At 40.8% G+C, this 57,671-nt stretch carries 48 protein-coding genes and 2 pseudogenes (1 of these 50 running past the window's edge); 42 read left to right on the forward strand and 8 right to left on the reverse strand.

What is annotated here, in order from left to right; genetic code table 11:
• Both B7695_RS11820 and B7695_RS07800 read right to left on the reverse strand, forming a co-directional pair.
• Positions 1 to 158, reverse strand: a pseudogene (locus tag B7695_RS11820) (IS4 family transposase); the annotation flags it as partial.
• On the reverse strand, positions 151 to 696 hold the full coding sequence (locus B7695_RS07800; RefSeq protein ID WP_084890894.1) for a hypothetical protein: 546 nt from the start codon (positions 694 to 696) through the stop codon (positions 151 to 153). The pseudogene B7695_RS11820 and the gene B7695_RS07800, both read right to left, overlap by 8 nt.
• Before the next feature lie 90 nt (positions 697 to 786).
• On the opposite strand from B7695_RS07800, the pseudogene B7695_RS07805 reads away from it, so the two are divergent.
• The 12 genes and pseudogenes from B7695_RS07805 to B7695_RS07865 form a co-directional block, all read left to right on the forward strand.
• A pseudogene (locus tag B7695_RS07805) lies at positions 787 to 2,130 on the forward strand (pyruvate formate lyase family protein); the annotation flags it as partial.
• A gap of 18 nt (positions 2,131 to 2,148) precedes the next feature.
• Positions 2,149 to 2,817, forward strand: coding sequence for a fructose-6-phosphate aldolase (locus B7695_RS07810; RefSeq protein WP_084890896.1), 669 nt, complete (start codon positions 2,149 to 2,151; stop codon positions 2,815 to 2,817).
• A 17-nt stretch (positions 2,818 to 2,834) separates the two neighbouring features.
• The gene (locus tag B7695_RS07815; RefSeq protein WP_084890898.1) at positions 2,835 to 3,923 is read left to right on the forward strand and encodes a glycerol dehydrogenase; all 1,089 of its coding nucleotides are present in this window, start codon (positions 2,835 to 2,837) and stop codon (positions 3,921 to 3,923) included.
• 350 nt (positions 3,924 to 4,273) lie between these two features.
• Positions 4,274 to 6,775, forward strand: a complete 2,502-nt coding sequence (gene leuS / locus B7695_RS07820) for a leucine--tRNA ligase (protein ID WP_084890900.1) — start codon at positions 4,274 to 4,276, stop codon at positions 6,773 to 6,775.
• Positions 6,776 to 6,950: 175 nt separating this feature from the next.
• Positions 6,951 to 7,406, forward strand: coding sequence for a MarR family winged helix-turn-helix transcriptional regulator (locus B7695_RS07825; RefSeq protein ID WP_084890902.1), 456 nt, complete (start codon positions 6,951 to 6,953; stop codon positions 7,404 to 7,406).
• Between the two features lie 56 nt (positions 7,407 to 7,462).
• On the forward strand, positions 7,463 to 8,695 hold the full coding sequence (locus B7695_RS07830; RefSeq protein ID WP_084890904.1) for an acyl-CoA thioesterase/BAAT N-terminal domain-containing protein: 1,233 nt from the start codon (positions 7,463 to 7,465) through the stop codon (positions 8,693 to 8,695).
• 670 nt (positions 8,696 to 9,365) lie between these two features.
• On the forward strand, positions 9,366 to 10,232 hold the full coding sequence (locus B7695_RS07840; protein WP_084890906.1) for an ABC transporter ATP-binding protein: 867 nt from the start codon (positions 9,366 to 9,368) through the stop codon (positions 10,230 to 10,232).
• The gene (locus tag B7695_RS07845; RefSeq protein ID WP_084890908.1) at positions 10,232 to 11,074 is read left to right on the forward strand and encodes an ABC transporter permease; all 843 of its coding nucleotides are present in this window, start codon (positions 10,232 to 10,234) and stop codon (positions 11,072 to 11,074) included. The genes B7695_RS07840 and B7695_RS07845 overlap by 1 nt, the downstream gene beginning before the upstream one ends.
• A gap of 18 nt (positions 11,075 to 11,092) precedes the next feature.
• Positions 11,093 to 11,548, forward strand: a complete 456-nt coding sequence (locus B7695_RS07850) for a LytTR family DNA-binding domain-containing protein (RefSeq protein ID WP_042901705.1) — start codon at positions 11,093 to 11,095, stop codon at positions 11,546 to 11,548.
• Positions 11,549 to 11,557: 9 nt separating this feature from the next.
• Complete coding sequence (locus tag B7695_RS07855; protein ID WP_084890910.1) at positions 11,558 to 11,977, forward strand: DUF3021 domain-containing protein; 420 nt, start codon at positions 11,558 to 11,560, stop codon at positions 11,975 to 11,977.
• 94 nt (positions 11,978 to 12,071) lie between these two features.
• Positions 12,072 to 12,767, forward strand: a complete 696-nt coding sequence (locus B7695_RS07860) for a GNAT family N-acetyltransferase (RefSeq protein ID WP_084890911.1) — start codon at positions 12,072 to 12,074, stop codon at positions 12,765 to 12,767.
• Positions 12,768 to 12,778: 11 nt separating this feature from the next.
• Positions 12,779 to 13,195, forward strand: a complete 417-nt coding sequence (locus B7695_RS07865) for a GNAT family N-acetyltransferase (protein WP_084890913.1) — start codon at positions 12,779 to 12,781, stop codon at positions 13,193 to 13,195.
• An 827-nt stretch (positions 13,196 to 14,022) separates the two neighbouring features.
• Here the strand turns inward: B7695_RS07865 and B7695_RS07870 are convergent.
• On the reverse strand, positions 14,023 to 14,115 hold the full coding sequence (locus B7695_RS07870) for a type I toxin-antitoxin system Fst family toxin (protein ID WP_000970379.1): 93 nt from the start codon (positions 14,113 to 14,115) through the stop codon (positions 14,023 to 14,025).
• A gap of 137 nt (positions 14,116 to 14,252) precedes the next feature.
• Between B7695_RS07870 and ruvB the strand changes: the two genes are divergently transcribed.
• The 9 genes from ruvB to B7695_RS07920 all read left to right on the forward strand — a co-directional run bounded on the left by ruvB (position 14,253) and on the right by B7695_RS07920 (position 25,561).
• Positions 14,253 to 15,251, forward strand: coding sequence for a Holliday junction branch migration DNA helicase RuvB (ruvB, locus tag B7695_RS07875; RefSeq protein ID WP_004242086.1), 999 nt, complete (start codon positions 14,253 to 14,255; stop codon positions 15,249 to 15,251).
• Complete coding sequence (locus B7695_RS07880) at positions 15,232 to 15,804, forward strand: nucleotidyltransferase family protein (RefSeq protein ID WP_061754227.1); 573 nt, start codon at positions 15,232 to 15,234, stop codon at positions 15,802 to 15,804. Before ruvB ends, B7695_RS07880 begins: the two co-directional genes overlap by 20 nt.
• 231 nt (positions 15,805 to 16,035) lie before the next feature.
• Complete coding sequence (locus tag B7695_RS07885; protein ID WP_061754228.1) at positions 16,036 to 16,794, forward strand: isoprenyl transferase; 759 nt, start codon at positions 16,036 to 16,038, stop codon at positions 16,792 to 16,794.
• Between the two features lie 8 nt (positions 16,795 to 16,802).
• Positions 16,803 to 17,606: a phosphatidate cytidylyltransferase gene (locus tag B7695_RS07890; RefSeq protein WP_084890915.1), complete on the forward strand. Its 804-nt coding sequence runs from the start codon at positions 16,803 to 16,805 to the stop codon at positions 17,604 to 17,606.
• A gap of 21 nt (positions 17,607 to 17,627) precedes the next feature.
• A complete protein-coding gene (gene rseP / locus B7695_RS07895; protein ID WP_084890916.1) occupies positions 17,628 to 18,887 on the forward strand; it encodes an RIP metalloprotease RseP in 1,260 nt (419 codons plus the stop codon).
• A gap of 12 nt (positions 18,888 to 18,899) precedes the next feature.
• Positions 18,900 to 20,753, forward strand: a complete 1,854-nt coding sequence (locus B7695_RS07900) for a proline--tRNA ligase (RefSeq protein ID WP_084890918.1) — start codon at positions 18,900 to 18,902, stop codon at positions 20,751 to 20,753.
• A 98-nt stretch (positions 20,754 to 20,851) separates the two neighbouring features.
• On the forward strand, positions 20,852 to 22,240 hold the full coding sequence (gene bglA / locus B7695_RS07905; protein ID WP_084890920.1) for a 6-phospho-beta-glucosidase: 1,389 nt from the start codon (positions 20,852 to 20,854) through the stop codon (positions 22,238 to 22,240).
• A 191-nt stretch (positions 22,241 to 22,431) separates the two neighbouring features.
• Positions 22,432 to 24,240 (forward strand): glutamine--fructose-6-phosphate transaminase (isomerizing), encoded by a 1,809-nt coding sequence (gene glmS / locus B7695_RS07910; protein WP_084890922.1) that lies wholly within the window; start codon positions 22,432 to 22,434, stop codon positions 24,238 to 24,240.
• A 271-nt stretch (positions 24,241 to 24,511) separates the two neighbouring features.
• Entirely contained in the window at positions 24,512 to 25,561 is a 1,050-nt protein-coding gene (locus tag B7695_RS07920; RefSeq protein ID WP_084890926.1) for an LLM class flavin-dependent oxidoreductase, read from the forward strand.
• Positions 25,562 to 25,660: 99 nt separating this feature from the next.
• On the opposite strand, the gene B7695_RS07925 is transcribed toward B7695_RS07920, so the two are convergent.
• Entirely contained in the window at positions 25,661 to 29,545 is a 3,885-nt protein-coding gene (locus B7695_RS07925; protein WP_084890928.1) for a pullulanase, read from the reverse strand.
• A gap of 445 nt (positions 29,546 to 29,990) precedes the next feature.
• On the opposite strand from B7695_RS07925, the gene rpoB reads away from it, so the two are divergent.
• The 3 genes from rpoB (at position 29,991) to ndk (ending at position 37,834) form a co-directional block, all read left to right on the forward strand.
• A complete protein-coding gene (rpoB, locus tag B7695_RS07930; RefSeq protein ID WP_084890930.1) occupies positions 29,991 to 33,602 on the forward strand; it encodes a DNA-directed RNA polymerase subunit beta in 3,612 nt (1,203 codons plus the stop codon).
• Between the two features lie 32 nt (positions 33,603 to 33,634).
• On the forward strand, positions 33,635 to 37,312 hold the full coding sequence (gene rpoC / locus B7695_RS07935) for a DNA-directed RNA polymerase subunit beta' (RefSeq protein ID WP_000228740.1): 3,678 nt from the start codon (positions 33,635 to 33,637) through the stop codon (positions 37,310 to 37,312).
• A 108-nt stretch (positions 37,313 to 37,420) separates the two neighbouring features.
• Positions 37,421 to 37,834 (forward strand): nucleoside-diphosphate kinase, encoded by a 414-nt coding sequence (gene ndk, locus B7695_RS07940; RefSeq protein ID WP_084890932.1) that lies wholly within the window; start codon positions 37,421 to 37,423, stop codon positions 37,832 to 37,834.
• A 223-nt stretch (positions 37,835 to 38,057) separates the two neighbouring features.
• On the opposite strand, the gene cbpJ is transcribed toward ndk, so the two are convergent.
• The 3 genes from cbpJ to B7695_RS11670 all read right to left on the reverse strand — a co-directional run bounded on the left by cbpJ (position 38,058) and on the right by B7695_RS11670 (position 40,962).
• Positions 38,058 to 39,053: a choline-binding protein CbpJ gene (cbpJ, locus tag B7695_RS07945; protein WP_084890933.1), complete on the reverse strand. Its 996-nt coding sequence runs from the start codon at positions 39,051 to 39,053 to the stop codon at positions 38,058 to 38,060.
• 18 nt (positions 39,054 to 39,071) lie between these two features.
• Positions 39,072 to 40,343, reverse strand: a complete 1,272-nt coding sequence (locus tag B7695_RS07950) for a trypsin-like serine peptidase (RefSeq protein ID WP_050392652.1) — start codon at positions 40,341 to 40,343, stop codon at positions 39,072 to 39,074.
• Between the two features lie 448 nt (positions 40,344 to 40,791).
• Positions 40,792 to 40,962 (reverse strand): PhrA family quorum-sensing system peptide, encoded by a 171-nt coding sequence (locus tag B7695_RS11670; protein WP_033684368.1) that lies wholly within the window; start codon positions 40,960 to 40,962, stop codon positions 40,792 to 40,794.
• A 189-nt stretch (positions 40,963 to 41,151) separates the two neighbouring features.
• On the opposite strand from B7695_RS11670, the gene B7695_RS07960 reads away from it, so the two are divergent.
• From B7695_RS07960 to B7695_RS08000, 9 genes are all read left to right on the forward strand, one after another.
• Positions 41,152 to 42,015: a helix-turn-helix domain-containing protein gene (locus B7695_RS07960; protein ID WP_050223545.1), complete on the forward strand. Its 864-nt coding sequence runs from the start codon at positions 41,152 to 41,154 to the stop codon at positions 42,013 to 42,015.
• Positions 42,016 to 42,320: 305 nt separating this feature from the next.
• A complete protein-coding gene (locus B7695_RS07965; protein WP_084890935.1) occupies positions 42,321 to 42,941 on the forward strand; it encodes a hypothetical protein in 621 nt (206 codons plus the stop codon).
• An 84-nt stretch (positions 42,942 to 43,025) separates the two neighbouring features.
• A complete protein-coding gene (gene tsaE, locus B7695_RS07970; protein WP_084890937.1) occupies positions 43,026 to 43,469 on the forward strand; it encodes a tRNA (adenosine(37)-N6)-threonylcarbamoyltransferase complex ATPase subunit type 1 TsaE in 444 nt (147 codons plus the stop codon).
• Positions 43,459 to 43,977: a GNAT family N-acetyltransferase gene (locus B7695_RS07975; protein ID WP_084890939.1), complete on the forward strand. Its 519-nt coding sequence runs from the start codon at positions 43,459 to 43,461 to the stop codon at positions 43,975 to 43,977. The genes tsaE and B7695_RS07975 overlap by 11 nt, the downstream gene beginning before the upstream one ends.
• Before the next feature lie 7 nt (positions 43,978 to 43,984).
• Entirely contained in the window at positions 43,985 to 45,037 is a 1,053-nt protein-coding gene (gene lytR / locus B7695_RS07980) for a glycopolymer--peptidoglycan transferase LytR (RefSeq protein WP_084890941.1), read from the forward strand.
• Positions 45,038 to 45,125: 88 nt separating this feature from the next.
• On the forward strand, positions 45,126 to 46,382 hold the full coding sequence (locus B7695_RS07985) for a competence/damage-inducible protein A (protein ID WP_084890943.1): 1,257 nt from the start codon (positions 45,126 to 45,128) through the stop codon (positions 46,380 to 46,382).
• Positions 46,383 to 46,436: 54 nt separating this feature from the next.
• Positions 46,437 to 47,603 carry a recombinase RecA gene (recA, locus tag B7695_RS07990; RefSeq protein WP_084890945.1) on the forward strand — a complete coding sequence of 389 codons (1,167 nt, stop codon included), beginning with the start codon at positions 46,437 to 46,439 and terminating at the stop codon, positions 47,601 to 47,603.
• A gap of 114 nt (positions 47,604 to 47,717) precedes the next feature.
• Positions 47,718 to 49,088 (forward strand): MATE family efflux transporter, encoded by a 1,371-nt coding sequence (locus tag B7695_RS07995; protein WP_084890947.1) that lies wholly within the window; start codon positions 47,718 to 47,720, stop codon positions 49,086 to 49,088.
• Between the two features lie 96 nt (positions 49,089 to 49,184).
• Positions 49,185 to 49,901, forward strand: coding sequence for a YebC/PmpR family DNA-binding transcriptional regulator (locus B7695_RS08000; protein WP_084890949.1), 717 nt, complete (start codon positions 49,185 to 49,187; stop codon positions 49,899 to 49,901).
• 55 nt (positions 49,902 to 49,956) lie between these two features.
• Here the strand turns inward: B7695_RS08000 and B7695_RS08005 are convergent, their stop codons facing one another.
• On the reverse strand, positions 49,957 to 50,598 hold the full coding sequence (locus B7695_RS08005) for a DUF308 domain-containing protein (RefSeq protein WP_084890951.1): 642 nt from the start codon (positions 50,596 to 50,598) through the stop codon (positions 49,957 to 49,959).
• A 214-nt stretch (positions 50,599 to 50,812) separates the two neighbouring features.
• On the opposite strand from B7695_RS08005, the gene B7695_RS08010 reads away from it, so the two are divergent.
• From B7695_RS08010 to B7695_RS08050, 9 genes are all read left to right on the forward strand, one after another.
• On the forward strand, positions 50,813 to 51,283 hold the full coding sequence (locus B7695_RS08010; RefSeq protein ID WP_084890953.1) for a MarR family winged helix-turn-helix transcriptional regulator: 471 nt from the start codon (positions 50,813 to 50,815) through the stop codon (positions 51,281 to 51,283).
• On the forward strand, positions 51,258 to 53,027 hold the full coding sequence (locus B7695_RS08015) for an ABC transporter ATP-binding protein (RefSeq protein WP_084890955.1): 1,770 nt from the start codon (positions 51,258 to 51,260) through the stop codon (positions 53,025 to 53,027). Before B7695_RS08010 ends, B7695_RS08015 begins: the two co-directional genes overlap by 26 nt.
• The gene (locus tag B7695_RS08020; protein ID WP_084890957.1) at positions 53,017 to 54,777 is read left to right on the forward strand and encodes an ABC transporter ATP-binding protein; all 1,761 of its coding nucleotides are present in this window, start codon (positions 53,017 to 53,019) and stop codon (positions 54,775 to 54,777) included. The genes B7695_RS08015 and B7695_RS08020 overlap by 11 nt, the downstream gene beginning before the upstream one ends.
• A gap of 95 nt (positions 54,778 to 54,872) precedes the next feature.
• On the forward strand, positions 54,873 to 55,376 hold the full coding sequence (locus B7695_RS08025) for a phosphatase PAP2 family protein (RefSeq protein WP_192855765.1): 504 nt from the start codon (positions 54,873 to 54,875) through the stop codon (positions 55,374 to 55,376).
• Positions 55,377 to 55,489: 113 nt separating this feature from the next.
• Positions 55,490 to 55,936: a LytTR family DNA-binding domain-containing protein gene (locus tag B7695_RS08030; protein WP_084890961.1), complete on the forward strand. Its 447-nt coding sequence runs from the start codon at positions 55,490 to 55,492 to the stop codon at positions 55,934 to 55,936.
• 4 nt (positions 55,937 to 55,940) lie between these two features.
• The gene (locus B7695_RS08035; protein ID WP_084890963.1) at positions 55,941 to 56,615 is read left to right on the forward strand and encodes a LiaF transmembrane domain-containing protein; all 675 of its coding nucleotides are present in this window, start codon (positions 55,941 to 55,943) and stop codon (positions 56,613 to 56,615) included.
• A gap of 106 nt (positions 56,616 to 56,721) precedes the next feature.
• Positions 56,722 to 56,910, forward strand: coding sequence for a 50S ribosomal protein L28 (gene rpmB, locus B7695_RS08040; RefSeq protein WP_001140948.1), 189 nt, complete (start codon positions 56,722 to 56,724; stop codon positions 56,908 to 56,910).
• 155 nt (positions 56,911 to 57,065) lie between these two features.
• Positions 57,066 to 57,431 (forward strand): Asp23/Gls24 family envelope stress response protein, encoded by a 366-nt coding sequence (locus B7695_RS08045; protein ID WP_000216437.1) that lies wholly within the window; start codon positions 57,066 to 57,068, stop codon positions 57,429 to 57,431.
• A gap of 2 nt (positions 57,432 to 57,433) precedes the next feature.
• A protein-coding gene (locus tag B7695_RS08050; protein ID WP_084890965.1) for a DAK2 domain-containing protein crosses the window boundary here: on the forward strand, positions 57,434 to 57,671 show its beginning. The gene runs 1,430 nt beyond the window's last position; 238 of the gene's 1,668 nt are visible here — the first part of the coding sequence; its start codon is at positions 57,434 to 57,436; its stop codon lies off the right edge, out of view.

Raw genomic sequence — 57,671 nt, forward strand, 5'->3', positions numbered from 1 at the left:
GATAATGTTAGAGAAAATGTTTGATCAAAACACTCTGTATTTGGCAAGTTGAAGGAGGAACGCATGGATTGTTTTCCATCTCGAATACGGATGATATAAAGCCAACCTTTTTCTTGAAAATGAGCCATAAGATTGTAACTTTCATAGCCTCTATCCATAATAACAAGAGCTTTCTCGAAAGGGAGAAGCCTCCATCATCTGAATCAGAGCTAAGCGCTCATGTTGTGCATGTTTGTCTTGAATAGAAACATCTCGATACACTCCAGTCGTCAAGTCGTATAGAGCATTTATGTGCATGAGATTATAGGATTTAACATCCTTTTTGGTTTGGATAAAGGTTTCTGTATCCAAGGGATTTCGAGGAATACAGATATCACTCCCATCTGCAGCGAATATTGGAAAATCAGTATTAAGTGGAATAGGTGCTGTAAATTCTTTAAATAGGGCATAGAACGCTTCAGGTTTTATCTGATAGCGTCTTTGAACAAAGGCTGAATTTGAAACTGTCAGTTTGGCATCTAGTAATTCTTTTGACAGTGATTTCCCTCCCATTCCCAGAATGGTACGAATCATAGTTTCTAGTGATAAACTTCTTTTACGAGTAAAGGCCTGTTCATCTTGTTTGACGAACTCAACTTTTTGACTAATGATACTCTGAATACTATTATTTAAGTGGGCTTTTATTTGTTTTATCATGGAAAATCCCTCCTTAACTATAAGTTTATCACATAAAAAAGAAACCCAAATACAGAATTGTATTTGAATTTCTTAACTTAATGACATTGTGCTGTTAACCCATTATCTTATTTGGTATTAAAATCAGTTGCACAAACCCATCTACCGCAACCTAATCTAACTGTACGTTACCATGCAGGTTTAGATGCTCGTTTCATGAATGAGTGTATTGAAGTAATGAAACTTGGTTTTGGTATGCCTGCATTTAATAATGATGAGATTATTATTCCTTCTTTTATTGCAAAAGGAGTATTGGAAGATGATGCATATGATTACAGTGCCATTGGATGTGTTGAAACGGCAGTTCCAGGGAAATGGGGCTATCGTTGCACAGGTATGAGTTATATGAACTTCCCTAAGGTTCTACTTATCACGATGAATGATGGAATTGATCCGGCTTCGGGTAAACGGTTTGCACCAAGCTTTGGTCATTTTAAGGATATGAAGAACTTTTCTGAATTAGAAAATGCTTGGGATAAAACACTAAGATATTTGACACGAATGAGTGTTATTGTTGAAAATTCTATTGATTTATCATTGGAACGAGAAGTTCCTGATATTCTATGTTCAGCATTGACTGATGATTGTATTGGTCGTGGAAAACACCTTAAAGAAGGTGGAGCAGTATATGATTATATATCAGGTTTGCAAGTTGGAATTGCAAATCTGTCGGATTCATTAGCTGCAATTAAAAAATTGGTATTTGAGGAAGAACGTATAAGCCCAAGTCAGCTTTGGCATGCACTGGAAACAGATTATGCCGGGGAAGAAGGTAAGGTCATTCAAGAAATGTTGATTCATGATGCACCTAAGTACGGTAATGATGATGATTATGCTGACAAATTGGTTACTGCTGCTTATGACATTTATGTTGATGAAATTGCTAAATATCCTAATACACGTTATGGAAGAGGTCCTATTGGAGGAATTCGTTATTCAGGAACATCTTCTATCTCAGCCAACGTAGGGCAGGGACGTGGAACATTAGCAACGCCAGATGGACGCAACGCGGGTACACCGTTAGCAGAGGGTTGTTCACCATCACATAATATGGATCAACACGGCCCTACATCTGTTTTAAAATCTGTTTCAAAATTACCAACAGATGAAATCGTAGGTGGGGTTCTCTTAAATCAGAAAGTAAATCCTCAAACGTTAGCCAAAGAAGAAGATAAATTAAAACTAATTGCTTTGTTACGAACATTCTTTAATCGTTTACATGGGTACCATATTCAATACAATGTTGTTTCCAGAGAGACGTTGATTGACGCTCAGAAACATCCTGAAAAACACAGAGATTTAATTGTTCGTGTTGCAGGATACTCTGCATTCTTCAATGTTCTTTCTAAGGCAACCCAAGATGATATTATAGGACGTACTGAGCATACATTGTAAAATAAAGAGGTTCTTTTTATGGAATTTATGCTTGACACATTAAATTTAGATGAGATTAAAAAATGGTCTGAAATTTTACCGCTAGCTGGGATAACTTCAAATCCCACTATTGCCAAAAGAGAGGGTTCGATTAATTTTTTTGAACGAATCAAAGATGTAAGAGAATTGATTGGCTCTGCACCCTCTATTCATGTTCAGGTTATTTCTCAAGATTTTGAAGGCATCTTAAAGGATGCTCATGAAATTCGGAGACAAGCAGGAGATGATATATTTATCAAAGTACCTGTTACTCCAGCTGGATTATGTGCAATAAAGGTGCTAAAAAAAGAGGGCTACCATATCACTGCAACAGCTATTTATACAGTTATTCAGGGATTATTAGCTATCGAAGCAGGAGCGGATTACCTAGCTCCATATTATAATAGAATGGAAAATCTGAACATTGATTCAAATTCTGTCATTCGTCAATTAGCTCTTGCTATTGACAGACAGAACTCTCCTAGTAAGATTTTAGCCGCATCCTTTAAAAATGTAGCACAAGTAAATAATGCTTTAGCTGCAGGTTCGCATGCTGTTACAGCAGGAGCAGATGTTTTTGAATCAGCTTTCGCCATGCCATCTATTCAAAAGGCGGTTGATGATTTTTCTGACGATTGGTTTGTTATTCAAAATAGTCGTTCCGTTTAGATAGAGAGGGAATACATATGAGAATTTTTGCTAGCCCTTCTAGATATATTCAAGGGGAAAATGCCTTGTTCGAAAATGCCAAATCAATATTGGATTTGGGAAATCGTCCGATTCTATTATGCGATCAGTTGGTTTATGATATTGTTGGGAAACGATTTGAAGATTACTTGCATAGGTATGGTTTCCATATTGTTCTGGCCCTATTTAATGGTGAAGCTTCTGACAATGAAATCAATCGAGTTGTTGCCTTAGCTGAGAAAGAAAATTGTGATAGTATTATCGGTCTTGGTGGTGGAAAGACGATTGATAGTGCAAAAGCTATTGCAGATTTGATTGAAAAGCCTGTTATTATTGCTCCAACAATTGCATCGACCGACGCACCTGTATCTGCTTTATCTGTTATTTATACAGATGAAGGTGCATTTGACCATTATCTATTTTATTCTAAAAATCCAGATTTAGTTTTGGTTGATACAAAAGTTATTTCACAATCCCCTAAGCGTTTATTAGCGTCTGGTATTGCAGATGGTTTAGCAACTTGGGTTGAGGCGCGTGCGGTTATGCAGGCAAATGGAAAAACTATGTTAGGACAACAACAAACGTTGGCTGGAGTTGCAATTGCGAAGAAATGTGAAGAAACGCTGTTTGCAGATGGTTTACAGGCTATGGCAGCTTGTGAAGCTAAAGTGGTGACACCAGCATTAGAAAATATTGTTGAAGCTAATACTTTATTGAGTGGCCTAGGTTTTGAAAGTGGAGGATTAGCTGCAGCGCATGCGATTCATAATGGTTTTACTGCATTGACAGGTGACATTCATCATTTAACACATGGTGAAAAAGTAGCTTATGGAACTTTAGTACAACTATTATTGGAAAATAGACCTAAAGAAGAACTTGATAAGTATATTGAGTTTTACAAAAAAATTGGTATGCCAACAACTCTAAAAGAAATGCATTTAGATCAAGTTGGATATGATGATTTAATAAAAGTTGGTAAACAAGCAACTATGGAGGGTGAGACAATCCATCAGATGCCGTTTAAGATTTCGCCTTCAGATGTTGCTCAAGCTATCATCGCTGTAGACGCCTATGTAAATTCAAAATAAACAATAAGGACTACTGTTTTCCAAATGGTAGTCTTTTATTGATCCTCGTATTGAATCCGACGTTCTTCATAAATCAAAAAGCGACATAGGTTGTCAGCTATTTATTATAAATACATTAATTAGCATTCCAGTCGTATCTTCGGTCTAAAATTAGTATTTTGTGTTATAAGAGATAAGCTTCTTGTTTTGCTCTTTGATTTCCCGCATAACAATAAGATAAAAAAGTGGATGATAGAGCAATTCAGAGCCATCAAAATTAATGAAATACAGTATACAGTTTTTTCTTTTAACACATTTCAAATTCCCTCAAAAATGGTATAATAGTAACATCACAAAATTGGAGAGAGACCATGAGTTTTTACAATCATAAAGAAATTGAGCCTAAGTGGCAGGGCTACTGGGCAGAACATCATACATTTAAGACAGGAACAGATGCATCAAAACCGAAGTTTTATGCGCTTGACATGTTCCCTTATCCGTCTGGAGCGGGTCTGCACGTAGGACACCCAGAAGGCTATACTGCAACAGATATTCTCAGCCGTTACAAACGTGCGCAAGGCTACAATGTCCTTCACCCAATGGGTTGGGATGCTTTTGGTTTGCCTGCAGAGCAATATGCTATGGATACTGGTAATGACCCAGCAGAATTTACAGCTGAGAACATTGCTAACTTCAAACGTCAAATCAATGCGCTTGGATTTTCTTACGACTGGGATCGTGAAGTCAATACAACAGATCCAAACTACTACAAGTGGACCCAATGGATTTTCACTAAGCTTTACGAAAAAGGTTTGGCTTATGAAGCGGAAGTGCCAGTAAACTGGGTTGAGGAATTGGGAACAGCCATCGCCAACGAAGAGGTTCTTCCTGATGGAACTTCTGAGCGTGGAGGCTATCCAGTTGTCCGCAAGCCAATGCGCCAATGGATGCTCAAAATCACGGCCTACGCAGAGCGCTTGCTCAATGACTTAGATGAACTAGATTGGCCAGAGTCTATCAAGGATATGCAACGCAACTGGATTGGGAAATCAACTGGTGCTAATGTAACTTTTAAAGTTAAGGGAACAGACAAGGAATTCACAGTCTTTACCACTCGTCCGGACACCCTTTTCGGTGCGACTTTCACTGTTTTGGCTCCTGAACATGATTTGGTTGACGCTATTACAAGTCCAGAGCAAGCAGAGGCAGTAGCAGACTATAAACACCAAGCTAGCCTTAAGTCTGACTTGGCTCGTACAGACCTTGCCAAGGAAAAAACAGGAGTTTGGACCGGTGCTTATGCCATCAACCCTGTCAACGGCAAGGAAATTCCAATCTGGATTGCAGACTATGTTCTTGCTAGCTATGGGACAGGAGCGGTAATGGCTGTACCTGCCCATGACCAACGTGACTGGGAATTTGCCAAACAATTTGACCTTCCAATCTTAGAAGTGCTGGAAGGTGGAAATGTAGCAGAAGCTGCCTACACAGAAGATGGACTTCATGTCAATTCAGACTTCCTAAATGGATTGAATAAAGAAGATGCTATTGCTAAGATTGTGGCTTGGTTGGAAGAGAAAGGTTGTGGTCAAGAGAAGGTTACCTACCGCCTCCGCGACTGGCTCTTTAGCCGTCAACGTTACTGGGGTGAGCCAATCCCAATCATTCATTGGGAAGACGGAACTTCAACAGCTGTCCCTGAAAGTGAATTGCCACTTGTCTTGCCAGTAACTAAGGATATTCGCCCATCAGGTACTGGTGAAAGTCCACTAGCTAACTTGACAGACTGGCTTGAAGTGACTCGTGAAGATGGTGTTAAAGGTCGTCGTGAAACCAACACTATGCCACAGTGGGCTGGTTCAAGCTGGTACTACCTCCGCTATATTGACCCACACAATACTGAGAAATTGGCTGATGAGGACCTCCTCAAACAATGGTTGCCAGTAGATATCTACGTGGGTGGTGCGGAACATGCTGTACTTCACTTGCTTTACGCTCGCTTCTGGCACAAATTCCTCTATGATCTCGGTGTCGTTCCAACTAAGGAACCATTCCAAAAACTCTTTAACCAAGGGATGATTTTGGGAACTAGCTACCGTGACCACCGTGGGGCTCTTGTGGCAACTGATAAGGTTGAAAAACGTGACGGTTCTTTCTTCCATGTGGAAACAGGGGAAGAGTTGGAGCAAGCACCAGCTAAGATGTCTAAATCACTCAAGAATGTTGTCAACCCAGACGATGTAGTGGAACAATACGGTGCCGATACCCTTCGTGTCTATGAAATGTTCATGGGCCCACTCGATGCTTCTATCGCTTGGTCAGAAGAAGGTCTGGAAGGAAGCCGTAAGTTCCTCGACCGTGTTTACCGTTTGATCACAAGTAAGGAAATTGTTGTGGAAAACGATGGTGCTCTTGACAAGGTTTACAATGAAACCGTTAAAGCTGTCACAGAGCAAATCGAGTCCATGAAATTCAACACAGCCATTGCCCAACTTATGGTCTTTGTCAACGCGGCTAACAAGGAAGACAAGCTCTATGTGGACTATGCCAAAGGCTTCATCCAATTAATCGCACCATTTGCACCTCACTTGGCAGAAGAACTCTGGCAAACTGTTGCAGCAACAGGTGAATCAATCTCTTACGTGGCTTGGCCAACATGGGACGAAAGCAAATTGGTTGAAGACGAAATCGAAATCGTTGTCCAAATCAAAGGTAAAGTCCGTGCTAAACTTATGGTCGCTAAAGACTTATCACGTGAAGAATTACAAGAAATTGCTCTGGCTGACGAAAAAGTCAAGGCAGAAATTGATGGCAAAGAAATTGTGAAAGTGATTAGTGTACCAAATAAATTGGTTAACATTGTTGTAAAATAACCAATTTATTTGCTGATTTCCAACCTCAAACAGTTTCCCAAACTGTTTGAGCCAACTAAACTCGTTAATATCGTTGTGAAATAAGATAGGAATCCTTCAGAGTAGAATCTGGAGGATTTTTATTTGACAGGAAGTTTCTATTTTGTTAATATAATTAACAAAGAAAAGAGAGATTATGGATAAAAAAGAATTTATTGCATTTAATAATCGTTTCAATAGATTTATTTTAGCGTTTGACCAGTTAAAAAAAAATCAGCATAAAAGTGGTGTTGACAAATCCATTACGTTGAATGAGGTACATTTGATTGTTGTGATTGGGAAAAATCAGCCCTTAAATCTAGTAAAATTATCTGAATTATTAGAAGTTTCGAGAAGTGCAATAACTCAAAGTGTTAGAAGATTGATTCAAAAAAATTTAGTTGTTTTTGATTTTGATCCGAATAATGGGAAAAATAAATATTTGAGATTATCTGAAAAAGGCATCGAAGTTTTTAAAATCCATAAGGAGCAACAAGCACATATTGAAAAATCAATCTTTTCAGTTTTAAACAACTATAGCGAGGGGGAACTTCAAACAGTTGTGAAATTGATGGATGATATTGAAAAGGTGTGGGGAGAATTACCGTGGTAAAAGTCGCGGTAAATTTTAAATACAATTGTTAATTAGATTAACAAAAAGGAGAAGATATGACTGTAAACATAGAACTGATTTCACAAACAGATTTAGCGGATGAATCTTTTTATATTGCTATCAATGGTTTAGAACCAAGGGCAATGTATTGTGTAGAAATGTACCTGTCTGATTATTACTGTATAAATGCTCCCTTGCTTTTAGATCATGATGTTATATGGAAATCAACCGCAATTTTTTTATCTGATCAGGACGGTATGATTGATACCTCTCAGACAACATCTATTTCAGGATCTTATAAAGGGGTTTCAGAAATGGGATTATTCTTTAATGCGAAACCGTTGAAGAATAGGAAAAGGAGATTACCGAGTTCTCTTGATAGAATTCCATTGCGAGATTGTTTTGGTGTTGAAATTAAAATCAAGATGGGGAAAGATGTGATCGCGGAGCAAAGTTTCGTAAGGCGTTATATGAATCTGGGAGTAAGATATCAAGATATCTATGACAAGCATTTTCAAGGTCGATTATTTTATGATGAAAAGTTAAGAAGGGCGCCAGCCGTGATTATTGTTAGCGGTAGTGAGGGAAGAATTGAAAAAGCTCAGAATATTGCCCAACTTTTATCTTCAAGAGGCTATATTTGTCTTGCGATAGCTTATTTTGGTTTAGAGGAATTACCCCAAAATTTAGAACGAATTCCAATAGAATGTCTGGAGGAGGCGAAAGATTTTCTATATCATCATCCTCAAGTTGATAATACAAAAATAGGAATATATGGTCGCTCTAAAGGAGCAGAGCTTGTTCTGGCTGGACAAAGTATTTTGGAAGATGTTCAATGTTTGGTACTCAATTCCCCCTCAAATGTAATATTTGAGGGAATAAAGGGAAAACTCAACTCTCATTCATCTTCTTGGACATATTTGCAAAAAGAACTTCCGTATCAAAAATTTCAGTTAGGAAATTATTTGTTAAACAAGTTTTTTGGAAAACACATTCCTGAAGATAGTAGGGCCCAGATTGATGTGAGTAAAATTTCCTCTCCTTTATTATTACTAGGAAGCGATGTCGATGAAATATGGAATGCATCATCCGCGATAGATGATATCATTTCACATTATAAAGGGGAATCCATTTTGTTTAAAAAATACCACGAAACAGGACATATGTTGACGGTTGCTTATCAACCGAATCATCGTTATCGAAAAGATTGGCGCTTATTAATGAAAGAAAGTGTAGACTCTTGGTTTGCTACGATAAATTTTTTTGATACACATCTGAAAAATTTGTAGATAGTGCTGAACCGTACTATAATAGTCCCAACTAAGATAAAAACACAGCTCTAGTTGGTAGTCCAGTCTACAAAAGCAAACACTAAAACAAGAGAAATTTGAATACAAACAGTAAAAACGTAGAGAGAAGTACAAGAGTTACTAGTGACTTTCTCTTTCATAAAATAGAACAGCTCTTCTCGGATAAAAAGAGCTGTTTTTTACTTGTATTGAAAATTCTTTTCATATATTATTTCCTAATGGATTTACTTGTCGTTAAAAATTTGGCTAATGGAAGTTTCAAATTCAGGACAATACTTACTTGCTTCAAATTCAATCATATCATATTCAGCAGTTTCATTTTGATAGAAGGGATTGTGTGTCATGATTTCTAGTTAAATTTTTATTGCTTGATTTGGCGAGAATAATACTACCGATTCTTGAATTTTTCGGCCAGATGCGGTAAAACATCTCTTTTATAGCGCATATTTAAAAATATAATGTGTTTTTATAAGTGTTTTTAAGCTTCATTTAGCAATTCGGCAGGAGAAAAATGGCTGTAGCCTTCTCTACTTTAACTTAACCCTAATCATCTCACCACTTAACCTCTCATTTTAACCACTTATCTCAAAAGTCGATTTTTCTTTCATACTTTTTGTTAAACTGATGAGGTAAAGAGGAGGAACTAAATATGATTTTACAAGCTAAACATTTGACTAAACGGTACGGCGATCATATGGCTGTTGAAGATATTCAGTTAGAGTTTGAAAAAGGGAGTTTTAATGCTATTTTGGGTCCCAATGGTGCAGGAAAATCAACCACCATTTCCATGCTAATCGGTTTGAAAAAGCCGACAAAAGGTCAGATTCGATATGCGCCAAATACGAAAATCGGAGTTGTTTTTCAAGCTAGTGTACTAGATGAGATGTTGACAGTTAGGGAAAATCTTACGATTCGTGCTCAACAGTATAAGGAGATTGCAGCAAGTCGTGTGGATGATTTGATTCATCAACTGGGTTTGACTGCTTTCCAGAAGCAACTATATGGGACTTTGTCAGGTGGGCAAAAACGTAGGGTTGATATTGCGCGTGCTCTTCTTTCACAGCCAGATATTCTTTTCTTAGATGAACCAACGACAGGTCTAGATATTCAGACTCGCAAAGCCATTTGGGATTTACTATCTCGACTACAAAAGGATGAAGGGATGACTATTATATTAACGACTCATTATCTGGATGAAGCGGATGAAGCGGATCAGATTTATATCGTTGATCATGGGAAAGTGATTGCGCAAGGTTCTGCGACGGCTATTAAAAGTCAGTATGCATCTAATATTCTAAAAATTCGTTTTAAAGAAATGAAGGATTTAGAAAAGTTGCTACAGACTGGAATGATAGTAAAGGAAGAAAATGAGCTGGAATATCTTTTTTATCCAAGGACATCACTGGAAGCTATTGAATATTTGGCAAAAGTACGAGAAGAAATTGATTCTTTTGAGTTTCGTCCAGGCACCATGGATGATGCCTTTATTGCACTTACAGGAAGAGAGGTTCGCTAATGTTAGCTTTATTGAAACGGAATTTTATCTTATATTTTCGTAATCGTTCAGGAGTATTTTTCTCATTATTGGGGGCATTGATTTCCTTCCTCCTTTATATCATTTTTTTGCAGAAGAACTTGACGGATGCTTGGTCCCAACTCCCTGATAATACGAATCTTTTAAATAACTGGCTGATGGGTGGGACCTTGGCTGTGACTGGGATTACAACCAGTTTTACGGCTCTTACACAAATGGTACAGGATCGTGAAAATCAAGTGGATCAAGATCTCTTCTTGACAGATTTAGGTAGCTGGGGTTTACAGGTGTCCTATCTAATCAGTAGTATTGCCATCTCTTTTGTCATGCAGGTGTTTATGTTTGCTGTTATGGGGCTTTATTTTAAAGAAAGTCCAGTTATCAGTCATTTACCGGAAATTGCTTTGATTATGTTGTTAAGTAGTCTGCTTTCAAGTTTGATAAATATTCTCTTGATTTATCGTTTTCAATCTGTAGATAGCCTTGGCAAACTGGCAACTATAGTAGGAACTGCTTCTGGATTTTTAGTAGGAACTTATGTCCCTATTGGAGTTTTACCTGATTTTGCACAGATTATCATGAAGTGTACCCCTGCAACTTATATTGCTTCTCTTTATCGACAAATTTTAATGAAAGAACCATTAGAGACCGCATTTACAGGAAATAGCAGCTTGTTAAAGGAATTTCAAGAAAAAATGGGGATCCAAATCAACTGGCAAGAACTATTGACAAAGGAAGAGACATACTTTATAGTGGTTATTATCAGTTTCGTCGCTATTCTTCTTTGGCTTTTATTTGTTAAAGTGTTTAGCAGGAGAAAATAAAGGTATACTGGAGAGAAAATGAAGATTCGTTTTGAAATGAAGGCAGAGTTTTCAGAAAAGGACCCACATATTGTAATTCAGGCAGCTCAGTTAACCGACCAAGCAAGGGAAGTCATGGAGTATTTAGAACAATTTTCAAAGACCAATCAGGTGGTCATTCCTATTCGAACGGATGATCATCTGGTCATGGTGAAGATTGAGGATCTTATTCTAGCAGATATCGATAAGAACTTGTTAACCATTTATACGGTAGATGGGATTTATAAAACTAAGGAAACATTGATAAACTTTCAGAATCGGATTAACCGACGTAATTTTATACAGATATCACGCCATTCAATTATAAACATTGACCATTTAGAGTCATTATCGGATAGCTTTTCAGGGAACATGATGGCTAAAATGACTCGGGGTATCAAGTCTAGTGTGAGTAGGAAATACGTCAAGTCCTTAATGAATTATCTAGGTTTATAGGAGAAAATTATGAAACGATTAATTGATTATTTTGTATCGGGAATGCGTACGGCTTCCTTCTTTTATTTGAGTATGATGGTGTTGACTCAGTTTTATCCAGGTATTACCTATCCTGAACCAATGACAAAAAATATTCTAGCTCTGTTTTTAATGGGTGGAATTATGGGGGTATTGACTTTAATACTTGAAAAGCTAGAGTTTCTTGTTTTTAGTATACGTGTAGGAGCTCATTTATTAGTGACAGCTACTATCTTAGTATTGACCTCTCTATTTTTTGGTTGGGGTTCAGCCTTGTGGAGTCCTTTGCTTTGGTTCTGTTTCTTGTTAATTTATGGATTGATATGGCTGTATCAAATTTGGCGGACTCATAAACTTACACAACAAATTAATCAAGCCTTGGAGGATAAAAGAAAGAAAAAGGATAAATAGTGTAGTGTTGAGTATGAAGTTAGAGGAGAGTGCTAGTTTCCATTTAGAGTAATTTATGATATAGTATTTTCAGCGTAAAACAAGGAGAAGAAAAATGCCAGTAAACGAATATGGTCAGATGATTGGTGAGTCAATGGAAGGTTATACACCCGGTGCACTGCCTTCTATTGATTTCTTAGAAGGGCGTTATGCTCGAATAGAGGCTCTCTCGGTAGAAAAGCATGCGGAGGATTTATTAGCTGTTTATGGCCCTGATACGCCTCGGGAAATGTGGACCTACCTCTTTCAGGGACCAGTAGCAGACATGGAGGAACTGGTTACCCTCTTAAATCAGATGTTGGCTCGTAAGGACCGTTTTTACTATGCAATCATAGACAAGGTAACTGGTAAGGCTTTGGGAACTTTTTCTCTCATGCGCATTGACCAGAATAACCGAGTAATAGAAGTGGGAGCTGTCACTTTTTCTCCAGAGCTCAAGGGGACACGGATAGGGACAGAAGCTCAGTATCTCTTGGCTCGCTATGTCTTTGAGGAGCTTAACTATCGTCGCTATGAGTGGAAATGCGATGCTTTTAACCTGCCATCAAGACGAGCTGCGGAACGTTTGGGCTTTATTTATGAAGGAACCTTCCGTCAGGCAGTGGTTTATAAGGGACGGACGAGGGATACGGATTGGTTATCTATGATTGATAAGGACTGGCCCAAAGTCAAAGCTCGTTTGGAAACGTGGTTGGCTCCTGAAAACTTTGATAAAAATGGACAGCAGTACAAGAGCTTGAGAGAGCTTTAAGAGGTGTTGAGATGATCACTATTAGAAAGCAAGAAATTGTCAAGCTAGAGGATGTTTTGCATCTCTATCAGGCTGTCGGTTGGACAAATTATACCCATCAACCAGAGATGCTGGAGCAGGCCTTATCTCATTCATTAGTAATTTATCTGGCACTTGATGGTGATGCTGTAGTGGGCTTGATTCGTTTGGTTGGAGATGGTTTTTCATCAGTTTTTGTACAGGATTTGATTGTTTTGCCTAGCTATCAGCGCCAAGGGATTGGTAGTCTCTTGATGAAAGAGGCTTTAAAAGATTACAAAGATGCCTATCAAGTCCAGCTGGTGACAGAAGAGACAGAAAGAACCTTGGGATTCTATCGTTCTATGGGCTTTGAAATCTTATCCACCTATAATTGTATAGGGATGACTTGGGTGAATCGAGAAAAATAACAAAACTTGTTTTTTCTTAAGCAAAGTTTAAGGATGGTCTAGTATTATATAGTCATTAAATAAAGACCTCCTAACTTTATTTAATGAAATCCTAAAACTTTTTTTCATCATAATCTCCTAATGAAGTTACCTAATCAGGTGACTTTTTTGTGGGGTGAGGTGATGCTGATAGAAATTTTTAAAAAATGCTAGAATTTGAGAAAAGTTAAGCTAGTTTTAAGCTTCGTCATGTATCATATAGTTATTAAATAAAGACCTCCTAACTTTATTTAATAAAATCCTAAACTTTTCTTTTTCATAATAATCTCCCTTAACTCCACCCAATCAGGTGGAGTTTTTTGGCTCTATTTCAGGCTTTTGGGGACTATTCTAAAAATCATTTTCCGATAATTTTCGGTATTTTCGGATTTTGGTTGGGGAATTGGCGGGGACCTTTTTAGCGAATATGACTAAGAAATAGGTTTGCTGTTACTTCAGCTACTTCAACCTCGCTTTGAATGTAAGTGACTGTTAATTGAAGGACTGGAACTACTGTAATAATGATTTTGCTTGTCTAGTAGTGGCGTATTAAATGAGAAGTGACATATAAGATTGTCTCTTCGTTTACTAAATCAAAATTTCTATGAAATTGATAGAATCCCTAATTTTCTCTTAAACTTGAAAGTCTTGTTGTAAAGCGGTTAAAGCTTGAGAAGCTGAGGATGTAAAGTTTTGACAAATTTTGTGAACTGTGGGATAATGGAGAGGAATTAAGGATTAGGTCTATATCATAGGCTAGAAAAGACCCCAAGCTAACTTCCACATTAAGCTTAGGGTCTTTTTTGACACTATTTGTCCTTGTTTAGCCATTTATCGACTAATCGAAGAACGACACCGATCACAATTGGTCCGATGATAGTTTTGAGTACTAATTCCATCATGGGCTATCTTACCTCCTTTCGTAGGCGGTGTAGAAGTGCCGTATAATATTATACAACCAACATAAGTGCTAAACTCAGGAGTCACCCAATCGGGTGGCTTTTTTGTTTGTGGCTTGGTTTTTTGATATAATAGAGCCATGAGTAGAATTTTAGATAATGAGATAATGGGGGATGAGGAGTTAGTAGAACGCACGCTCCGTCCTCAGTACTTACGTGAATATATTGGACAGGATAAGGTCAAGGACCAGCTCCAAATCTTTATCGAAGCTGCCAAAATGAGAGATGAAGCGCTGGATCATGTGCTCTTATTTGGCCCTCCAGGTTTGGGAAAAACGACCATGGCTTTTGTAATTGCCAATGAACTAGGTGTCAATCTCAAGCAGACGTCTGGGCCTGTCATTGAAAAGGCTGGTGATCTGGTAGCGATTTTGAATGACTTAGAGCCTGGGGATGTCCTTTTTATTGATGAGATTCATCGCTTGCCCATGTCTGTGGAAGAGGTGCTTTATAGTGCCATGGAAGACTTCTACATTGACATCATGATTGGGGCTGGTGAAGGCAGTCGCAGTGTTCATTTGGAGTTGCCACCTTTTACCTTGATTGGTGCGACGACTCGGGCTGGTATGCTCTCAAATCCGCTAAGGGCACGTTTTGGGATTACAGGTCATATGGAGTATTATGCCCATGCTGACTTGACAGAAATTGTCGAGCGGACGGCAGATATTTTTGAGATGGAAATCACTCATGAGGCAGCGTCTGAGTTAGCCCTACGTAGCCGTGGGACCCCTCGTATTGCCAATCGTCTCCTCAAGCGTGTGCGCGATTTTGCCCAGATAATGGGGAATGGGGTGATCGATGATCTTATTACCGATAAGGCTTTGACCATGCTGGATGTTGACCATGAAGGTTTGGACTATGTGGATCAAAAAATCCTTCGCACCATGATTGAGATGTACGGTGGTGGCCCTGTCGGATTAGGAACTCTTTCTGTTAATATTGCCGAGGAGCGCGAGACGGTGGAGGACATGTATGAACCTTACTTAATCCAAAAAGGCTTTATCATGCGAACACGTTCTGGACGAGTGGCGACAGCCAAGGCATATGAGCATTTGGGGTATGAGTACAATGAAAAATAAGCAAGAAATTCTAGAGGCTTTTAGAAAAAATCTAGATATGATGATTATTCTGACGATCATTCGAAACCTGGAGTTGACAGATTCCTGGTTGGCAGCAGGTTCTGTCAGAAATTTTATCTGGAATCTCTTGTCAGACAAATCCCCTTTTGATCATGAAACAGATGTAGATGTGATTTTCTTTGATCCAGATATTTCTTATGAGGAAACCTTGTCCCTAGAGAAAAAACTGCGAGAGGATTTTCCTCAGTACCAGTGGGAATTGAAAAATCAAGTCTATATGCACCAGCACAGCCCTCATACTGCTCCCTATACCAGTTCCCGTGATGCCATGAGTAAGTATCCAGAACGGTGTACGGCAGTTGGACTGCGCTTGAATGAAGAATCTGCTTTGGAATTCTTTAATCCATACGGTCTCGATGATATTTTGAATTTTCAAGTTCGCCCAACTCCTCATTTTTTAGAGAATGAAGACCGAATGACTCTCTATCAAACACGATTATCCAAGAAAAATTGGCAGGAAAAATGGAAAAATTTGATTTTTAAAACTTCTTAAGGAAACTTTAAGCTAGGAAGTGTATACTAAGTTCATAAGTTAAGAAGACCTTAACTTAAACTCCTAAAACTTTTTCATAATAATCTCCCTATAAAAAATAGAGTCGCCCAATCAGGCGGCTTATTTTTTTGAAAAATGGGCTTGGTGTCTGAGAATAAATAGCTTAGTGATAGAAGAAAATGGGGAAATATGGTATAATGAAACGATAGATTTTTGAATAGGAATAAGATCATGTTTGGATTTTTTAAGAAAGATAAGGCTGTGGAAGTAGAGGTTCCGACACAGGTTCCTGCTCATATCGGTATCATCATGGATGGAAATGGCCGTTGGGCTAAAAAACGTATGCAACCGCGAGTCTTCGGACACAAGGCGGGAATGGAAGCATTGCAAACTGTGACCAAGGCAGCTAACAAACTGGGCGTCAAGGTGATTACGGTTTATGCTTTTTCTACAGAAAACTGGACCCGTCCAGATCAGGAAGTCAAATTTATCATGAACTTGCCAGTAGAGTTTTATGATAATTATGTCCCGGAATTGCATGCGAATAATGTTAAGATTCAAATGATTGGAGAAACGGATCGCCTGCCTAAGCAAACCTTTGAAGCTCTGACTGAAGCTGAGGAATTGACTAAGAACAACACAGGTTTGATTCTTAATTTTGCCCTCAACTATGGTGGACGTGCTGAGATTACACAGGCTCTTAAGTTGATTTCTCAGGATGTGTTAGATGCCAAAATCAACCCAGGTGACATCACAGAGGAATTGATTGGCAACTATCTCTTCACCCAGCATTTGCCTAAGGAGTTACGAGACCCAGACTTGATTATCCGTACTAGTGGAGAATTGCGTTTGAGCAATTTCCTTCCATGGCAGGGAGCCTATAGTGAGCTCTATTTTACGGATACCTTGTGGCCTGATTTTGACGAGGCGGCCTTGCAGGAAGCTATTCTTGCCTACAATCGTCGTCATCGCCGATTTGGAGGAGTTTAGGAGGAAATATGACACAGGATTTACAGAAAAGAACCTTGTTTGCAGGGATTGCTCTGGCTATTTTCCTACCAGTTTTAATGATTGGGGGACTCTTGCTTCAGATAGCAATTGGAATCATAGCCATGCTAGCCATGCATGAACTTTTGAAGATGAGAGGTCTAGAGACCATGACCATGGAGGGCCTCTTAACCCTCTTTGCAACCTTTGCCTTGACCATTCCCTTGGAGAATTACCTGACTTTTTTGCCAGTTGATGGGAATGTAGTTGCTTATAGTGTTTTGATTTCAATCATGTTAGGAACGACTGTGTTTAGCAAGTCGTATACGATTGAGGACGCTGTTTTCCCTCTTGCTATGAGTTTCTATGTTGGCTTTGGATTTAATGCTTTGCTAGACGCTCGTGTTGCAGGTTTAGATAAGGCGCTCTTGGCCTTGTGTATCGTCTGGGCGACCGACAGTGGTGCCTATCTTGTTGGGATGAACTATGGTAAACGAAAATTAGCTCCGACAGTTTCTCCAAATAAAACCTTTGAGGGTGCCTTGGGTGGTATTTTAGGTGCTATTTTAGTAACCATCATCTTTATGATGTTTGACAATACAGTTGCTCTTCCATATGGAATTTACAAGATGTCAGTCTTTGCTATTTTCTTTAGCATAGCTGGACAATTTGGTGATTTACTAGAAAGTTCGATCAAGCGTCACTTTGGTGTCAAGGATTCTGGGAAATTTATCCCTGGACATGGTGGTGTTTTGGATCGTTTCGATAGTATGTTGCTTGTATTTCCAATCATGCACTTATTTGGACTCTTTTAATCAAAAGACGGAGGAAATACTATGCTCGGAATTTTAACCTTTATTCTGGTTTTCGGAATTATTGTGGTAGTGCACGAGTTTGGGCACTTCTACTTTGCCAAGAAATCAGGGATTCTAGTGCGTGAATTTGCCATTGGTATGGGACCCAAAATCTTTGCTCACATTGGCAGGGATGGAACGGCCTATACCATCCGAATCTTGCCTCTGGGTGGCTATGTTCGCATGGCTGGTTGGGGTGATGATACAACTGAAATCAAGACAGGAACTCCTGTTAGTTTGACGCTTACTGATGATGGTAAGGTTAAACGCATCAATCTTTCAGGTAAAAAATTAGATCAAACAGCCCTCCCTATGCAGGTGACCCAGTTTGATTTTGAAGACAAGCTTTTCATCAAGGGATTGGTTCTGGAAGAAGAAAAAACATTTGCAGTAGATCACGATGCAACGGTTGTGGAAGCAGATGGAACTGAGGTTCGGATTGCACCTTTAGATGTTCAATATCAAAATGCGACTATCTGGGGGAAACTGATTACTAACTTTGCGGGTCCTATGAACAACTTTATCTTAGGTGTCGTTGTTTTTTGGATTTTAATCTTCATGCAGGGTGGTGTCAGAGATGTTGATACCAATCAGTTCCATGTCATGCCTCAAGGGGCCTTGGCTAAAGTGGGAGTACCAGAAACGGCACAAATTACCAAGATTGGCTCACATGAGATTAGCAACTGGGAAAGTTTGATTCAAGCTGTGGAATCAGAAACCAAAGATAAGACAGCCCCGACCTTGGATGTGACTATTTCTGAAAAGGGTAGTGACAAACAAGTTACGGTTACACCCGAAGAAAGTCAAGGCCTTTACCTTCTAGGTGTTCAACCGGGGATTAAGTCAGATTTTCTATCCATGTTTGTAGGTGGTTTTACAACTGCTGCTGACTCGGCCCTCCGAATTCTCTCAGCTCTGAAAAATCTGATTTTCCAACCGGATTTGAACAAGCTGGGTGGACCTGTTGCCATCTTTAAGGCAAGTAGTGATGCCGCTAAAAATGGAATTGAGAATGTCTTGTACTTCTTGGCAGTGATTTCCATCAATATCGGAATTTTTAATCTTATTCCGATTCCAGCCTTAGATGGTGGTAAGATTGTGCTCAATATCCTAGAAGCTATCCGCCGCAAACCATTAAAACAAGAAATTGAAACCTATGTCACCTTGGCCGGAGTGGTCATCATGGTTGTCTTGATGATTGCTGTGACCTGGAATGACATTATGCGACTCTTTTTTAGATAATCGAGGAATATTATGAAACAAAGTAAAATGCCTATCCCAACGCTTCGCGAAATGCCAAGCGATGCTCAAGTTATCAGCCATGCTCTTATGTTGCGAGCTGGTTATGTTCGTCAAGTTTCAGCAGGTGTTTATTCTTACCTGCCGCTTGCCAACCGTGTGATTGAAAAAGCTAAAAATATCATGCGCCAAGAATTCGACAAGATTGGTGCCGTTGAGATGTTGGCTCCTGCCCTTCTCAGTGCAGAATTGTGGCGCGAATCAGGTCGTTACGAAACTTATGGTGAAGACCTTTACAAACTAAAAAACCGTGAAAAATCAGACTTTATCCTAGGTCCAACTCACGAAGAAACCTTTACAGCTATTGTCCGTGATTCTGTTAAGTCTTACAAGCAATTGCCACTTAACCTTTACCAAATCCAGCCTAAGTATCGTGATGAAAAACGCCCACGTAATGGACTTCTCCGTACACGTGAGTTCATCATGAAGGATGCTTACAGTTTCCACGCTAACTATGATAGCTTGGACAGTGTTTATGATGAGTACAAGGCTGCTTATGAGCGAATTTTCACTCGTAGTGGCTTAGATTTCAAGGCTATCATAGGTGACGGTGGAGCCATGGGTGGTAAGGACAGCCAAGAATTTATGGCCATTACACCAGCTCGTACAGACCTTGATCGCTGGGTTGTCTTGGACAAGTCAGTTGCCTCATTTGACGAAATTCCTGCAGAAGTGCAAGAAGAAATCAAGGCAGAATTGCTCAAATGGATGGTCTCTGGTGAAGATACCATTGCTTACTCAAGTGAATCTAGCTATGCGGCTAACTTGGAAATGGCAACAAACGAGTACAAACCAAGCAACCGTGTTGTCGCTGAAGAAGAAGTGACTCGTGTTGCAACTCCAGATGTTAAATCAATTGATGAGGTTGCAGCCTTCCTCAATGTCCCAGAAGAACAAACGATTAAAACTCTCTTCTACATGGCAGATGGTGAGCTTGTGGCAGCCCTTCTAGTTGGAAATGACCAACTCAACGAAGTCAAGTTGAAAAACCACTTGGGAGCAGATTTCTTTGACGTTGCTAGCGAAGAAGAAGTGGCGAATCTTGTTCAAGCAGGTTTTGGCTCACTTGGGCCAGTTGGTTTGCCAGAGAATGTTAAAATTATTGCAGATCGTAAGGTGCAAGATGTTCGCAATGCAGTTGTCGGTGCTAACGAAGATGGCTACCACTTGACTGGTGTGAATCCAGGTCGTGATTTTACTGCAGAATATGTGGATATCCGTGAAGTTCGTGAGGGTGAAATTTCTCCAGACGGACAAGGTGTCCTTAACTTTGCGCGTGGTATCGAAATTGGTCACATCTTCAAACTCGGCACTCGCTATTCAGCAAGCATGGGAGCAGATGTTTTGGATGAAAATGGCCGTGCTGTGCCAATCATCATGGGATGTTACGGTATCGGTGTCAGCCGTCTCCTTTCAGCAGTGATGGAGCAACACGCTCGCCTCTTTGTTAATAAAACTCCAAAAGGTGAATACCGTTACGCTTGGGGAATCAACTTCCCTAAAGAATTGGCGCCATTTGATGTTCACTTGATTACTGTCAATGTCAAAGATGAAGAAGCGCAAGCCTTGACAGAAAAGCTTGAAGCAAGCTTGATGGGAGCTGGTTACGAAGTCTTGACAGATGACCGTAATGAACGTGTCGGAGTCAAATTCAGTGATAGCGACTTGATTGGATTGCCGATTCGTATCACTGTTGGGAAGAAAGCGGCTGATGGCATCGTAGAAGTGAAGATTAAAGCGACTGGTGATACCATCGAAGTTCATGCAGATAACTTGCTCGAAACGCTTGAAATTCTCAGCAAGAAATAAAAACTATAATCAGAAGAAAAACAAGGAAAAAATGTAACTAGTTTTTACCTTGTTTTTTCTGTATAATGGGAAAAATGAGTAGACAAAGAGGTAAATGTATGCTAAGATTTCCAAAGGATTTTGTCTGGGGATCCTCTACTTCTGGGCCACAGACAGAAGGACGTATAGCTGGTGACGGTAAGGGAGATAATCTCTGGGATTATTGGTACCAAGTGGAGCCAAATCGTTACTATAATGGGATTGGTCCAGATAAAACATCAACCTTTTATGAAAATTGGGAACAGGATATTGAGCTACTGGTAGAAACTGGTCACACAGCCTTTCGGACTTCTATTCAATGGTCACGGATTTTTCCACAAGGGCGTGGGGAAGTCAATGCTCAAGGTGTGGATTTCTATCGTAAGGTTTTTGAGGCTATTAAGGCTATTAAGGCTAAAGGAATTCGTCTTTTAGTCAATCTTTATCATTTTGATCTGCCTTTTGCCCTTCAAGAAGATGGGGACGGTTGGGAAAATAAGGCGACAGTCTCAGCCTATGAAGACTATGCTCGTTTTTGTTTTGAGACTTATGGGGATTTAGTGGATCAATGGATTACCTTCAACGAGCCCATCGTTCCAGTAGAATTTGGCTATTTTTACGACGCCCATTATCCACATAAGGTGGATGCAGAAGCGGCAGTTAAAGTAGCTTATCACACACAATTAGCTAGCAGTCGAGCGGTCAAGGCCTGTCATGAACTCTTGCCTGGTTCCAAGATTGGGATTGTTCTCAACTTGACACCGGCTTATCCACGTAGCCAGCATCCTGCTGATGTCAAGGCAGCTAGGATTGCGGACCTTTTTCAGGCCCAATCTTTCTTAGATCCGTCTGTTTTGGGAACTTATCCACAGGAGTTGGTAGAAATCTTGCATGAACATGGGCTCTTACCTGATACTACGGAGGAGGAGTTGGAGCTCATTCGTGACAATATAGTGGACTTCCTTGGTGTCAACTACTATCAACCTTTGCGTGTTATGGCTCCTCGATTTGCTAAGCATCCAGAGAGTCCACTCTTACCAGAACATTTTTATGAGCCTTATGTGATGCCTGGACGTAAAATCAATCCTCATCGTGGCTGGGAGATTTATGAGCAAGGGATTTATGATATTGCCCAAAATATCAAGGAAAATTATGGCAATATCGAGTGGATGTTGACTGAGAATGGTATGGGTGTTGAAGGGGAAGAAAAATTCCGTGAGAATGGAATGATTCAAGATGATTACCGTATTGACTTTGTAAAAGGTCATCTTCGTGAACTTTACCGTGCTATTGAAGATGGAGCCAATTGTAAGGGCTACTTAATTTGGACCTTTATCGATTGCTGGTCATGGCTCAATAGTTATAAAAATCGCTATGGTTTGGTTGAATTAGACTTGAAAACGCAAGAACGTCGTCTGAAGAAATCAGGGCACTGGTTCAAGGAGCTAAGCGATAATAATGGATTTTAAAAAAGACTCTGACTGATTGTCCTAATTGGTCAGAGTTTTTTATTTATAAGAAGTTGATATGAACTATACCAATTTTTACTCTTGACAAGTGAAAGAAACAAGTATATACTGTTTTTGCTGGTTCTATAAAAGAGAAATCAGACTATACCAATTTTAAGGAGAAAGCACAGCTGGTCTGTGTCGTATATACTATGTGTGGAATTGTTGGTGTTGTTGGGAACACAAATGCAACTGATATTTTGATTCAAGGGCTTGAAAAGCTCGAATACCGTGGCTATGATTCTGCGGGGATTTTTGTCCTAGGTGGTGCTGAAAATCATCTGGTTAAGGCTGTAGGTCGTATTGCAGAATTGTCTGCTAAGACAGCTGGTGTTGAGGGAACGACTGGTATCGGACATACTCGTTGGGCAACTCATGGGAAACCAACTGAAGACAATGCTCACCCACATCGCTCTGAGACTGAACGTTTTGTTTTGGTGCACAATGGGGTGATTGAGAACTACCTTGAAATCAAAGAAGAATACCTTGCTGGGCACCACTTCAAAGGGCAAACAGATACGGAAATCGCCGTTCACTTGATTGGAAAATTTGCGGAAGAAGATGGCTTGTCAGTTCTTGAAGCCTTCAAAAAAGCCCTTCATATCATCCGTGGTTCTTATGCCTTTGCCTTGGTTGACTCACAAAATCCTGAAGTCATCTACGTGGCTAAAAATAAATCACCACTTTTGATTGGTCTTGGACAAGGCTATAACATGGTCTGCTCAGATGCTATGGCTATGATTCGTGAAACCAACCAATACATGGAAATTCATGACCAAGAGTTGGTAATCGTCAAGGCTGGTAGTGTTGAAGTTCAAGATTATGATGGCAACAGTCGTGAGCGTGCTAGCTACACTGCCGAGCTAGACTTGTCAGATATCGGTAAGGGAACTTATCCTTACTACATGCTCAAGGAAATCGATGAGCAACCAACGGTTATGCGTAAACTCATCCAAGCCTACACAGATGAGGCTGGTCAAGTTGTCGTAGACCCAGCTATCATCAAGGCTGTTCAAGACGCAGACCGCATCTACATCCTTGCAGCTGGGACATCTTACCACGCAGGATTTGCTTCTAAGAAGATGCTGGAAGAATTGACAGATACACCAGTTGAACTTGGAATCTCATCTGAGTGGGGTTACGGTATGCCACTTCTCAGCAAGAAACCACTTTTCATCTTTATCAGCCAGTCTGGTGAAACAGCGGATAGCCGTCAGGTTTTGGTCAAGGCTAATGAAATGGGAATCCCAAGCTTGACAGTGACAAATGTCCCAGGTTCAACCCTTTCACGTGAAGCTAACCATACCATGCTCCTTCATGCAGGTCCTGAAATTGCCGTAGCATCAACTAAAGCCTATACAGCGCAAATCGCAGCCCTTGCCTTCTTAGCAAAAGCAGTCGGAGAAGCAAATGGCAATGCTAAAGCGCAAGCCTTTGACCTGGTTCATGAATTGTCAATCGTAGCTCAGTCTATCGAATCAACTCTTTCAGAGAAAGAAACCATTGAAGCCAAGGTTCGTGAGCTTCTTGAAACAACTCGTAACGCCTTTTACATCGGACGTGGTCAAGATTACTACGTAGCCATGGAAGCAAGTCTCAAACTTAAAGAGATTTCTTACATCCAGTGTGAAGGCTTTGCGGCAGGAGAACTCAAGCATGGAACCATTGCCTTGATTGAAGAAGGAACGCCTGTCTTGGCCCTCTTGTCAGATCCAGTCCTTGCCAACCACACTCGCGGAAATATCCAAGAGGTGGCAGCCCGTGGTGCCAAAGTCCTCACTATCGCAGAAGAAAATGTTGCTAAAGATACAGACGACATCGTTCTTACGACTGTACACCCTTACCTCTCACCAATTTCAATGGTTGTACCAACGCAATTGGTCGCTTACTTTGCAACACTCCACCGTGGACTTGATGTGGACAAACCACGTAACCTTGCTAAGTCAGTAACGGTAGAATAAACTAAAAAAGTCTAGTTTATCTAGGCTTTTTCTTGTGAGCAAATCGGTTGCTTGTACTCAAGATTCGTGTTATACTCTTCGAAAATCTCTTCAAACTATGTCACCGTCGCCTTGCCGTAGGTATGGTTACTGACTTCGTCAGTTCTATCCACAACCTCAAAACAGTGTTTTGAGCAGCCTGCGGCTAGCTTCCTAGTTTGCTCTTTGATTTTCATTGAGTATTAGAATAATTTTTCAAAATGAAGGACAGAGATAGACAAGGAGAATCACTGTGGTAGAATTGGGAATTTCAACATTTGGGGAAACAATGGAGCTTGAAGGAACTGGGCAAACTTATAGTCATGCCGAACGCATTCGTCAGTTGGTGGCAGAGATTGAACTGGCTGACAAGGTTGGTTTGGATGTATATGGGATTGGTGAGCACCATCGAGCGGATTTTGCGGTATCTGCCCCAGAGATTGTACTAGCAGCTGGGGCAGTCAATACCAAGAAAATCCGTTTGACCAGTGCGGTCAGCATTCTCTCAAGTATGGATCCGATTCGTTTGTTCCAACAATATGCTACTATCGATGCTTTGTCAAATGGACGTGCGGAGATTATGGCCGGGAGGGGCTCTTTCACGGAATCTTTCCCTCTATTTGGCCATGATTTGAAAGACTACGAAGCTCTTTTTGATGAGAAATTAGACTTGCTTCAATTAGTCAATGAAAAGACAAAACTAGATTGGCAAGGTCGATTGACCCAAACAATCTCTGGCAAAGAAGTTTATCCTCGTCCAGTTCAGGACAAATTACCCTTGTGGATAGCGACAGGTGGTCATGTCGAATCAACAGTGAAGATTGCTCAGGCAGGCCTACCGATTGTCTATGCCATTATTGGTGGTAACCCTCGTTATTTTAAAAAGTTGATTCAGGCTTATCGTGAGATTGGGAGCGAAGCGGGTCATGCCAGTCATGAACTAAAGGTTGGAGCCCATTCTTGGGGTTGGGTTGCTGAAGATGGCGAGCAGGCGGTAAAAGATTATTTCCATCCGACCAAGCAAGTGGTGGATGCTATTTCCAAAGACCGTCCGCACTGGCAGGAATTGCGTTATGAGCAATATTTGGAGCAGGTAGGGCCAAATGGCGCCATGTTTGTGGGCAATCCAGATCAGGTAGCAGAAAAATTGATTCGCATGATTGAGGATTTAGGTTTGGACCGCTTCATGCTCCATCTACCGCTTGGTTCCATGCCTCATGACCAAGTCCTGAGAGCTATTGAACTCTTCGGCACACAAGTTGCACCCAAAGTACGGGCTTATTTTGCCATGAAAGAGGCTTAATAAAAAATCCTAATCAAGTTTATTAGGACAACAAATATTGTACAAAAATTAATCCCCCGAGCTATAATGCTTGGGGGATTGTTCTATAGGAGGGCTAGTTTAGTTCTCTTTTTTGTTTTTTAGCAAGAACCCGAGACCTAGAAGGGCAAGGAGGCTGATTCCTGCAAACAGGAGTTTGTGATCGTTTTTGGTTCCTGTATTTGGAAGTTCAGCTTGTTTAGCTGGAGTTGCAGGTATATTTTCCTTGTTAGAGTTATCTACCGATTCGTTTCGAACAGCTTCACTTACAGATGATGCTTGTGGCTCTTGTGCTGGTTTTTCAGCCTGTGAATCAGTTGTAGCTTGGCTAGGTTTATCTTCTGCATCAGCTACTTTTTCATCTGGTTTAGTAGAATCAGGTTTAGTTTGTGGAGCTGGAGTTTGCTGTTCCGGTTTGACTACTCTGTTTGGAGTATTGTCTTGGCCGTTATTTTGACCTTGCTCTTGTCTAGAATTCGGAAGGTCAGATTTTGGTTTATCTTCCATAGCTGGACGACTTTGAGAGACTCGAAGAACAGTGGCTGTAAGGGCATTCAATTTCAAGCCTTTTTCAGTCCATTCAAGTCCTTGAGGGTTGGCAATTCCGACTGGCCCTGCTTGGTTTTCATCTGCTAAAACTTCAGCATTTCTGAGGTGGGCAAAGGCAGTTCCCAAGTTAAATTCGCGAGCTTTTTCGTCCGCATTGACAAAGACTGCATAGATGTCTCCGTTTGGAGCAGTGATTTGGTAGCCGATCACTACATCTTCTTTTTCCACACCATTTTGGCCTGGGACAGTGATGAGGTGGACACGGTCCTTGATATCTTTAAGACTCTTGAGTCGGAAGGCATCTGTAGATTGACGAAGGGCAATCAACCCTTTCATATAGTCACGACTCTTGACATTTTCAGGATATGCTTTTCTATCTGTAGCTTTAGTCCAGTCAAATTTGTTGACAGCATCGCTAGAATCGTAAGAGTCATGGATGAAGTAAGGATAGTCAAATGGGTTGCCGTCCTTATCACGCAACAAGTGAGATTTGTTTGGTTGTTTGTCCTCTGCTACTGGAGTCTTGTAGGCTGGGTCACGGAATTGTTTGGTGCGACCATATTCCTGACCAGAGTGGATAAATGGAGTTCCTTGAGCTGTTAAGACCATGAGATTTCCAAGTCGCAAACGACGGTGGATTTCAGCATAGTTCTCGGCCTTGCTTGGGTCTTTTTTAATAGACTGAGCGATAATGTCAAAGAGGGTCAAGTTGTCATGGGCTGCGATGTATTGGATGACATCTCCAGGGCTGTCTGCTTCAAAGTTGGTTGGTTGAGCAATCAGATTTTTGAAGATAGTGTTGATATCACGCTTGCCACCTGTGATAAAGGCAGGTTGACCTTCATTTGGATAACCAGACTTGAGGTTGTTACGGATGTCATCTGAGAAGACAGCGACAGTATCGGTATGTTTCATCCAATCTTGGTCAGCAGCTTTAGTAGGTATATTTTCATCACCAGCATAGGTTCTCCAACCTTCACCCAGCATGATGAGGTTTGGATTGAGGGCGCGTGCAGCCTTGTAAGCTTCTTCGATAGAAGCGGCGTCATGGTCTCCCATCATATCGAAACGGAATCCATCCACTTTGTAGGTATCGACTAGGTATTTGATAGAATCAACTAGGAGGCGTTTGGTCATATGGTGAGTTGTCCCCAAACGTCCACCACCAAAGCTAGTTCGAGGTGTTCCGTCAGCATCCATAAAGTGGTAGTAGTTTGGCTCTAGGTCTTCAAAGATATCGACTTTGGCTGTATGGTTATACACTACGTCCAGGATGGCTCCCATGCCACGTTTGTGGATTTCGTTGATGAGGTTTTTGAATTCTGCGATTCGTTTTTCTGGATTCTTAGGATCGCTTGAGTACATACCAGTCAATGAGAAGTAGTTTTGAGGGTCATATCCCCAGTTGTAGTTGCTGTTGCTTGAAGCATAGTCAGATAAGCGTTCGTGGTTCTTCAACTCATTGACAAAGTAGTAAGACAAGACTGGAAGGAGCTGGATGTGGGTTACACCCAAGTCTTTGAGGTAGTCTAGTTTTTCGATAAAGGCTTCAAAGGTACCAAATGGTTTGGTCAAGTCTTTTGCAATGGCAGGATCTGAAGTGAAGTCACGCACATGAGCTTCGTAGATAACGGCATCTTCACGAGTCTTGAAGTTGTGAATCTTACCATAAGTCAAGTCTTGAGGTCCTAGTTTAGCTGGATCTACAAAGGCAGCTTTAGCCACTTTATGGGCATCGTCAATCTTAGCATCGTCACTATTCCAAGCAGCGAGGGATTTAGCGTAAGGATCGAGTGCAAGAACAGTTTTACCCTGACGCTCGATTTGGTATTGATAATAGTATCCAGTGAAATTTGTGATTCCTAGTTTGTTTGTGCTATCTAGGGTTTGTTTCCAAGTTCCTCTTTCCCCTTTTTCAAGAGCGACAGTTCCAACCACTTTTTCAGGGTCATTCTTGTCGTAGACAACGACAGAAACCTTATCAGCACTTGGTGACCAAAGGGTCAAATCAACTTGTTTTCCTTCTTCTTTGAGGTCAGCTCCAAGTTTGCCATCGTAACTGTAAGTCTCATCTTTCAGGCGCCAGCTTGTTTTGGTAGTGAATTTGTCAGAGTTGTAGCTAATGGTATAAGGATGTTTTGTGTCAGAGAAATCTCCGCTGTAGGTCACTTTCTTACCAGCCTCATCGATTGCGACATCGGTGATAGTTACTTTGTTTCCTAGGTAATTAGTGATGTTGGAGTGCTTGAGGATATCCTCTTTTTTAGCACCGACTAGTGTTGAAAAACTACTTTCAATGCTAGAAGTTCCTACGTGTTGGGCACCTGTCATACGTATATCATGAACATAGTATGGATTTGTGTAAATCGTTTCGTCATCATCTTTTAGGAAAATTTGGCTATGATTTTTCAAATCTGTAAACTTATAATCTTCTTTACGGATTTTCACGTCGTCTCCTTTTTTGCTCTCATCTAGTAATAAAAAGCCGAATTCTTTGGCGGCATCCTTAAGAGGAATGTCGATATAGCGGCCATATTTGCCTGTAGCTGTAAAGTCTGTTCCGTTAGGCCATTCACCACTACTTGGATTTTTCACATCTCCCCAGTACCAGAGAGCTTTCTTGTCATAGTTGCCATCTGTACGGTAGTAGTTGACGCGAATAGTTCCTGCAGGTTGTGGCTCGTAAGAGAAAACCTTGTAATCTTGGTCTAACCAAGCCTCGTTCATTTTTGGAACTAGTTTTTCGGCCGACTTATCGCCGGTTAGATTTTTTCCAGCTGTATTATTGATGAGGAAGCTAATCTTCTTGGCTTGTTCTCCCTTTAATTTAACATCTAGGTAGTAGCCGTAGTCGTCTTTTTTGGCATCCTTAAAGGACAAGGCTCCGTTTGGCCAGTTTTCAGATGGTTTTTCAACATCGTCCCAAGTCCATAGTCCTTGAGCATCCTTGTTTTCTTCAGGAAGCTTTTTGACATGGATACGGAAGTAGTTGTCTTCGATTGGCTCTTCTGCCTTAGTTTCAGTCGTTACTGGACTCGTAGAAGTAGTTGGTTCACTTGAACGATCTTGTCCGGTTTGTGGTGCTGAATCGGCTGGAGTTGCAGCAGGAGTGGGTACCTCTGTTGCAGGTTTTTCTTCTTTTTTCTCTAGGGAAGCGTTTGCACTATTAGGTGAAGAAAAATCGCTTTCTTTCTTGCCAGCGATGTTTGTTGCATCAGTAAGAGGTTGGACAAGGGCAGTAGTAGTTTCACTATTACTTGCGTTAGTGGTTGGTGTACTTTCGCTGGCTGAGATAGTTGGCGTAGCCATAGCAAGTAGGACAAGGCTTGCGCCGATAAGGACAGAACCAGTTCCATTTTTGAGGGAACGGATGCTGTAGACCATTTTTTTCTCAGTTTGAGCTGGTGTTTTTCTCATGATGATTCTCCAATCAATAAATTTCTATATCAGTATAGCATGTAGTAAAACAATATGCAAGCGTTTTCTCGAAATTAAAACAAAAGAAAATCGCAACAGGTTTTGCTACGATTTAACCAGTATTTCTTATAGGAAAAGATTTTGTCAAAAAATCGTCAATCCCCTTGAAAAATCTAGCTAAATAGGATATAATGTAAATAATCATTTGTCGTAGGTTTTGTCTGAAATATTGTCCAGACAAGGCTCACAGCAGTTAAATCTTCTGAAAAAGTCAGATTTAGCTGCTCTTTTTGTGCTTTTTTTCAGGATTTTGAGTACTTGTAACAAAGACTTAAAGATTCTGAAAATTTATCAAAGGGACACGGTGATAGGGGTTTTACAACCATATGACGATTAGAAAGCCTGATTGACAAGGCTTGAAACTTATTTACAAAGGAGAATCATCTTGGCAGGACATGACGTTCAATACGGGAAACATCGTACCCGTCGTAGTTTTTCAAGAATCAAAGAAGTTCTTGACTTACCAAATTTGATTGAAATTCAAACTGACTCATTCAAAGCTTTCCTAGACCACGGTCTTAAGGAAGTGTTTGAAGATGTATTGCCAATTTCAAACTTCACAGACACGATGGAGTTGGAATTTGTTGGATATGAAATCAAGGAACCAAAATACACGCTAGAAGAAGCTCGTATCCACGATGCTAGCTACTCAGCACCAATTTTTGTAACCTTCCGCTTGATCAATAAAGAAACAGGCGAAATCAAGACCCAAGAAGTTTTCTTTGGTGATTTCCCAATCATGACAGAAATGGGTACTTTTATCATCAATGGTGGTGAACGTATTATCGTTTCTCAGTTGGTCCGCTCGCCAGGTGTTTACTTTAATGACAAAGTAGATAAGAACGGTAAAGTGGGTTACGGTTCAACTGTTATCCCTAACCGTGGAGCTTGGTTGGAACTTGAAAGCGACTCAAAAGATATTGCCTACACTCGTATCGACCGTACTCGTAAGATTCCATTTACGACCTTAGTTCGTGCGCTTGGTTTCTCAGGTGATGATGAAATCTTTGATATCTTTGGTGATAGCGAATTGGTTCGCAACACTGTTGAAAAAGATATCCACAAGAACCCAATGGACTCTCGTACAGACGAAGCTTTGAAAGAAATTTACGAACGCCTTCGTCCAGGTGAGCCTAAGACTGCTGAAAGCTCACGTAGCTTGCTTGTGGCTCGTTTCTTTGACCCACGTCGTTACGACCTAGCAGCAGTTGGTCGTTACAAAATTAATAAAAAACTCAATGTAAAAACACGCCTGCTAAACCAAACCATTGCTGAGCCATTGGTAGATCCTGAAACAGGAGAAATCTTGGTAGAAGCTGGTACAATCATGACTCGTAGTGTGATTGAAAGCATTGAAAGTCATTTGAATGGCGACTTGAACAAGATTGTTTACATTCCAAATGATGCAGCCGTTGTGACTGAGCCAGTTGTTCTTCAAAAATTCAAGGTTGTTGCACCAACTGATCCAGATCGCGTCGTAACTATCATCGGTAATGCTAATCCAGATGACAAGGTTCGTATCGTCACTCCTGCAGATATCCTTGCTGAAATGAGCTACTTCCTCAACTTGGCTGAAGGACTTGGCCGTGTTGATGATATCGACCACCTTGGGAACCGTCGTATCCGTGCGGTTGGTGAATTACTTGCCAACCAAGTACGTCTTGGACTTTCTCGTATGGAACGTAATGTCCGTGAACGTATGTCTGTTCAAGATAATGAAGTATTGACACCACAACAAATCATCAATATTCGTCCTGTAACAGCTGCGGTGAAAGAATTCTTTGGTTCATCACAGTTGTCACAGTTCATGGACCAACACAACCCACTTTCTGAGTTGTCTCACAAACGCCGTTTGTCAGCCTTAGGACCTGGTGGTTTGACGCGTGACCGTGCTGGATATGAAGTACGTGACGTGCACTACACTCACTATGGTCGTATGTGTCCAATCGAGACACCTGAAGGACCTAACATCGGTTTGATCAATAACTTGTCATCTTACGGACACTTGAACAAATATGGTTTTGTTCAAACACCATACCGTAAAGTTGACCGTGAAACAGGTGTTGTTACGAACGAAATCGTTTGGTTGACAGCCGATGAAGAAGATGAATTTACTGTAGCACAGGCTAATTCTCGTCTGAATGAAGATGGAACATTTGCTGAAAAAGTTGTCATGGGACGTCACCAAGGGGTCAACCAAGAGTATCCAGCTAATGTTGTTGACTACATGGATGTATCACCAAAACAGGTAGTTGCCGTTGCGACAGCATGTATTCCTTTCTTGGAAAACGATGACTCCAACCGTGCCCTCATGGGAGCCAACATGCAACGTCAGGCTGTGCCATTGATCAATCCTCAGGCACCTTACGTTGGTACTGGTATGGAATACCAAGCAGCCCACGACTCTGGAGCGGCTGTGATTGCTCAGTATGATGGTAAAGTTACTTATGCAGATGCTGACAAGGTAGAAGTTCGTCGTGAAGATGGTTCATTGGACGTTTACCACATCCAAAAATTCCGTCGTTCAAACTCAGGTACTGCTTACAACCAACGCACGCTTGTTAAAGTTGGCGATGTCGTTGAAAAAGGCGATTTCATCGCTGACGGACCTTCTATGGAAAATGGAGAAATGGCGCTTGGACAAAACCCAATCGTTGCCTACATGACTTGGGAAGGTTACAACTTCGAGGATGCTGTTATCATGAGTGAACGCTTGGTCAAAGACGATGTCTATACGTCTGTTCACCTTGAAGAATACGAATCAGAAACACGAGATACAAAGCTTGGGCCTGAAGAAATCACTCGCGAAATTCCAAACGTTGGGGAAGATGCCCTCAAAGACCTTGACGAAATGGGGATTATCCGTATCGGTGCTGAGGTTAAAGAAGGCGACATCCTTGTAGGTAAAGTAACACCTAAGGGTGAGAAAGACCTTTCAGCTGAAGAACGTCTCTTGCACGCTATCTTCGGAGATAAATCTCGTGAAGTGCGTGATACTTCTCTTCGTGTACCACACGGTGCCGATGGTGTCGTTCGTGATGTTAAGATCTTTACACGTGCAAATGGAGATGAGTTGCAATCAGGTGTTAATATGCTGGTTCGCGTATACATCGCTCAAAAACGTAAGATCAAGGTCGGAGATAAGATGGCCGGACGTCACGGAAACAAAGGGGTTGTCTCTCGTATCGTTCCTGTAGAAGATATGCCTTACCTTCCAGACGGAACTCCAGTCGATATCATGTTGAACCCACTTGGGGTGCCATCACGTATGAATATCGGTCAGGTTATGGAGCTCCACCTTGGTATGGCGGCTCGTACTCTTGGAATCCACATCGCAACACCAGTCTTTGACGGAGCAAGTTCTGAAGATCTTTGGTCAACCGTTAAGGAAGCAGGTATGGACAGCGATGCCAAGACAATCCTTTACGATGGACGTACTGGGGAACCGTTTGATAACCGTGTGTCAGTTGGTGTCATGTACATGATCAAACTCCACCACATGGTTGATGATAAATTGCACGCGCGTTCAGTCGGACCATACTCAACCGTTACTCAACAACCACTCGGAGGTAAAGCTCAGTTTGGTGGACAACGTTTCGGTGAGATGGAGGTTTGGGCTCTTGAAGCCTACGGTGCGTCAAATGTCCTTCAAGAAATCTTGACTTACAAGTCTGACGATATCAACGGACGTTTGAAAGCTTATGAAGCTATTACAAAAGGAAAACCAATTCCAAAACCAGGTGTTCCAGAATCCTTCCGAGTTCTTGTCAAAGAATTGCAATCTCTTGGTCTTGACATGCGTGTCCTAGACGAAGATGATCAAGAAGTGGAACTTCGCGACTTGGATGAAGGAATGGACGAAGATGTCATCCACGTAGATGACCTTGAAAAAGCCCGCGAAAAAGCAGCTCAAGAGGCTAAAGCAGCCTTTGAAGCTGAAGAAGCTGAGAAAGCAACAAAAGCGGAAGCAACAGAAGAAGCTGCTGAAGAAGAATAAGCAGTTCACTTAGAATAGAAAGGGAAGAAATAGTGGTTGATGTAAATCGTTTTAAAAGTATGCAAATCACCCTAGCTTCTCCAAGCAAAGTCCGTTCATGGTCTTATGGAGAAGTCAAAAAACCTGAAACAATCAATTACCGTACCTTGAAACCAGAACGTGAAGGACTCTTTGATGAAGTCATCTTTGGTCCTACAAAAGACTGGGAATGTGCTTGTGGTAAGTACAAACGCATTCGTTACAGAGGAATTGTTTGTGACCGTTGTGGGGTTGAAGTAACGCGTACAAAAGTTCGTCGTGAGCGTATGGGACATATCGAATTGAAAGCTCCTGTATCTCACATCTGGTACTTCAAGGGGATTCCAAGCCGTATGGGCTTGACCCTTGATATGAGCCCTCGTGCCCTCGAGGAAGTTATCTACTTTGCGGCTTATGTGGTGATTGATCCTAAGGATACACCACTTGAGCACAAGTCTATCATGACAGAGCGCGAATACCGTGAGCGCTTGCGTGAGTATGGCTATGGATCATTCGTTGCCAAGATGGGTGCCGAAGCCATCCAAGACCTTTTGAAACAAGTAGATCTTGAAAAAGAAATTGCTGAACTCAAAGAAGAGTTGAAAACAGCTACTGGACAAAAACGTGTCAAAGCCATCCGTCGTTTGGATGTTTTGGATGCCTTTTACAAGTCTGGAAACAAACCTGAATGGATGATTCTCAACATCCTTCCGGTTATTCCACCAGATCTTCGTCCAATGTTGCAGTTGGATGGTGGCCGTTTTGCCTCATCTGACTTGAATGACCTTTACCGCCGTGTTATCAACCGTAACAACCGTTTGGCTCGTTTGCTTGAGTTGAATGCACCAGGTATCATCGTTCAAAATGAGAAGCGTATGCTTCAAGAAGCGGTTGACGCTTTGATTGACAATGGTCGTCGTGGTCGTCCAATCACAGGACCAGGTAGCCGTCCACTGAAATCATTGAGCCACATGCTTAAAGGGAAACAAGGACGCTTCCGTCAAAACTTGCTCGGTAAACGTGTTGACTTCTCAGGACGTTCCGTTATCGCCGTTGGTCCAACTCTTAAGATGTACCAATGTGGTGTGCCACGTGAAATGGCAATCGAGCTCTTTAAACCATTCGTGATGCGTGAAATTGTTGCCCGTGATATCGTGCAAAACGTCAAAGCGGCTAAACGCTTGGTGGAACGCGGAGATGAGCGTATATGGGATATCCTTGAAGAAGTGATCAAAGAACACCCAGTGCTTTTGAACCGCGCACCTACCCTTCACCGTTTGGGTATCCAAGCCTTCGAGCCAGTCTTGATTGATGGTAAGGCCCTTCGCTTGCACCCACTTGTCTGTGAAGCCTACAATGCCGACTTTGACGGGGACCAAATGGCCATCCACGTACCGCTTTCAGAAGAAGCCCAAGCAGAAGCTCGTATCTTGATGCTCGCTGCTGAGCACATCTTGAACCCGAAAGATGGTAAACCAGTTGTTACTCCATCTCAGGACATGGTTTTGGGTAACTACTACTTGACCATGGAAGAAGCTGGTCGTGAAGGTGAAGGAATGGTCTTCAAAGACCGTGATGAAGCGGTTATGGCTTACCGTAATGGCTATGTTCACCTCCACTCACGTGTTGGTATTGCAACAGATAGCCTCAACAAACCATGGACAGAAGAGCAAAAACATAAGGTCTTGCTTACAACAGTTGGTAAAATCCTCTTCAACGATATCATGCCAGAGGGTCTACCATACTTGCAAGAACCAAACAATGCCAACTTGACAGAAGGCGTTCCAGCTAAATACTTCTTGCCACTTGGTGGAGATATCAAGGAAGCAATCAGCAAACTTGAACTTAACCCTCCATTCAAGAAGAAAAATCTTGGAAATATCATCGCTGAAATCTTCAAACGTTTCCGTACGACAGAAACTTCTGCCCTACTTGACCGTATGAAGAACCTCGGTTACCACCACTCAACTCTTGCAGGATTGACAGTGGGTATTGCCGATATCCCAGTCGTTGATGACAAGGCTGAAATCATTGAAGAATCACACAAACGTGTAGAACAAATCACAAAACAATTCCGTCGTGGTATGATCACAGACGACGAGCGTTACAATGCTGTTACAGCTGAATGGCGTGCTGCCCGTGAAAAACTAGAGAAACGTTTGATTGCCAACCAAGATCCTAAGAACCCAATCGTTATGATGATGGACTCTGGAGCCCGTGGTAACATCTCAAACTTCTCACAGCTTGCCGGTATGCGTGGTCTGATGGCTGCTCCGAACGGACGTATCATGGAATTGCCAATCCTTTCAAACTTCCGCGAAGGTTTGTCAGTACTCGAAATGTTCTTCTCAACTCACGGTGCGCGTAAAGGTATGACCGATACGGCCCTTAAGACAGCCGACTCAGGTTACTTGACTCGTCGTTTGGTTGACGTTGCCCAAGACGTTATCATCCGTGAGGACGACTGTGGAACAGACCGTGGTCTCTTGATCCGTTCTATCGCAGAAGGAAAAGAAATGATTGAGTCTCTTGAAGAACGTCTCAACGGTCGTTACACTAAGAAAACTGTTAAACATCCAGAAACTGGTGCAGTGATTATCGGTCCAAATGAGTTGATTACAGAAGACAAGGCGCGTGAAATTGTTAATGCTGGTGTGGAAGAAGTGACTATCCGCTCTGTATTTACATGTAACACTCGTCATGGTGTTTGCCGTCACTGTTATGGTATCAACTTGGCGACTGGTGATGCGGTTGAAGTTGGTGAAGCAGTCGGTACAATCGCTGCCCAATCTATCGGGGAACCTGGTACACAGCTTACAATGCGTACCTTCCACACGGGTGGGGTTGCCTCAAATACCGATATCACTCAGGGTCTTCCTCGTGTCCAAGAAATCTTTGAAGCCCGCAATCCTAAAGGGGAAGCGGTTATCACAGAGGTTAAAGGACAAGTTACAGCTATCGAAGAAGATGCATCAACTCGTACCAAGAAAGTCTTTGTTAAAGGTGAAACTGGCGAAGGCGAATATGTTGTTCCATTTACCGCTCGTATGCGTGTTGAAGTTGGGGACCAAGTAGCGCGTGGTGCTGCTCTGACAGAAGGTTCTATCCAACCAAAACGTCTCCTTGCAGTCCGTGATGTCTTATCAGTTGAAACGTACCTTCTTGGTGAAGTACAAAAAGTTTACCGTAGCCAAGGGGTAGAAATCGGTGACAAACACATCGAGGTAATGGTTCGTCAAATGATCCGTAAAGTCCGTGTCATGGATCCAGGTGACACAGATCTTCTCATGGGTACCCTCATGGATATCAATGACTTTACAGATGCTAACAAAGATGTCCTTATCGCAGGTGGAGTTCCAGCGACAGGTCGCCCAGTTCTTATGGGAATTACCAAAGCCTCACTTGAAACAAATAGTTTCTTGTCAGCGGCTTCCTTCCAGGAAACAACTCGTGTCCTTACAGATGCAGCTATCCGTGGTAAGAAAGACCATCTTCTTGGACTTAAAGAAAATGTTATCATCGGTAAGATCATCCCAGCTGGTACTGGTATGGCTCGTTACCGCAACCTTGAACCACATGCTATCAACGAAGAAGAATACCTTAATCCTCCAGTAGAGGAAGAAGGAAATGAAGAAACAACAGAAGTAGTTGTGGATACTGCCGTTGAAACTGTGGAAGAAACAGTAGAATAAAAGCAGATGAGAGAGCCTTCGGGTTCTCTTTCTCTTTTCTGAAAACTTTCTCCATTTTTCCATGAAATGTGGTAAAATAAAAGAAAGAAGCTGACAAAGGAGACGGGTATGGAACAAACATTTTTTATCATTAAACCAGACGGTGTAAAAAGAGGATTAGTGGGTGAGGTGTTGAAACGCATCGAACAACGTGGATTGACAATCGAAAAATTAGAGTTGCGTTCACAGCTTTCAGAAGGGTTGATTGATCAGCACTATCAGGACTTGGTTGGTCAGAGTTTTTACCCACCGATTCGTGAATTTATGACTTCAGGACCGGTTCTTGTAGGTATCATTTCTGGTCCCAAAGTAATCGAAACTTGGCGGACTATGATGGGTGCGACTCGTCCAGAAGAAGCTTTACCAGGAACGATTCGAGGTGATTTTGCAAAAGCTGCTAGTGAAAACCAAGCTATTCAAAATGTTGTACATGGTTCAGATTCAGAAGAGTCAGCTAAGCGAGAAATTGCTCTTTGGTTTTAAGAGTGGATTGGCTCAATCAATTGGTTAAAAGCTCATTTGAATAGAAAGTATAGTCACATAAAAAAGAAAGGACAAACTTCGTCCTTTCTCATTCTTAGCTTTTCTTCAACCCACTACAGTTAACAAAGAGTCTTAATTCTTAAAAATTGATAGAGTTGACAAATGGTAGAAAAAAGCCCTTTTTACTAAGTTAAATATCAACTACAGTTATGATTAGCATTCGTTACCGAACCCATTCGCCATTATAATTGACAGAATAGCCATCTACGGTCGTATTCACTGCCAAAGCACCTGAGCTATAAGCATAGTACCATTTGCCATTAACCTGGAACCAACCTGTCTTCATATCTCCATTACTTGCATTTAGGTAGTACCAAGTTGAACCATCTTGATACCAACCAGTTGCCATAGCTCCTGAGGAATGGAGATAGTACCATTTGTTCCCAAGGTTTTGCCAACCTGTTTTCATATCGCCATTTGGCTGGTCTAAATAATACCAAGTGGTACCTTCCTGATACCAGCCAGTGGCCATTGCTCCTGATGAACGGAGGTAGTACCACTTATTGCCAAGTTCCTTCCAACCAGTTTGCATGATACCAGTTTCTGAATCTAGATAGTACCAAGCTGAACCATCATTTATCCAACCTGCACGTCTTTCACCACCAATATAGTTTTCTCCATTAATTTCCGTTTTAGCTAGATAATACCAATTAGACTGGTCATAAAGCCAACCTGTCTCTAAAGAATGATTTTGATTAAAGTAATAGTTCGTGTAAAAACTCTTCTCTTCTTTATCTTCCGGTTTTGTACGTTTTTCCCCATACTTTCTTCCAACACTGTCTTTAGTTTTAACCTCTAATGCTTTCCAACCAACAAACTCTTGTAGCACTCCATTTTTGTCAAAGTAGTACCATTCTGGCATTGGGGAACCTTCTAATCTTATGCCATTAGGGTAAGGACCAATTGTATATCCTTTAACTGGCATTGGAATGTATTGCCAACCAACAACCATTTCACCATTATAATCAAAATAATAGGTCTTGCCATCAATCACTCGCCAGTCCGTTTCTTTGATGTCACCCTTTTTGTAATAGGTTCTACCATTTTCTTGGACAAATTGCCAACCTTCAGAATCATCTGCAAATACTGTATTGGTAGCTAGCAAACCAAAGAAAATTGCTGTTAGTCCAACTTGCATAGTTTTTTTCAAAAGTTTCATTTATATATACCTCCAATATTAGATCCACTCACCAGATGAAGCGAAATTATAAACTTTACCATCGATAGTTTGGCTACCTGTAACCATTGCTCCAGAGGAATTGAGATAATACCAGCTTCCTCCTACTTTTATCCAACCTGTCTTCATATCTCCATTAGTAGGATCTAGATAGTACCACGTTGAACCATCTTTATACCAACCAGTCTTCATATCACCATTGGTCTTATCTAAATAATACCATCTTCCTTGTACATATTTCCAACCTGTGGACATTGAACCAGAGGTTTCAAGATAATACCATTTGCCATTTATACTTTGCCAACCTGTTTGTTTCGTACTATTCTTATAGTAATACCACGTACCACTAATCAATTTCCAACCATCAATAGAATGTCCCTCAAGGATGGAATAAATAAAGGATAGGTTTTGTTCATTTAATTTTACTGCCAAATTAACAATATCTGATCCTCTTGATTCATTTCCTATGTGTACACCTACGACACGATGTGAAGCATCATAGACAGCAGCACCACTAGCGCCTCCATATGTATCTACATTATAATATAAGAAATCCCCTGTATCACGTATTACGTTTCTAGTATCTGTATACATCTGTACAGCTTCAGAGAGCGCTGAATAACCTGTAACAGTTACATTCAAACCAGAAAGATTTGTAGATAAAGATGAGAGACCAAGTGTCCCTGTTTTAGTCCCAATAGGCTCTTCTAAAACTAATAACGCTAAATCATTCTTTGAATGCGTACTTGGATTGTCTGACACATAATTTTTTAGATAGTAATATTTCTTTACTTTTACTGTACCAAATGGAGCATTATTGGGTGTGGCAGCAGGAGTAACATATAATTCTTCAGCATCTTTTCCAAACTCATGTTTATAGATATTATGAGCTGCAGTAATAAGAATATTGTCCTTTATAAAATTAGCACTTCCCCTATAAGTTTTGTTTTTACCATTTTCTACACCATGAAATACAGACTCTACATAGACTGATGTAGAATAAGGATATTGCAAAGTATTCTCAATAGAAACTAAGTCATTACTCCCAATAATTGCTTCCGGCTGACTTGTAAAAAATTGACCGTAAGTCGGTGAAATATCTGGAAGGGAAAAATTATTACTTCCTGGACTCTCTTGTAAAGTTTCACTTACCTCATATTCTTCACCTGTATTAGAAATAACAGTCAAAGCAGATACTGTAGATAGCTGACTAGCCAATAAAATACTAGCAATAATTGAAATACCGAATTTGCGATAAAATGTTTTCTTCATTTTTATAATTCATTCCTTTCGTTTCACTCAAGGCACAACACAGAATGAAAAAGTGTTGTGCTCTTTATTTTGTTTTATAATAATAGTGAGAAAGCCTATCACTACTACAAATCACGGGGAGGTGAATAAGTGAGTGGTATAGCCACTACCTCGCATTTTTATAGGTGTCATTCTTTCCATCAAGCACAACTAACTGTGACTAGGAGCACGTAAACTTATAATTGAATAAGCGACTCGTTTGTGAAAGGAAAGGATAGTCAAGGGATAGGCAGACTCAAATTTGGTGAAGGGAGACCCCTCGTGTTAAAAATTATTTATCCTATTAGTATACCCAAAATTTGGAGAGATAAGCAATCAACTAATTTTTATTTTTTTCAAACTTGCCCCTACAATTTTTAATGAATAATAAAAGCGAATATACTAGAGACTAATTCTATTCCATTATTCTTTAATCTGCCTTTCCAACATCAAGTCCATTCGATTTTTTTTGTGATTGTACTCGAACTTCCAATTGTCTATTCTTCTGAACAAACTGTTGATAGGGAATTGTATTACCAAATGCAAGAACACTTAGTAATACAAATATAACTATTTTTTTAATTCCACGATTTCTCCTCATCTTATATTATGAACCTCCTTTCTTTCTGCTTAATTCTAACACACATATGAAAATCAGTCAAATTTTTATGTCTATTTTGACTTTTTTTGGGGTTTATTACCATAAATAATTATCCATTCCTTTAACTTGCTATTTTGAACTAAAAATTTTATAATGAAATTAAGCAAATAGGAAGGTTTATTATCTTTAATGAATACACTCGCAGAGAAGTTCAGATTGAAAAGAAAAGAGTTGAGACTCTCCCAACAAACTCTTGCAGAAGGAATTTGTGAACAAAGTCAGATTAGTAAAATTGAGAGAGGGCATTTCATTCCCTCCGCAGACCTTTTGTTCAAACTCTCACAACGACTCGAAGTGCCATTAGATTATTTTTTTAATGAACAAATTGAAATTAAATCTAACCTCTCTAATTTCAAGCAATTATCTGCTCGACTATTAGATGATAGAAATTATGACGATTTGGAATATATTTATAGAATAGAGATTGAACGAAGTACTTTTCTAACACTAGAAGACCGAACTTACCTTGAATGGATTAAAGCTATTATTGACTTTTATCAATATGACAGTAAGTGTGAGGCTATTTCTTCATTGGAAAATATATTATTAAAAGTCTCTTCAAATACTCTGATTTATTTAAAGGCGTTGAATACTCTATCTAATTTCTATTCCTTAGTGGGTCGTGAACAAGAATATGAGGCAAACTACTCTCATTTAATGGAGTTATATCAGACAAAAAATTTTGAGCATCAAGAGTTTTTATTTGGCTACATCAGAGTTCGTTACAACTACGCTCACTACCTAGTATCAAAGGAAAAATATAATGAAGCCATCCAAGAAGCTCTTGAGACGATTGAACTCTGTAAACAAAGACAGACAAGCTACCAACTGGCTCCTCTACTTATTCTTGTAGGAAATGCTGGGGCCAAATTTCTAGACAAAGAACAAGTCAAAAATTATTATATAGAAGCAAGAGAGTTATGTAAGATTTATAACAATCCTTTAATGTTGATGAAGATAGAAAATTATTTGAAGGAATTAGATACTGTTTAGTTAATCTTGACATTATAGTTTTTCTGAAACGTTAAATAACCTGTAAGGCTGATAGTGAAATGAATACTATCAGCCTTATTTCAAGTTTATATTCTTCGAAAATCTCTTCAAACCACGTCAGCTCTATCTGCAACCTCAAAACAGTGTTTTGAGCAACCTGCGGCTAGCTTCCTAGTTTGCTCTTTGATTTTCATTGAGTATTAGTCTCTGGTGTTTGTTTAGCGTCTTAAAAAGACATTTGAGAAGATTAGAAACAGTTCTCTCTTTTCTCCTAGTATAATGATTGGTAGGAAGGGAGAGAAAAGATGAAATCAATGAGAATCTTATTTTTGTTAGCTTTAATTCAAATTAGTTTGAGTAGCTGTTTCCTATGGAAGGAATGCATCTTGTCCTTTAAACAAAGTACAGCTTTTTTCATCGGAAGTATGATCTTCGTTTCAGGAATCTGTGCTGGAGTAAATTATCTTTATACCCGTAAGCAAGAAGTCCATAGTGTCCTAGCCAGTAAGCAGTCAGTGAAGCTTTTTTACAGTATCCTGCTCTTAATTAATTTGTTAGGAGCTGTTCTTGTCTTGTCAGATAACTTGTTCATTAAAAATACGCTGCAGCAAGAATTAGTTGACTTTTTATTGCCATCCTTCTTTTTCCTATTTGGACTAGATTTGCTGATTTTTTTACCCTTGAAAAAATACATGCGCGATTTGCTTGCTATGCTAGACAGAAAAAAGACAGTGTTGGTGACTATTTTAGCAACACTTCTCTTCTTAAGAAATCCAATGACCATTGTCTCACTTCTGATTTATATTGGACTGGGTTTGTTTTTTGCAGCCTATCTTGTCCCAAATTCTGTTAAAAAGGAAGTTTCCTTTTATGGTCATATTTTCCGAGATCTTGTATTGGTCATTGCTACGCTCATTTTCTTTTAGAGAAAGCTTGTTTTTATGGATGTTATGATGGTAAGTTTAGCAGGAAAATAGACACAAAAGAAAAGTTTTTGGTATAATAAGAGTATGTACACAAAAAATGAAGAAGAGCTACAAGCCTTAGGGGAGCGTTTGGGTCATCTATTAGAAAAGAATGATGTTTTAATCTTAACTGGAGAACTGGGTGCAGGTAAAACAACCTTTACTAAAGGACTTGCTAAAGGTTTACAGATTTCTCAAATGATTAAAAGTCCAACCTATACTATCGTAAGAGAGTATGAAGGCAGATTGCCACTTTATCACCTAGATGTTTATCGAATTGAAGGAGATGCGGATTCTATCGACTTGGATGAATTTCTCTTTGGTGGAGGTGTGACTGTTATTGAGTGGGGAAATCTCTTAGGAGATGCCTTGCCAGATATTTATTTAGAATTGGAAATTCTAAAAGAAGCAGATGGACGTCGTTTAAATTTTCAGGCAAAGGGTTTGCGTGCAGAAAAACTCTTAGAGGAGCTTCAACATGGAGTATGAATTGCTCATTAGGGAAGCAGAGCCTGAAGATGCAGCTGAATTAGTGGCCTTTTTAAATCGTGTAAGTTTGGAGACAGATTTTACCAGCTTAGACGGAGATGGTATTCTCTTGACCAGTGAGGAGATGGAAATATTCCTCAACAAGCAAGCTAGTTCGGACAATCAGATAACCTTACTTGCATTATTAAATGATAAAATTGCTGGTATTGTAAATATCACAGCTGACCAGCGCAAGAGAGTCCGTCATATTGGAGATTTCTTCATTGTGATTGGAAAAAGATATTGGAATAATGGCTTGGGAAGTTTGTTGCTAGAAGAAGCGATAGAGTGGGCACAAGCAAGTAGTATTCTGCGTCGTCTCCAGCTGACTGTCCAAACTCGTAATCAAGTAGCAGTCCATCTTTATCAAAAGTATGGCTTTGTAATTGAAGGTCGCCAAGAGCGTGGAGCATATATAGAAGAAGGGAAATTTATCGATGTTTACTTGATGGGTAAACTGATAGATTAGTAGAAATATGGTTAAAAAAATTATTGGAATGGTGCTAGCTTTTCTAGCCGTGACAGTTTTAGGTGTCGGTGTTTTTGCGTATACTATTTATCAGCAAGGCACACAAACCTTATCAAAGACCTATAAAAAAATAGGGGAAGAAACCAAGGTTATCGAAGCAACAGAGCCTTTGACCATTCTGTTAATGGGGGTTGATACTGGGAATGTAGAGCGTACAGATCAATGGGCTGGAAATAGTGACAGTATGATTTTGCTGACTGTCAATCCTCACACAAAGAAAACGACGATGATGAGTTTGGAACGTGATATCCTGACTAAAATTCAACATAAAGATGGTAGTATTGAAGAAGCGAAGTTAAACGCTGCCTATGCTGGTGGCGGTGCAGAACTTGCTATAGAAACAATTCAAAAGATGATGAATATCCATATCGATCGCTACATTATGGTTAATATGCAAGGATTGCAACAATTGGTAGATGCAGTAGGTGGCATTACCGTCAATAACACGCTAGGTTTCCCAATCTCTATCAGTGATCAAGAAGAATTTAACACCATTTCTATCGGCGTTGGAGAGCAGACAATAAATGGAGAAGAAGCGCTTGTTTATTCACGCATGCGTTATCAAGACCCAGAAGGAGACTATGGTCGTCAAAAGCGTCAGCGTGAAGTTATTCAAAAAGTTGTTGAAAAAGTTCTTAGTTTGAATAGTGTCAGTCACTACCAATCTATTTTAAAAGCCCTAAGTACTAATATGCAGACTAATATTGATTTGTCTGCGAAAAGTATTCCGAGCTTGTTGGGCTATAAAGATTCATTTAAAACCATTGAATCTCAACAATTGAAGGGTGAAGGAGAGATGTTGCAAGGTATTTCTTACCAGATTGTTTCGAGAGAGCATATGTTGGAAATGCAGAATATATTGCGACGCTCTTTGGGGCAAGAAGAAGTTACCCAGGTCGAAACCAATGCGGTTTTATTTGAAGATTTGTTTGGACGGGTGCCTGTTGCTAATGGGGATAATCAAGAACAAGGTGTCTTTGTAACAAATGAAGTAGAATAGTTCATTTGTTGATAAAAATAAAAAATCAATCGTAGGAAAATTCCTGCGATTTTTTCAAAAAAATACGAATAGATAGGTAGGAGGAAACATGAAAGCAGAAATCATTGCTGTTGGAACAGAGATTTTGACAGGACAGATTGTCAATACCAATGCACAGTTTTTATCGGAAAAACTAGCAGAGATTGGGGTAGATGTTTATTTTCAGACGGCTGTAGGAGACAATGAAGCTCGTCTCTTGTCTTTACTTGAGATTGCCAGTCAACGTAGCAGTCTGGTGATTTTGACAGGTGGTTTGGGGCCAACTGAGGACGACCTAACTAAACAAACTCTGGCTAAATTTTTAGGGAAAGAATTAGTCTTTGATCCTCAGGCGCAGGAGAAGTTAGATGTCTTTTTTGCCCAGCGACCAGACTATGCCCGAACACCGAATAACGAAAGACAAGTCCAAATTGTAGATGGAGCGACTCCACTGCCAAACGAAACAGGACTGGCTGTGGGAGGAATATTGGAAGTCGATGGAGTGACCTACGTTGTCCTTCCAGGTCCACCGAGTGAAATGAAACCTATGGTCTTAAATCAGCTTCTACCCAAGTTGATAACAGGGAGCAAGCTGTATTCCCGAGTTCTTCGTTTCTTTGGAATTGGCGAAAGTCAGCTGGTGACGATTCTGGCTGATTTGATTGATAATCAAACCGATCCGACCTTGGCGCCTTATGCAAAGACAGGAGAGGTAACTCTGCGCTTGTCAACAAAAGCTAGTGGTCAAGAAGAGGCGAATCAAGTGCTGGATATCTTGGAACATCAAATCTTAGATCGTCAGACTTTTGAAGGCCTTTCTTTACGAGACCTTTGTTATGGGTATGGGGAAGAGTCCAGTTTGGCCAGCATTGTGGTAGAAAAACTGAAAAAACAAGGGAAAACTATCACGGCTGCAGAGAGTTTAACGGCAGGGCTTTTCCAAGCCAATGTAGCGGATTTTTCAGGAGCTTCAAGTATATTTAAGGGTGGTTTTGTGACCTATAGCTTGGAGGAAAAATCAAAAATGTTGCATATTCCTGTCAAGGATTTGGAAGAGCACGGTGTGGTGTCTGAATTTACAGCTCAGAAGATGGCTGAGCAGGCACGAATCAAGACCCAGTCTGATTTTGGCATTAGTTTGACTGGAGTGGCAGGACCAGATAGCCTCGAAGGACACCCAGCTGGAACAGTCTTCATAGGCTTGGCACAGGAGCATGGAACTAAGGTCGTCAAGGTTAATATTGGAGGTAGAAGTCGAGCAGATGTACGTCATATTGCGGTTATGCATGCCTTTAACCTAGTTCGCAAGGCTTTATTAAGTGACTAACTTTTGATATAATAGTAGATAGGTCTGAGGACCATTAGAATGTAGGAGAATAGAATGGCGAAAAAACCAAAAAAATTAGATGAAATTTCAAAAAAATTCGGGGCTGAACGTGAAAAAGCCTTGAATGACGCTCTTAAATTGATTGAGAAAGACTTTGGTAAGGGTTCAATCATGCGTTTGGGTGAACGTGCGGAGCAAAAGGTGCAAGTGATGAGTTCAGGTTCTTTGGCTCTTGACATTGCCCTTGGTTCAGGTGGTTATCCTAAGGGACGTATCATCGAAATTTATGGACCAGAGTCATCTGGTAAGACAACAGTTGCCCTTCATGCAGTTGCCCAAGCGCAAAAAGAAGGTGGTATTGCTGCCTTTATCGATGCGGAACATGCCCTCGATCCAGCTTATGCTGCGGCTCTTGGTGTTAACATTGACGAATTGCTCTTGTCTCAACCAGACTCAGGAGAGCAAGGTCTTGAGATTGCAGGGAAATTGATTGACTCAGGTGCCGTGGATCTTGTCGTAGTCGACTCAGTTGCGGCCCTTGTACCTCGTGCGGAAATTGATGGCGATATCGGAGATAGCCACGTTGGTTTGCAGGCTCGTATGATGAGCCAGGCTATGCGTAAGCTCGGTGCTTCTATCAATAAAACCAAAACAATTGCCATCTTTATCAACCAATTGCGTGAAAAAGTTGGAGTGATGTTTGGAAATCCAGAAACAACTCCTGGTGGACGTGCTCTGAAATTCTACGCATCAGTTCGTTTGGATGTTCGTGGAAGTACACAAATCAAGGGAACTGGTGACCAAAAAGACACCAACGTCGGTAAAGAAACTAAGATCAAGGTCGTGAAAAACAAGGTGGCTCCACCATTTAAGGAAGCCTTCGTTGAAATCATGTACGGAGAAGGGATTTCTAAGACTGGTGAGCTTTTGAAGATTGCAAGTGATTTGGATATCATCAAAAAAGCAGGAGCTTGGTACTCTTACAAGGATGAGAAAATCGGGCAAGGTTCTGAAAATGCTAAGAAATACTTGGCAGATCACCCAGAAATCTTTGATGAGATTGACCATCAAGTCCGTGTTCAATTTGGTTTGGTTGATGGAGAAGAAGCTTCTGTAGAAGGTGTTGAAACTAAAAAAGATGAAGCAGTTCAAGCAGACTCTGTGAATGAAGAAGTAACTCTTGACCTAGGCGATGAGCTTGAAATCGAAATTGAAGAATAAGCTGTCAAAGTAGTGGAGAAATCCACTGCTTTTTCGATTCTTTGTTCAAGATTTCAGATTGCCTATAGTTTGCTGTTTCTTGTAGCTCCTCTAGAAAGCTGATATAATAGCCTTATGAATAAAAAACGAACAGTGGACCTGATACATGGTCCAATTCTTCCCTCGCTCTTAAGCTTCGCCTTTCCAATCCTGCTGTCCAATATTTTTCAACAGCTCTATAATACTGCTGATGTCTTGATTGTTGGGCGTTTTCTTGGTCAAGATTCCTTGGCTGCAGTAGGGGCGACAACTGCCATTTTTGACCTGATTGTGGGTTTTACTCTTGGAGTTGGCAATGGCATGGGGATTGTCATTGCTCGCTATTATGGGGCTCGGAATTTCATTAAAATCAAGGAAGCAGTAGCAGCTACCTGGATTTTAGGTGCTCTTTTGAGTATTGTAGTCATGCTGATGGGTTTTCTGGGACTGTATCCTCTCTTGCAATACTTAGATACTCCCGTAGAAATTCTTCCTCAATCTTATCAATATATTTCTATGATTGTGACTTGCGTGGGTGTTAGTTTTGCTTATAATCTCTTTGCAGGCTTGTTGCGATCTATTGGGGACAGTCTGGCAGCTCTTGGTTTCCTGATTTTCTCTGCCTTGGTTAATGTGGTTCTGGATCTCTATTTTATTACGCAACTGCAACTGGGAGTTCAATCCGCGGGACTTGCTACCATTATTTCGCAGGGTTTATCAGCGGTTCTTTGCTTTTATTATATCCGCAAGAGTGTGCCAGAACTTTTGCCTCAACTCAAGCATTTCAAATGGGACAAGGCCTTGTACGCGGATCTCTTGGAGCAAGGTTTGGCTATGGGTTTGATGAGTTCAATTGTATCTATAGGCAGTGTGATTTTACAGTCTTCTGTTAATACCTTTGGTGCAGTGATTATTAGTGCCCAGACGGCGACTCGACGCATTATGGCCTTTGCCCTTCTTCCTATGACCGCTATTTCTGCCTCGATGACGACCTTTGCTTCTCAGAATTTAGGTGCTAAGCGCCCAGACCGCATTGTTCAAGGCCTTCGAATCGGCAGTCGTCTAAGCATGTCCTGGGCAGTTTTTGTTTGTGTCTTCCTCTTTTTTTCCAGTCCTACCTTGGTTTCCTTCTTGGCCAGTTCAACGGATGGATACCTGGTAGAAAACGGTAGTCTCTACCTGCAAATCAGCTCAGCCTTTTATCCTATTTTGAGTCTTTTGTTGATTTATCGCAATTGCTTGCAGGGCTTGGGGCAAAAGATCCTTCCTCTGGTTTCCAGCTTTATTGAATTAATAGGGAAAATCGCTTTTGTGGTCTTGATTATTCCTTGGGCAGGCTATAAGGGTGTTATCCTCTGCGAACCCCTTATCTGGGTTGCTATGACTATCCAACTGTATTTCTCACTGTTTCGTTACCCCTTGATAAAAGAAGGTAAGGTCATCTTGGCAACCAAAGTGCTATCCTAGTTGGATTTGCTGAATAAAATCTATTTCCTCTAGTGAAAATCGAAAAAACTTGTGTTATAATAAGAAAGATTAAAATGTGAAAAAAGGAGATTCCTAATGGGACGTAAATGGGCCAATATCGTAGCCAAGAAAACGGCTAAAGATGGAGCTAACTCTAAAGTATATGCAAAATTTGGTGTAGAAATCTATGTAGCAGCTAAAAAAGGTGATCCAGATCCAGAATCAAACTCAGCTTTGAAATTCGTTATCGACCGTGCTAAACAAGCCCAAGTGCCAAAACACGTTATCGATAAGGCTTTGGATAAGGCTAAAGGAAATACAGACGAAACCTTTACAGAAGGACGTTACGAAGGTTTTGGACCAAATGGTTCTATGCTGATTGTTGATACTTTGACTTCAAATGTCAACCGTACAGCGGCTAATGTCCGTGCAGCTTTTGGTAAAAATGGCGGAAACATGGGTGCTTCAGGTTCGGTTTCATACCTCTTTGACAACAAGGGAGTTATCGTATTTGCAGGTGAAGATGCCGATGCAGTCTTTGAGCAATTGCTAGAAGCAGATGTGGATGTGGATGATGTAGAAGCAGAAGAAGGGACAATCACAGTTTACACAGCTCCAACTGACCTTCACAAGGCTATCGTTGCCCTTCGTGAGTCAGGTATTGAAGAATTCCAAGTGACTGAATTGGAAATGATTCCTCAGTCAGAAGTGGAATTGTCAGGCAATGACCTTGAAACCTTTGAAAAACTTTACAGCGTTCTTGAAGACGACGAAGACGTACAAAAAATCTACACAAACGTAGATGGGTTCTAATAGAAAAACGAACAGTTTTACTAGCTGTTCGTTTTTTTGATATTTGAACTTAGACTCAGGTTTCAGAATCATTTTGTTGCTTGCTTTTTTCTAGACCTAGACCGACTGCATGTTTTTGGACGAGCAAGAGCTCTCCATTGTCCTGTTTTGCAAAAGTTAAGGTAACAGTCTTAGTCTTGTCTCCAATAGAGATATAGGAGATTTTTTTCGTATTGTAACCCCCAAGAGTGAAGTCAAACTCGGAATCTGGCTTTCCGTGTTTGTTGATAATATCCTCGTAGTTGGTACCACCTTTTCCTTTGTTGTCAAGGTCACCTTCGATTAAGGCGTCGAACTGTTCTTGCGTCCAGGTGAAGGTATCGTCTGTCAAGTCGCTTTTTTCTTCGCGTTCCATTGATGCACTCGTATCCATGTAGGAACGGTTAAACTCCTTGGCATACTCTTTGTAGACATCAGCGTATAGTACCTGAGTCGTAAAGAAAAGTACAACAGAGGCAACTGCCAGAGATGTTCCGATAATAGCCATTGTTTTCCGTTTTTTGAGGTTGACGATAAGACCGATAATTCCCAAGATAAATGCGACGATGCCGATGAACAACGATAGATAGTTAATAAACGGGATCCAGGATCCTAAAAATGCGATGGCTCCAAAAATGGTTGCTAAGATTCCTAAAACTCTTTGTTCTTCTGGTTTCATTTGAAAGTTTTCTCTCTTCATTGAGTGAATGGATTTCTATCCACAGTAGCTAGTGCTTATTATATAAAAAATCTTGCCTAGTGTCAATTTAAACTAAAATAGTTCTCATGAAAACTTTTTTCTTGACATCTTTTCTGAAAATGATAAAATAGTTCTCATGAAAACTTATTTAGTTCTTAGGAGAACTAAATACAAGGCTTAGAAAGGAGCAATTATGGATAAACCGATGTTGGTCTTTAAGCGTTTTGGTCACCAGATTCATTTGATGGTACAAAAGGAAGCCAAACGTTGTGGCATTGAATTTATGGGTGGACCGCAAGGTCAGGTGGTACGTTTTTTGGATATTTGTGAGGAAAACCAAGACCTAGTCTTGATTAAAGATATCGAGAAGGAACTCAATATTAGCAAGTCTGTTGCTAGTAACTTGGTCAAGCGTATGGTGCAAAATGGTTTGGTGGAACTGGAGGCGAGTCCTAGCGATAAGCGGGCTAAGTTTGTTCGTCTGACGGAAAAATCGCGTTCTCAAATGCAAGAGATTAAGGCCTTTTTTAAACGCATAGACAAGCAGTTGATAGAAGATGTAGATGAAGGTGAATTACTGATTTTTGAGAAAGTCCTCAGTCAACTACAGGAAAATATCAAGAGAATAGGAGGAGATAATGAAGAAATTAGCAAAACGAATTAGTAGAAAAGAATGGGGGATGATTTTACTAGCCATTCTCTTTACCTGCTTTTCGGTCTATCTAGAGCTGGAAGTGCCGACCTATATCTCGAAAATTACCGATTTGCTAGGAACTCAGGGAACCAATTTAGATGAGTTGTGGCAGCCAGCAGGTATGATGGTGGGAATGTCCTTTCTGGCCTTCTTGTCCTCAGTTGCAGTTGGATTTTTTGCGTCCAGAGTGGCTGCTTCCTATACCAGTAGGCTGAGAAGTGATATTTTTAACCGAGTTTTGGATTACTCGCAGACAGAGATTAAGAAATTCTCTATTCCCAGTCTCCTAACTCGTACCACCAATGACATTACTCAGGTTCAGATGTTGATTACTATGGGCTTGCAAGTGGTTACGCGTGGTCCGATTATGGCTATCTGGGCCATCGGGAAGATTTTAGGACATTCAGAATACTGGCTCTGGGCCGTACTTGTGGCAGTGATTGTCAACGTTTTGATGACGACCGTTTTGATGACGCTAGCCTTTCCAAAACAGTCCTTGATTCAAAATCTGACTGATAAATTGAACAGTATCACTCGTGAAAGTTTAACAGGTATTCGTGTCGTGCGTGCCTACAATGCAGAAGATTACCAAAATGACAAATTTGCAGCAGCAAATGATGAATTGACACGCTTGAATTTGTTTGTCAACCGTCTTATGGCTATTTTGAACCCTATCATGATGGGGATTTCAAGTGGTTTGAGTGTGGCGATTTACTGGATTGGGGCCTATGTGATTAACGACGCTGCTGCGACAGCACGTCTGCCTCTCTTTAGTGACATGATTGTTTTCATGTCTTATGCCATGCAAGTTGTCATGGGCTTCCTTCTCATGGGAGCACTCTTCATCGTTCTTCCCCGAACCATGGTCTCTGCCAAGCGGATTAATCAAGTTCTAGATTTGCATTCGTCTATCCAAAATCCTGCTCAAGTGCAGTTGGCTGATGAAAACCTCAAAGGCCAGGTCGAATTTAAGGATGTGACCTTCCGCTATGCGGCAAATTCGGAGGCGGTTATTGAGAATGTTAGCTTTAGAGCAGAAGCTGGTCAAACAGTGGCCTTTATTGGATCAACAGGTTCTGGTAAATCAACTCTGGTCAATCTGATTCCACGTTTCTACGACGTATCAGCAGGAGAGATTCTTGTAGACGGTGTCAATGTTCAAGACTATGACTTGAAAGATTTGCGCAACAAGGTTGGTTATATTCCTCAGAAAGCGGTTCTCTTTTCAGGTGATGTCAAGGGCAATCTAGACTTTGGATACAGTCAAGAAACACCACTTAGTGAGCAAGCTATGTGGCGTGCTTTGGAGTTGGCCCAGTCTAAGAACTTTATCGAAGACAAGGAAGCGGGCTTAGCGTCAGAAGTGGCCCAAGGAGGAACTAACTTCTCAGGTGGTCAAAGACAGCGTCTGGCCATTGCACGTGCCTTGGCTCGGAAGCCAGAAATCCTCATCTTTGATGACTCCTTCTCAGCCTTGGACTACAAGACAGACCGTGTCCTACGCCAAGAGCTAGCAGAGAGAACCAAGTCTATGACCAAGCTCATTGTTGCACAGCGTATTTCAACGATTATGGATGCAGATTTGATTTTGGTCTTGGATCAAGGGAAAGTCGTGGGGCAAGGCATCCACAAGGAACTTCTAGCTAATAACGAAGTTTACCAAGAAATTGCCTATTCACAACTATCGAAGGAGGAATTGGAAGATGGAAAATAAGAAAATGTATCTCTGGAAACAGAGTAAACCCTATCTTGCAGGCCTCCAGTTTGCCCTTCTGATAGCCTTTCTAGCAACAATCGTATCTAATATCATTACTGTATATGGTCCAACCCGCATCAAGGAAATGACCAATATTATTGCCAGTGGTCTGGAAACAAGTGTGGATGTCGCGGCGGTTGCAGCTATTGGTGGTTTTTTGGCCGTGATTTATGTGATCGGACTCCTATCCAATTATTTGCAGGCCTTTCTGTTTACAACAGCTATTCAACGTTTTTCAGAGCGTTTGAGAAGAGCCATTGCAGAGAAAATTAATCGCCTTCCATTAGGGTATTTTGATGGACATTCTCAAGGGGATACCTTGTCTCGTGTAACCAATGACGTTGACACTGCAGCCCAGTCTCTCAATCAAAGTCTGGGAACGGTTCTTTCATCTAGTTTATTAGTTGTAGCAGTCTTAGTAACCATGTTTGGCATGAACTGGATTTTAGCCTTGGTGACGGTTGTTTCAACCCTTGTTGGATTTGCATTTGTATCCATCTTTATGGGCAAATCCCAGAGCTTCTTTAAGAGTCAGCAACAGGATTTGGCAGCTATCAATGGCTATGTGGAGGAAATGTACTCTGGCCATAATGTGGTGACCAGTTACAATGCCATCGAGAGTACGAAAGAAGAGTTTGCGACATTAAATAATCGTCTGTATGACAGTATCTGGAAGTCTCAGTTTATTTCAGGGATTATGATGCCGATTATGATGTTTATTGGGAACTTTAGCTATGCCTTGGTGATTATCGTTGGTGCAGCCTTGGCCTTAAATGGGCACATCAGTATCGGGATTATCGTTGTCTTTATGGCTTACGTTCGTATCTTTTCTCAGCCTCTTTCACAAATCGCCCAAGGGATTACTAGTTTGCAGCAGGCTAGTGCAGCCATGGGACGTGTCTTCGAATTCCTAGCTGAAGAGGAAATGGAAGACGAATCCCATAAAGAAAGACAATTGAGCGATATGAAAGGTCAAGTGGTCTTTGACAGAGTTTCATTTGGCTACACACCGGAGCGAACGATTATTCATGACTTTTCTGCGACAGCTCATGCAGGTCAAAAGATTGCCATTGTCGGACCGACCGGAGCTGGGAAGACAACCATTGTCAATCTCTTGATGAAGTTTTATGAGATTGATAAGGGAAGTATCCGCATCGATGGTGTGGATACCAAAGAGATGAAGCGTTCGGAAGTACACGATGCCTTTTCAATGGTCTTGCAGGATACATGGCTCTTTGAAGGCACTATCCGAGACAATCTTATCTATAACCAAAAGGATATTAGTGATGAGCGCGTGATTGAAGCCAGCAAGGCTGTAGGGATTCACCACTTTATCATGATCCTACCAGATGGTTACGATACCGTCTTGGACGATACAGTGACCTTGTCTGTCGGACAAAAACAACTCTTGACTATCGCTCGTGCTTTGCTGAAAGATGCACCACTCTTGATTTTGGATGAGGCGACCTCTTCGGTTGATACACGAACAGAGGAATTGATTCAGAAAGCTATGGACCGATTGATGGAGGGCAGAACTTCCTTTGTCATCGCCCACCGCTTGTCTACTATCCGAAATGCTGATCTGATTCTGGTTATGAAAGATGGCAACATCATCGAGCAAGGCAATCATGATGAGCTAATGGCGCAAGCTGGTTTCTACGCTGACCTCTACAACAGTCAGTTTACAGAAGATGAAGCAGAAGAATAAACCAAAAGAAGGCTTGACGGCCTTCTTTTTCTGCACTATACTAGAAGACAAGTGCTTCCCTATAAGCAAAATTTGAGTAAGTGATGAGAAAATATATGAAAAATTATCAAGAATGGTATAACCATATTGCTGGTAAGATTGAAAATAAGCCTATCTTTCTGAGACTGTTAAGAGCTTTCAATCGGTTCATGACCGTAGTTATGCCTATAGTTTATATAGCCTTATTAGCCACTACCTATTTCCAAGAAGGACTTGGGAGACAAATCTTGATTTATGTGTTTATCCCAGCGTCAGGTTTTGTGATTTTGTCCCTTCTCCGTAAGAAAGTCAATGTTCCTAGGCCTTATGAAGTTTGGGAAATTATCCCGCTACTAGACAGAGATAGTCCTGGTCAGTCTATGCCCAGTCGTCATGTCTTTTCAGCAACCATTATCTCCATGGCTTGCTTGCATGCTAGTTTATCTGTAGGGGTTATCTTGTTGGTCTTGTCAGCCCTCCTTGGTCTCGTGAGAGTCTCAGGTGGCGTGCATTATCCCAAGGATGTAGTGGTTGGTTATATTTGTGCCCTTGTGTGGGGTGTGATTTTCTTTCTATTTTGACCTGTAAGTTAAGCTGGTCCTAGAACCACTTACGGGGTTAAAGTAACCACTTGCCTTTTTGCTCTTGTTTTCTTATTTTAGCTTTGATATAGTAGAGTCAGAAAGGAGATGGAATGAAGTTACGAATCGAAATTGACAGCAGTTTAGAGGAAACTGAAATTGTCATCAAGGCAGCGACTTTGACAGATGAGATTGCGGATTTACAGCGCCTCTTGCAAGAGTCCAAGTCTCCGAGGTTGATTTTTTACAAGGGGACGGGTGAATATTATCTGGACTTATCGGAAATTCTCTTCTTTGAGACGGAAGGTAGCAAGATTTATGCCCATACCCAGAAAGATGCCTATGAGGTTCGGCTTAAACTCTATGAGTTAGAGGTTATCCTTCCTCGCTATTTTAGTCGGGTATCCAAGTCAACGATCGCTAATATTCGGCAAATCTATTCGGTAGACAAGTCCTTTTCAGGAACGGGCACCATTTCCTTTTATCAGACCCACAAGGAGGTTCATGTCTCACGACATTACCAATCCCTCCTAAAAGAAAATTTAAGAAACATGAGGTAAGAACATGAAAAAGAAATCATTTGGTATTGTGTTGCTCATTTTGGCGGCTTTAATATTATTACAAGGGAATTTTGGAATCCCTTCATTCGGTGGGCAAATTTGGCCCTTGCTTGGTATTGCATTTTTTGCCTACCAATCAGTTGGAGCTTTGTTGCGTCGTCACTTAACTTCAGCCTCTTTTACAGCCCTAGTGGCCTTAATGATTGTTAACCACTTTTATGATATTTTACCGATTCCAAATCAGTCACTATTCTGGGCTAGTATTTTAATCGTACTGGGTGTCAACGCACTTACTCATTCTAACAGAACTTGGAATGGGAAAAAATGGTGGTATGATGGTGAAAAGACCATTCTTACAGACAAGGAAGTCGCTTTTGGGACTGGGACTTTCTACAAGCAAAACCAAGAATTGGTAGATGACCAAGTAGAAGTTGGTTTTGGCAATGCTAAGATATATTACGACAATGCAGAGATTTTAGGAGACACTGCAACCCTGAAAGTAGAAGTTGGTTTTGGCAATGCAGTTATCTATGTTCCCCAACATTGGCGAGTGGATTTGAAGGTGGAAACTTTCTGTGGTGTAGCCAAGGCAGATACTTCTCTAGCTCCAACCAGAAAAACTTTGATTATCCGTGGAGATGTGGCTTTTGGGAAGTTGGAAATTGTCTACGTTAAATAAAAAAAATCTTCCAATTCCCTTGCAAAAATGAAGAAAGTGTGATAACATAGTACAGTATGTGGTGCTAGCACATCCGCTATATTAGATCTAATAGGAGGAAAACACAATGGCTAAAGTATGTTACTTTACAGGTCGTAAGACTGTATCAGGAAACAACCGTTCACACGCGATGAACCAAACAAAACGTGCCGTAAAACCAAACCTTCAAAAAGTTACTGTTCTTATCGATGGTAAACCTAAAAAAGTTTGGGCTTCAGCTCGTGCTTTGAAATCAGGTAAAGTTGAACGCGTTTAATAATAAAAGTAAGGAGACCTTAGGGTCTTTTTTCTTTTACTGTAGATATAAAATCATTTGAAAAATAGAGTAAATATCCGCTGATACAGTATTCTGCTTTTACACTTGGGATGAAATATGATAAAATAGAGTATCAACTAGTTGAGGTAAAAAGGATGACTGTAAAAATTAATACAAAAGATGGTCAAATCGAACTAACAGATGAAGTGATTGCAACCGTCGTAGGTGGAGCAGCAACTGAGATTTTTGGTGTGGTCGGTATGGCTAGTAAAAATGCCCTCAAAGATAATTTCCAAGCCCTTCTAGGTAAGGAAAATTATTCCAAAGGTGTCGTCGTAAAGGCAGCCGAAGATGGCAGTATTGCAGTTGATGTATATACCGTGTTGAGCTACGGAACAAAGATTAGCGAAGTGTCAAAAAACATTCAAGAGCGTGTTCGTTTTAGTTTGGAAAACCAACTTGGAATTACTGCTCAGACTGTAAATGTCTACATTCAAAATATCAAAGTTGTAGGAGAATAATCGTGTCAAAAATTACTACTAGCTTATTTCAAGAAATGGTGCAGGCTGCATCAACTCGCTTGAATAAGCAAGCTGAATATGTCAATTCATTAAACGTCTTTCCAGTTCCAGATGGAGATACCGGAACAAACATGGGAATGACCATTGAAAATGGAGCTAAAGAAGTTGCAGACAAGCCAGCTTCTACAGTTGGAGAGGTAGCGAGCATTCTTGCTAAAGGTCTTTTGATGGGCGCGCGTG

This window comes from Streptococcus mitis, from assembly GCF_002096845.1.
GTDB lineage: Bacteria > Bacillota > Bacilli > Lactobacillales > Streptococcaceae > Streptococcus > Streptococcus mitis_A.

Coding starts and splice junctions, on each gene's coding strand:
- B7695_RS07965 (WP_084890935.1), top strand. CDS start 42,321: ATGAAATCAATGAGAATCTTATTTTTGTTAGCTTTAATTCAAATTAGT.
- B7695_RS07840 (WP_084890906.1), top strand. CDS start 9,366: ATGATTTTACAAGCTAAACATTTGACTAAACGGTACGGCGATCATATG.
- B7695_RS07870 (WP_000970379.1), bottom strand. CDS start 14,115: ATGATGGAATTAGTACTCAAAACTATCATCGGACCAATTGTGATCGGT.
- glmS (WP_084890922.1), top strand. CDS start 22,432: ATGTGTGGAATTGTTGGTGTTGTTGGGAACACAAATGCAACTGATATT.
- B7695_RS07925 (WP_084890928.1), bottom strand. CDS start 29,545: ATGAGAAAAACACCAGCTCAAACTGAGAAAAAAATGGTCTACAGCATC.
- B7695_RS07845 (WP_084890908.1), top strand. CDS start 10,232: ATGTTAGCTTTATTGAAACGGAATTTTATCTTATATTTTCGTAATCGT.
- B7695_RS07995 (WP_084890947.1), top strand. CDS start 47,718: ATGAATAAAAAACGAACAGTGGACCTGATACATGGTCCAATTCTTCCC.
- B7695_RS07865 (WP_084890913.1), top strand. CDS start 12,779: ATGATCACTATTAGAAAGCAAGAAATTGTCAAGCTAGAGGATGTTTTG.
- rpmB (WP_001140948.1), top strand. CDS start 56,722: ATGGCTAAAGTATGTTACTTTACAGGTCGTAAGACTGTATCAGGAAAC.
- B7695_RS07800 (WP_084890894.1), bottom strand. CDS start 696: ATGATAAAACAAATAAAAGCCCACTTAAATAATAGTATTCAGAGTATC.
- B7695_RS08020 (WP_084890957.1), top strand. CDS start 53,017: ATGGAAAATAAGAAAATGTATCTCTGGAAACAGAGTAAACCCTATCTT.
- ndk (WP_084890932.1), top strand. CDS start 37,421: ATGGAACAAACATTTTTTATCATTAAACCAGACGGTGTAAAAAGAGGA.
- B7695_RS07855 (WP_084890910.1), top strand. CDS start 11,558: ATGAAACGATTAATTGATTATTTTGTATCGGGAATGCGTACGGCTTCC.
- B7695_RS08035 (WP_084890963.1), top strand. CDS start 55,941: ATGAAAAAGAAATCATTTGGTATTGTGTTGCTCATTTTGGCGGCTTTA.
- B7695_RS07950 (WP_050392652.1), bottom strand. CDS start 40,343: ATGAAGAAAACATTTTATCGCAAATTCGGTATTTCAATTATTGCTAGT.
- leuS (WP_084890900.1), top strand. CDS start 4,274: ATGAGTTTTTACAATCATAAAGAAATTGAGCCTAAGTGGCAGGGCTAC.
- bglA (WP_084890920.1), top strand. CDS start 20,852: ATGCTAAGATTTCCAAAGGATTTTGTCTGGGGATCCTCTACTTCTGGG.
- B7695_RS07885 (WP_061754228.1), top strand. CDS start 16,036: ATGTTTGGATTTTTTAAGAAAGATAAGGCTGTGGAAGTAGAGGTTCCG.
- B7695_RS07880 (WP_061754227.1), top strand. CDS start 15,232: ATGAGTACAATGAAAAATAAGCAAGAAATTCTAGAGGCTTTTAGAAAA.
- B7695_RS07890 (WP_084890915.1), top strand. CDS start 16,803: ATGACACAGGATTTACAGAAAAGAACCTTGTTTGCAGGGATTGCTCTG.
- B7695_RS07985 (WP_084890943.1), top strand. CDS start 45,126: ATGAAAGCAGAAATCATTGCTGTTGGAACAGAGATTTTGACAGGACAG.
- B7695_RS07975 (WP_084890939.1), top strand. CDS start 43,459: ATGGAGTATGAATTGCTCATTAGGGAAGCAGAGCCTGAAGATGCAGCT.
- B7695_RS08025 (WP_192855765.1), top strand. CDS start 54,873: ATGAAAAATTATCAAGAATGGTATAACCATATTGCTGGTAAGATTGAA.
- tsaE (WP_084890937.1), top strand. CDS start 43,026: ATGTACACAAAAAATGAAGAAGAGCTACAAGCCTTAGGGGAGCGTTTG.
- B7695_RS07960 (WP_050223545.1), top strand. CDS start 41,152: ATGAATACACTCGCAGAGAAGTTCAGATTGAAAAGAAAAGAGTTGAGA.
- B7695_RS08010 (WP_084890953.1), top strand. CDS start 50,813: ATGGATAAACCGATGTTGGTCTTTAAGCGTTTTGGTCACCAGATTCAT.
- B7695_RS07830 (WP_084890904.1), top strand. CDS start 7,463: ATGACTGTAAACATAGAACTGATTTCACAAACAGATTTAGCGGATGAA.
- recA (WP_084890945.1), top strand. CDS start 46,437: ATGGCGAAAAAACCAAAAAAATTAGATGAAATTTCAAAAAAATTCGGG.
- B7695_RS07860 (WP_084890911.1), top strand. CDS start 12,072: ATGCCAGTAAACGAATATGGTCAGATGATTGGTGAGTCAATGGAAGGT.
- rseP (WP_084890916.1), top strand. CDS start 17,628: ATGCTCGGAATTTTAACCTTTATTCTGGTTTTCGGAATTATTGTGGTA.
- B7695_RS08005 (WP_084890951.1), bottom strand. CDS start 50,598: ATGAAACCAGAAGAACAAAGAGTTTTAGGAATCTTAGCAACCATTTTT.
- B7695_RS07810 (WP_084890896.1), top strand. CDS start 2,149: ATGGAATTTATGCTTGACACATTAAATTTAGATGAGATTAAAAAATGG.
- B7695_RS08015 (WP_084890955.1), top strand. CDS start 51,258: ATGAAGAAATTAGCAAAACGAATTAGTAGAAAAGAATGGGGGATGATT.
- B7695_RS07900 (WP_084890918.1), top strand. CDS start 18,900: ATGAAACAAAGTAAAATGCCTATCCCAACGCTTCGCGAAATGCCAAGC.
- B7695_RS08000 (WP_084890949.1), top strand. CDS start 49,185: ATGGGACGTAAATGGGCCAATATCGTAGCCAAGAAAACGGCTAAAGAT.
- lytR (WP_084890941.1), top strand. CDS start 43,985: ATGGTTAAAAAAATTATTGGAATGGTGCTAGCTTTTCTAGCCGTGACA.
- B7695_RS07825 (WP_084890902.1), top strand. CDS start 6,951: ATGGATAAAAAAGAATTTATTGCATTTAATAATCGTTTCAATAGATTT.
- cbpJ (WP_084890933.1), bottom strand. CDS start 39,053: ATGAAACTTTTGAAAAAAACTATGCAAGTTGGACTAACAGCAATTTTC.
- B7695_RS08045 (WP_000216437.1), top strand. CDS start 57,066: ATGACTGTAAAAATTAATACAAAAGATGGTCAAATCGAACTAACAGAT.
- B7695_RS07850 (WP_042901705.1), top strand. CDS start 11,093: ATGAAGATTCGTTTTGAAATGAAGGCAGAGTTTTCAGAAAAGGACCCA.
- B7695_RS11670 (WP_033684368.1), bottom strand. CDS start 40,962: ATGAGGAGAAATCGTGGAATTAAAAAAATAGTTATATTTGTATTACTA.
- B7695_RS07815 (WP_084890898.1), top strand. CDS start 2,835: ATGAGAATTTTTGCTAGCCCTTCTAGATATATTCAAGGGGAAAATGCC.
- B7695_RS08030 (WP_084890961.1), top strand. CDS start 55,490: ATGAAGTTACGAATCGAAATTGACAGCAGTTTAGAGGAAACTGAAATT.
- ruvB (WP_004242086.1), top strand. CDS start 14,253: ATGAGTAGAATTTTAGATAATGAGATAATGGGGGATGAGGAGTTAGTA.